Raw genomic sequence first — 56,799 nt, 5'->3', positions numbered from 1 at the left:
GGGACATGACCGAGCAGCCGCTCGGTGTACTTCGCGAGCACGTCGACCTCCAGGTTGACCGGATCACCGGTCTTCTTGATGCCGAGGGTGGTCATCTCCAGCGTGGTGGGGATGAGGCTGACGGTGAACCAGTCGTCCCCGGCCTCGACGACGGTCAGGCTGACGCCGTCCACGGTGATCGACCCCTTGTCGACGACGTACCGGGCGAGCTGCGCGGGGAGCGAGACCCGTACGGTCTCCCAGTGCTCCCCGGGCGTCCGCTCGGTGATGGTCCCGGTGCCGTCCACATGCCCCTGGACCAGGTGGCCGCCGAGCCGTCCGCCCAGCTTCATCGGACGTTCCAGGTTGACGCGCGCGCCGGCGTCGAGGGCGCCCAGGCTGGAGCGGTCGAGGGTCTCGGCCATCACGTCGGCGGTGAACTCGCCGTCCGCGGTGGTGACGACCGTCAGGCAGACGCCGTTGACCGCGATCGAGTCGCCGTGCCCGGCGTCCTCCGTGACGAGCGGGCCGCGCAGCCGGAACCGGGCCGAGTCGCCCTGGCGTTCCACGGCGACGACCTCGCCCAGTTCTTCGACGATTCCGGTGAACACTTCTCAGTTCTCCTCTGGGGCGGTGGCGAGGGGTGCGGCGGTGACCCGCAGGTCGGGGCCGATGCGGGCGACGTCGGTCACGTCCAGGCGCAGGGCCCGGTCGATGGTGCCGATGCCGGCGTCCCCGAGGGCGGCGGGTCCGGCGCCGAGGAGGGCCGGGGCGAGGTAGGCGACGACGCGGTCCACGGCGCCGGCGGCCAGGAAGGCGCCGGCGAGCCGGGGGCCGCCCTCCAGCAGGACGGACCGCACGCCGCGGCCGTACAACTCGGCGAGCAGGGCGGGGATGTCGATCCCGGTGCCGTCGGCGGGCAGCCGGGCGACGTCCACCCCGGGCAGGTGCCCGGTGTCGGCGTCCTTGCCGACGGCGATCAGGGTGGGCGCCGCGTCGTCCAGCACCCGGGCGCCGGGGCGGATCGTGGCGTGGGTGTCGACGACGACGCGCAGCGGCTGGGTGACGGCGCGGTCGCCCGGGAGGCCGCGGACGGCGAGGTGCGGGTCGTCGGCGCGCAGGGTGCCGGAGCCGACGACGACGGCGTCGGCCTCGGCGCGCAGCCGGTGGACGTCGGCGCGGGAGCCGGCCGACGTGATCCAGCGGCTGGTGCCGTCGGCGGCGGCGCTGCGGCCGTCCAGGGTGGCGGCGTACTTCCAGAGCACGAAGGGCCGGCCGCGCAGCACGGCGGTGAGCCAGGCGGTGTTGCCGGCCGCGGCCTCGTCGGCGAGCAGGCCGCCCTCGGTGTCCACGCCGGCCGCCGCGAGGGTGGCCGCGCCGCCGGTGGCCGCCGGGGTGGGGTCGGCGACGGCGTAGACGACCCGGGCGACGCCGGCGGCGATCAGCGCCTGGGCGCAGGGGCCGGTGCGTCCGGTGTGGTTGCAGGGTTCGAGGGTGACGACGGCGGTGCCGCCCCGGACGTCGCGCCCGGCCGCGGCGGCGGCGCGCAGCGCCTCCACCTCGGCGTGCGCGGCTCCGGCGCGCCGGTGCCAGCCCTCGCCGGCGACCCGTCCGGCGGCGTCGAGGACGACGCAGCCGACGACGGGGTTGGGGCTCGTGGAACCGAGGGCGCGCGCGGCGAGCGCGATGGCGCGTCGCATCGCGTCTGCTTCGGTCGCGGTGGCCACCGGGGTCCTCCTGCCTCTTCGGGCATGGACTCCGGGGCTGTCGTGAGAAACGACGAAAAGCGGGGACGACGGCGCCGGGAACGCCGCGTGCCCCGTGCGGGACGTGCCTGGAGAGGACGGCCGCACGGCCACGGCTCTGCTGCCGGTGCCTGCCCGCCGCGCACTGCCTCCCATCCGGACTTTAACCGTCGGTCCAGGAATTTCACCTGGTCAACCGGCCGCTGGCTGCGGCCGGGTCGCGGACTGTAACCGCCGGTTCGGAATTTCACCGACCCCGGAGTGCGCTGCGTGAATGATCTGTTCTGGTACAGGGTGCCCGAGCCGTTGTCCAGGGGACTTCCGGCTCCGACGCTCCGAGCGTACGCCGAGCCGCCGCGCGGTGTCCACGGGACTTGACAGAGCGTGTGGCAGGTCACGCGCGGGCCCGCGTACCGTGCCCGAGGGGGCCGGTGGCGGCGACGGGACTGGGGGTCCGCGGCATGGAGGTCCGAGGCGGCGCAGAGGGTACCGACGACCGGAAAACCGGCCTCCGGAAGACGGCGGCGGAGCCGGGCCTGCGCCGCGCCCGGCTGGCCGTCGCCGCCGTGTTCGCCGTGCACGGCGCGGTCACCGGGAACTTCGCCACCCGCGTCCCCTGGATCAGGGACCACCTCCACCTGAGCGCGGGCGAGTTGGGCCTGGCGCTGGCCTTCCCGGCGATCGGGGCGGCGCTGGCGATGCCGCTCGCGGGCCGGGTCGCCCACCGCTTCGGGACCCGCGCCGCGCTGCGCGGACTGCTCGCCCTGTGGTGCGCGTCCCTCGCCCTGCCCGCCCTCTCCCCCGGCCTGCCGGTGCTCTGCGCGGCGCTCGCGGTGTACGGCGCGGCGTCGGGGACGGCGGACGTCGCCATGAACGCGCTGGGGGTGGAGACGGAGGAGCGGCTGGGCCGGTCGATCATGTCCGGGCTGCACGGGATGTGGAGCGCGGGGGCACTGGCCGGCTCGGCGGCGGGCACGGTGGCGGCGCACGCGGGCCCGGACGCGCGCTGGCACCTCGGTACGGCGGCCGTCGTCCTGACGCTGCTGGGCGCGGTGGTGTGCGGCCCGGTGCTGGACGTCCGGCCGCGGGCGGAGGAACACGCGCCGCCGCGGTTCGCGCTGCCGCCGAGGTCGGCGCTGGCCATCGGGGCGGTCGGGTTCTGCGCGGTGTTCGCCGAGGGGGCGAGCCTGGAATGGTCGGCGGTCTATCTGCGGGACGTCGTCGGCTCCGGGGCGGGGCTGGCGGCCGCCTGCACCACGGCCTTCTCCTGTGCGATGGCGGCGGCCCGGTTCGCCGGGGACGCGGCGGTCCGCCGGTTCGGGCCGGTACGCACGGTCCGCGCGGGCGGGGTGCTGGCGGGGTGCGGCGGGGTGCTGGTGGTCGCGGCGCCGGGGGCGACACCGGCGATCGCCGGGTTCGCGCTGGTGGGGCTGGGCATCGCGGTGGTCGTGCCGCTCGCCTTCGCGGCGGCGGCACGCAGCGGACCGGAGCCGAGCCAGGCCATCGCGGGGGTGGCGACGATCACGTACACGTCGAGCCTGGTCGCCCCGTCGGCCATCGGGCAGCTCGCGGACGCCACGTCGCTGACGGTCTCGTTCGGACTGGTGACGGTGCTGGCGGCGCTGCTGGCGGTGACGGCGGGGGCGCTGCGGCCGGGGGCCGGCGGCGCGGCGCGGGCCGCGGCGGCGGGGGGCGGCTGAGAGCGGCTGAGCGTCACCCCATCGAGGGACGCCACTCCTTCGAGGGACCTCGGCGAGGAGCATCACTCCTTCGAGGGATGGCTCTGGGGATGGTTCGAGGGAGGGAACGCCTCCGCGGGCCGCGCGGCCGGGGTTTCCGGTCGCACGGCCCGCGGTGGAAGGGGACCTCAGAGGGTGAACGTTGGCTCAGAGGCCTCAGAGGCTGATGCCCAGGATGTTGACGGTGTTGCGGACGTACTTGCCGCCGTGGCCGCCCTTGTGGCCCCAGCCGTCGTTCCAGTCGCAGTCACGGTCGCGACCGCGGTGCTTCCAGCCGCCGCCGTCGCAGTCGTCACCGCGGCCCCAGCCCTCGTGGCCCCAGCCACTGTGGTGACCCCAGCCACCCTCGTGGCCCCAGCCGCCACCGTGACCCCAGCCACCGTTGTGGCCCCAGCCACCGCGGTCGCAGTCACGGTCCCAGCCGCCCCAGCCCTTGTGGTGGCCGCCACCCCAGCTGCCCCAGCCACCCCAAATGTTGATGTTGCCCCAGCCGTTGCCCCAGCCGCCGTGGTGGCGGCCGCGGTCGCAGTCGTCGTCGTGGTGACGGCCCCAACGGCCACGGTCGCAGTCGCGGTCCCGGTCCCGGTCCCAGCGGCCGCGGTCGCAGTCACGGTCACGGTCGCGGTGGTGACGGCCCCGGTCGCAGTCACGGTCCCGGTCGCGGTCGCGGCGGTCGCGGTCGCGGTGCTTGTCGCGGCCCTTGTCGCGGTCGCGGTCGCGGTCCCGGTCCCGGCCGTGGTCCCGGCCGTGGTCGTCGTCCCAGCTCGCCACCTTGGGCGTGGACGGCGACTGCGGCGCGGCGACGGCCACCCCGGCGGCCGGAACGATGACGCCCGCGGCGAGGACCGCGGCGGCCGCTGAGCGGCCGACGAGCTTACGCATGTATGTCTCCTGGTTTGGCAGGAAATCGGACAACCCACGCATACCTCGCCCAGGGCGGGGACCTGCCGAGCGTCCCGGGCATACAGCCTTACGAGGTGTTAATTGCGCCGATCGCAGCAGCGCCCGGCCGCCCCACCGGCCACCTGACCGGGCCACCTCACCGAGCAGCCCCACCGGCCGTCAGCGACCGGCCCGGCACCCGCCGTTCTCCGCGCGGACCACTCCTGACCCGCGCTTAACATGGTGCGGATCACCTCGAACAACCACAGTGGGAGCATTCATGGGCCTCGGCGTGCGCTGGACCCTGCACGGTGACGGGCGCACCCCCGCCCCCGGGGCCGTCGTCGCGCCGGACGAACGGCTCTCCTGGCCGCGGACCGCGGGCCTCGGCGCCCAGCACGTGGTGGCAATGTTCGGCGCGTCGTTCGTCAGTCCGGTGCTCATGGGCCTGGACCCCAACCTGGCGATCATGATGTCGGGCGTCGCCACCATCCTCTTCCTGCTCGCGACGCGCGGCCGGATCCCCAGCTACCTGGGGTGCAGCCTCTCGTTCGTCGGCGTGGCGGCCGTCATCCGGGCCCAGGGCGGCGACAGCGCGGCCGTCACCGGCGCGATCTTCGTGGTCGGCGCGGCGCTGTTCCTCAGCGGCCTGGCGGTACGCCGGTTCGGCGCCCGGATCATCCACGCGGCGATGCCGCCGGTGGTGACGGGCGCGGTGGTGATGCTGATCGGCTTCAACCTGGCCCCGGTGACCGCGAGCACCTACTGGCCGCAGGACCAGTGGACGGCCCTGCTCACCATGCTCTTCACCGGGCTGGCCGTGGTCTGCCTGCGCGGCTTCTGGTCACGGGTGGCGATCTTCCTGGGCCTGCTCTTCGGCTACGCCCTCTCCTGGGCCCTCGACCGGATCTTCGGAAAGATCCATTCCGTCAACGGCGGCCCCCAGGCCGTCGACCACTGGCGGCTCGACCTGTCAGGCGTCGGCAAGGCGGACTGGATCGGCCTGCCCTCCCTGCACGGCCCGTCCTTCGGCTGGTCGGCGGCGTTGGTGGCGCTGCCGGTGGTCATCGCCCTCATCGCGGAGAACGCGGGGCACGTCAAGGCCGTGGGCGAGATGACCGGCGACCCGCTGGACGACCAGCTCGGCACCGCGATCTCGGCCGACGGCGCGGCGACGATGCTGTCCACGGCCGTCGGCGGGCCGGCGAACACCACCTACTCCGAGAACATCGGCGTCATGGCGGCCACCCGCGTCTACTCGACCGCCGCTTACTGGGCGGCGGCCTGCTTCGCACTCCTCTTCGGCATCTGCCCGAAGTTCGGCGCGGTCGTCGCGGCCGTCCCCGGGGGCGTGCTGGGCGGGATCACCGTCATCCTGTACGGCATGATCGGCCTGCTCGGCGCGCAGATCTGGGTGCACAACAAGGTGGACCTGCGCAATCCCCTGAACCTGGTGCCGATCGCGGCGGGCGTGATCATCGGCGTCGGCGGCGTCAGCCTCAAGATCAGCAAGAACTTCGAGCTCAACGGCATCGCCCTGGGCACGATCGTGGTCCTCACCGGCTACCACGCGCTGCGTTTCCTGGCGCCGCCGCACCTCAAGCGGCAGGAGCCGCTGCTGGACGAGGGGACGAGCGGGTACGACGGGCTGGCGACGGAGGGTGCGCGGAACGGCGGGGCGTCGGACGGCGGGGAGTCGGACGGCGGCGGGACCGCGTCCCGGCGGCCCGGGGCCTGACGGGCCGCCCGGACCTGCGGTTTCATTACGCAGCGTCACCCGTTCCGGTTAACTTGGAGACCAGAGCCCCTACTCTCCGTATTCGTCTGTCACTCTGTGTGCATGGAGATGACGCGCGCACGGACCACGACGCCCATGACCGGCATCGAGCGGGTCGTCGCCCGGATGCGGGCGCTGGCCGCCGAGTTGCCGCCGGAGGACGGGGTGGCGGTCTTCAACGGGGTGTATCTGGCGGTCACCGAGGAGGTGGCGCGGCGGGTGCCGGAGGGCGGTTTCCGGGACCGCCTGGCCACCACCACGCTGGACGTGCTGTTCGCGAGCCGCTATCTGGACGCGGTCGACGAGGCGGCGGCGGGGCGAAGACCGCCGGCCTGCTGGCGTCCGCTGTTCCAGCTCCGCGGCCATCCCGCCGTCCGGCCGGTGCAGTTCGCGCTGGCGGGCGTCAACGCCCACATCGGCCACGATCTGCCGCTCGCCCTCGCCGACACCTGCCGGGGTCTGGGCGCCGAACCACGGGATCTGGAGGGGGACTTCCACCGGGTCGGCGAGCTGCTGGTCTCCGTGGAGGAGCGGATCCGCGAGGCCCTGATGCCGGGCCCCGACCTGCTGGACGTGGCCGATCCGCTCACCCACCTGCTCGGGTCGTGGACCCTGGAGGCCGCGCGCGGGGCCGCGTGGGCGGCGTTCCGGGCGCTCTGGGCGCTGCGCGAACGGCCGGGTGTGGCGGCGGAGTTCGCGGAGCGCGTCGACGCGAGCGTGGGGCTGGTGGGGCGCTGCCTGCTGACGCCGCTGGGGTGCGGGGACGGCCGGGACGACAGGAAAGACGGGGACGACGCGAACTTCGGGTACGACGGGAAGCGCCCCGCGCGCCGGGCGGGCGGCGGCGGGGCGCTTCCTCGAAGACAGCCCTTGGGCCAGTCCTTGGGCCAGCCCTTGTCTCAGTCCTCGGGCAGCTCGACGGGCGCGATCTCGTCGTAGACGTCGCCGGGGCCGGGGTTGGTCGGGTCGGTGGCGCCGCCGAACTGGTGCATGACGCCCCAGACGGCGTTGAGGGCGGTCTGCACGGCGCCCTCGGCCCAGCCGGCCGTCCAGGAGATGTCGTCGCCCGCGAGGAAGATGCCGCGCTTGTCCTCGGGGAGGCGGTCCTGCATGAAGTGGGTGAACAGCCGGCGCTGGTAGCGGTAGTGGCCGGGGAGGTTGGCCTTGAACGCGCCCATGAAGTAGGGCTCGTTCTCCCAGGAGATCGTCACCGGGTTGCCGATGATGTGCTTGCGGATGTCGACACCGGGATAGATCTCGCCGAGCGACTTGAGCATGACCTCCAGGCGCTCGTTGGCGGAGAGCGGCAGCCACTTGAGGCTGTCGTCGCACCAGGTGTAGGAGAGGCAGATCACGGCGGGCTTGTCCGGCCCGTCGTCCAGGAGGTAGGTGCCACGCGTCATGCGGTCGGTGAGCGTCATCGACATGACGTCCCGGCCCGACGCGTCCTTGTCCAGCCAGAACGGCCGGTCCACCGGCACGAACAGCTTGGAGGACTCCATGTAGTGGGTACGTTCGACCGCCGTCCAGTGGTCGATCGGGAGGAGCGCGTCGTCGCACTCGATCTTCGACAGCAGCATCCAGGACTGGGCCGTGAAGATGGCCGCCCGGTAGGTGCGGATGTCGCCGGCGGCGTCGGTGACCGTGATCCGGTTGCCGGCCGTGCGGTGCAGCCGGGTCACGGCCGGGCGGGGCGCGCCGTCGTGCAGCGAGGAGAGCGAGGTGCCCTGCGGCCAGTGGATGATCTTCTCCGGCTCGCGCTCCCAGAGCCGGAGGGGCAGCTGCTGGCTGCCGCCGACGATGCCGCGGTGGTGGTCGTCCGCCTCGGTGTAGACGACGCGCAGGATCTCCAGGATGGAGTTGGGGAAGTCGGTGTCCCAGCCGCCGGTGCCGAAGCCGACCTGGCCGAAGATCTCCCGGTGGCGGAAGGACTTGAACGCCTCCGACTCACAGAGGAAGCCGTAGAAGGTCTGGTTGTCGAGCTTCTCCACGAGCTTGGCCCAGATCTCGCGGATGCGGGGCACGTCGCGCTCGCGCATGGCGCGGTTCATGTCGGAGAAGTCCGCGCCCTCCTCCAGGCAGGCGTTCCAGGCGGCGGCGACGTCGCGGTAGACCTGCGGCAGGTCGTCGACGGTCTCCGCGTAGTGGCTCTCGCCCTTGAGGTCGACGACGGTGGAGGGGGTGCAGGGGGCCAGCGGGTTGGGGAACGGCTTGGTCTCCAGGCCCACGAGGTCGATGTAGTGCTGGAAGGCGGTGGAGGACGGGGGGAAGCGCATGGCGCCCATCTCGGCGGTCAAGCCCGCGTCCTGGCCCTCGGTACAGCCGTCGAAGCCGACCGTGCGCAGCCGGCCGCCGATCTGGTCCGCCTCGTAGACGACGGGCTTGAGGCCCATCTTCATCAGCTCGTACGCGGCCACGATGCCGGAGAGCCCGCCGCCGATGACCGCGACCTCGGCGCCGTGCTCGGTGGCCGGTATCTGGCCCAGCCCGGCCGGGTGGGTCAGGTAGTCGTCGTAGGCGAAGGGAAAGTCCGGGCCGAACATGGTGATCGGCGGCTCGTTCTGCTGGACCTGCTCGTCGTGGACGGCGGTGGGCACCGTGGACGTCATCGGCTGAACTCTCCTGCGTGCAAGGGGGTGTGGGTGAAGCGAGGGAGTACGAGGTGAAACGAGGGGGGTGAAGCGAGGGGGGACTCAGACGAGCCGCGTGTAGAGCTCCGGCCGGCGGTCGGCCAGGTAGGTGTTCTCGGCGCGCGACCGGTGGAGCAGGGCGGGGTCGGCCTCGGCGACGAGCAGGTCCTCGTCGGCGCCGGCCCGGGCGCGTACGGTCCCGTCCGGGGCGGCGAGGCAGGACAGCCCGGCGAAGGCGAACTCGCCTTCCGTGCCGCACCGGTTGACGTAGGCGATGTAGAGCTGGCTCTCCCAGGCGCGGGCCGGGACGACCGTCTGCGGGACGATCTCGTAGGGCCGCATCAGCGCGGTCGGCGCGAGCAGCAGTTCCGTGCCGGCGAGGGCGTGCGCCCGCACGGGCTCCGGGAACTCGACGTCGTAGCAGATCAGCAGCCCCAGCCGGACGCCGTCGAGCTCGCCCTGCACCACCGCCTCGGCGCCGGGCGTGAAGTACGTGGTCTCGTACGCGCCGAAGAGGTGGGTCTTGCGGTAGTGGGCGAGCGGGGTGCCCTGCGGGCCCATGAGCTGGAGCGCGTTGTACACGGCCGCGCCGTCCCGCTCCGGGTAGCCGTACCCGATGGCGAGCCCGTGCCGGGCGGCGATCGCGGCCACGGCCTCGGCGCCGGGGCCGTCGGCGGGTTCGGCGCGGTCGGGGACCAGGTCGCCGAGCGCGTAGCCGGTCAGGTAGAGCTCGTTGGTGAGCAGCAGCCGGGCACCGGACTCCGCCGCGCGGCGGGCCGCGTCGTCCAGCGCGCCGAGGGCGGCGGCCGTCGAGGACGGAACGCCGCAGGGCCCTTGGAACAGCGCGATACGCAGCGGCTTCATACGTCCTCTTCGGGTGGGCGGCGTGCGGGCGTTTCGATGAACTTTCGACGGGATTCCGGTCAGGATTCCGTTAAACGCCTTGACGGTACGGCCCGGCCTCTTGAGGCGACAAGCTATGGATGTTGCGTGCTGCCGAGCGATTCGTTGCGCCTTTTCCGGCGTTGGCGGCGATTCATTGCGCGCCCGTCGGTGTCCAGGGGCAGACGACCCCTCGTGGCCCTCGGTCGCACCGCCGGAGCGGCCGGGACCGACCGCCGTCGGCCGCGCGGCACACACCGCTCCCTGCGGCACCCTTCGGCCGGCCGCCGGTGATCGTCAGCGGCCCGACGCCGCCGCGGCGTTGCCCATCATCCGCCCCAGCACCCGCGCCAGCACGGACCGCTCCTCGGCGGACAGGCCCGCCGTCAGCGGGTCCTCCAGCCCGGCGAGGACCCGCCGCATGTCGTCGAGCATCCGCCGGCCCCGCTCGGTGACCTGGAGCTCCGCCTTCCGCCCCCGCCCGGCGGGCGTCGTGCGCGCTACGGCACCGGCCTCCTCGAGCCGGAGGACCGTGGCCTGCATGCTCTGCGCCGTCACCCCGGCACGGCGCCCCAGTTCGCTGTAGGAGAGGCCGGGCTCGCGGGCGAGGTGGCCGAGGGCGCCCATCATCCGCAGCGAGTACCCGTCGTGGGCGGACAGCACATGGTGGGCCGCGTCCTGGACGAACCGGCCGAGCCCGATCAGCATCAACGGCAACGGCATGCCGGGCGGCCCTCCGGCGGGCGGTCCTCCGGCAGGCGGCCCTCCGGAGGACGGGCCCCCGTCGGACGGACCTCCGCCGGGCGCTGCTTCGTGAGACGCATCTCCGGCAGGCGAGCCACCACCAGACGCGCGCCCAGCAGGCGCTCCCCCGCCAAGCGCACCTCGGATAGGCGCTCCCCCGCCAGGCGCACCTCCGACAGACGCATCTCCGGCAGGCAGGCCCCCGCCAGGCACACTTTCGCCGGGCGCACTTCCGCCGGGCCGGCGCCCCTCACCAGCGGACGGTACGTCCGCTGCGGCTCCGGGTTCCGCGCGGACCGCTTCCGTCCGCTCGTCCCCGGCCATCGCCATCACCCCTCGCCCGCGTCCTCGCCCGCATCCTCGCCGGCATTCCGGCCGCATGGCCCCCGGCCATCACACCCGGGGCCACTTCCGGCCACGCCGCCCAGGGATGCTAGCGTCTCACGATGTTTAAGCCAGACTGAAACCCTCGGCCGGCCCGGTTCTGCCCGCCCGACCGCGATGGGAGCGGAAAGCCATGACGAAACTCCTGCTCAGCCTGCATGTGCTGGCAGCGATCCTGCTCATAGGACCGGCGACCGTGGCCGCCAGCCTCTTCCCCCGCTTCGCGCGGCAGGCCCTGGCCCCCGACGGCGACCGCACCAAGAAGGGCACCGCGGCCCTGCGCATCCTCCACCGCATCACCCGGGTCTACTCGGCGATCTCGGTGACCGTTCCCGCCTTCGGCATGGCGACGGCGCAGCGGATGGGCGTCCTGGGCGACACCTGGCTGGTCGTCTCGATGGCGCTGACCGCGGTGGCGGCGGTGCTGCTGGCGATCGCGGTGTTCAGCCAGGACGCGATCATCGACGCGCTCGACCTCCAGGACACCGAGCCGGAGGCGGCCCCCAAGCTCGCCGCGGGCCTGCCCCGACTGTCGATGATCACCGGACTCTTCGCTCTGACCTGGGCGATCGTCACCGTTCTGATGATCGTCCGCCCCGGTTCGACGACCGGAGCCTGAACCCGGCAAGATCGATTCCTCGCGTTCGCACACCCGACCGAGAGGAATCCTCATGCGGGACACGACGGCATGGCAGTTGACGCGGACCTTCGCCGGGCCCACCGGCGAGGTCCGCTGGGACCGTCTCGGCGAGCGGGGCCGGCCGCCGGTCGTCCTGCTGCACGGCACCCCGTTCTCGTCCTTCGTCTGGCGCGCGGTGGCCCGGTCGCTCGCCCGCGACCACCAGGTGTACGTCTGGGACATGCCCGGCTACGGGCAGTCGGAGAAAACCGAGGGACAGGACGTCTCCCTGGCCGCCCAGGGCCGTGTCTTCGGCGAGCTCCTGGCCCACTGGGAACTGGCCGAACCCCTGGTCGTGGCCCACGACTTCGGCGGCGCCGTCGCCCTGCGCGCCCACCTGCTGCACGGCGCCCGCTACCGCGCGCTCGCCCTCGTCGACCCGGTGGCACTGGCCCCATGGGGCTCGCCGTTCTTCCGCCTCGTCGGTGAACACTCCCCCGTCTTCGAGCAGTTGCCGCCCGCGCTGCACGCCGCGCTCGTCCGCGAGTACATCGGCACGACCGGCGGGCCCGGCCTGCACCCCGCCGCCCTGGAGCGGCTCGTCGAGCCCTGGCTCGGCGCGGCGGGCCAGCCGGCGTTCTACCGGCAGATCGCCCAGGCCGACCAGCGTCACACCGACGAGATCCAGGGCCGCTACGGCGAGATCGGCCTCCCGGTCACGGTGTGCTGGGGCACGGACGACGCGTGGATCCCGGTGGAGAAGGGCCGTGAGCTGGCCGCCGCGATACCCGGCGCCTCCTTCGAGCCGATCCCCGGCGCGGGCCACCTGGTCCAGGAGGACGCCCCCGCCCAACTCACCACCGTTCTGCATGAGTTCCTCCGCTCGACGACGGTTTCCTGACCCCTGACGCAGCGGCGCCCAATGGCCGAAAAGCGCCCATGCGCTCGCAACGCGTGGTGCTAGCGTTCCGAACGAGCACCACTGGGACGACGCTTCGGCCGTGATGTCCCTCACACGGGGGAATACACGGGGGACAAGGGAGGACCACATTCACCTGCGACAAGGGCTTCCGGACGCACGGCCGGCCATCGTGAGCGCACCGGATTCCGTCGTGAGCCCGGTGGCCTGATCTCAAGTACCGGGCGGCACGGCCGAGTTCCGCGCGGCACATCCGTTCCGCGTCGCGTCGGGTCGCGAGCCCTGTCCCGACCGACGCGCCACCGCCTCGGGGACCACCGCCGTCCGCACTTCCACGGCGCACCCGGACCGCCGTCCCCTCCCGCACGGCGCCGCCGACCGTCCGCCGACGAGCGCCCCGAGCCACCCCCGCGCTCCCCACCGTTTTCCTCCGCCCGCCGGGCGGAGGGCGCACCGGCAAGGGAGCCCACCCGGGCTCCGTCCACGACGAGGAGGATTCCCATGAACACCGTGCAGGCGTGGAAGGACTGTGCCTACCGCGAGACCCTGGCCGCGGCTCCCGCGCACCCCGCGGGCTCCATCGACCTGACCGAGGAACTGCCGGGCGAGCGCGGCGGGGTCCAGGCCATGTCGGGCACCATCGCCATCAAGACCATGTCCGCGCCGTTCTGGACCTGTTGCAAGTGACCGCTTGCCTGTCGCGAGTGACCGTTCCGTCCGGCTGCCACGAGCAGCCGTTCCGGGCCCCCTGACGCGGCCGGCTCCGGACCCGCCTCGGGCAGCCGTCTCCCGGCGTCCCGCACGCCACCGTCCGGACCACCGCGACACGTCGCCCGCCCGCCCCGGCGGGTGACGGCCGTACGACGGGCCGCCGCAGCACGACGGCGGCCCGTCCGCGCGCCGAGCGAAGAGCCGACGCCAACGCCGAAGCCGACGTAGGACCGAAGCCGACAGAGGGCCGACACCGGCGTACGGCCGACACCACCCGCCGCACCGGAAGGAAAGCCATGCCCCAGAGCACCCATGCGCCCCACAGCGCCGGGCCCGGCCGCCCCTCCCCCGACGACGAACCCCCGGCCTGGGTCCGGGCGCTGCGCCTCCGCGAGCGGCTGACGGGTGACGGCCCGCCGCCCGGGGAGCCGTCGGGGCGCGGCCGCGAACGCCTCGCCGCCTGGCGCCGGCTCGCCGCCTTCCGGGACGACGACCGCTTCGCGGAGAACGTCCGCACACTGGGGACGGACCCCGGCACACTGCTCCGCCTGCTGGACGAGTCCCCGGAGTCGCTGGCGGCCCGCGTCCCCCGGCCCTCCTGGACCACCGACGCCACCCATGCCACCGGCGCCACCGACACTGCTGACACCACCGATGCCGCCGACGTCCCTGACGCCCCCACACCACCCCCGTCCGGACCCGTCTTCCTCCCCTTGATCGCCCCCGCGATCCGGCGCGCCGAGGCCGCGCTCGTCCGGCGCCTGGGCGACGACGCCCCGCCGGGCCTGGCCGGCGCGCTCCTCGACACGCTGCCCCTCGACCGGCTCGACATGGTGCTGGGGCCGACCCTGGTCCTGGAGGTGAACGTCGCCCGGGTCGAGGGCCGGCTGCGCGGCGGTACCCCGGAGGAGCGGTTCGCCTCCTTCGCCGGTCTGCTGGCCGACCCGGACCACCAGGCCCGGTTCCGGGCCGAGTACCCGGTTCTCGTCCGGCAGGCGGCGGAGGTCCTGGACCGCTGGTCCGCCGCCTGCGCGCGGCTGGCCCGCCACCTCCGGGACGACCTGCCCGACCTCCGCCGAGACCTGCTGGCCGGCCGGCCCGCCGACACCGTCCGGTCCGTCGCGCTGGGCGAGGGCGACCTGCACCACGGCGGGCAGAGCGTGGCCCGCGTCGAGTTCGCCTGCGGTGGCGTCGTCATGTACAAACCGCGCTCCCTCGCGGTGGACGCCGCCTTCGGCGCCCTCGCCGGACGCTTCTCCCGGGACACGGGCCTCCTCCTGCGCACCGCCCGCGTCCTGGACCGCGACGACCACGGCTGGGCCGAGTACATCCGCCCCGCGCCGTGCTCCTCCGCCGACGGCCCGGCCCTCTTCTACCGGCGGACGGGCGCGCTGCTCGCCCTGGCGCACGCGCTGCGCGGCAGCGACCTGTACTACGAGAACGTCATCGCCGCGGGCGACCACCCGGTGCTGATCGATCTGGAGGCCCTGTTCCACCCGGGCGACGGCAGCGCCCCCGTCTGGTCCGCGTCCGCTCCGCCGGGCGCCGACCCGGCCGGCGAAATGCTGCACCGGTCCGTGCTGGCCACCGGCCTGCTGCCGGGCAGGCGGCTGGTCGGCCCGGCGAACGGCCGGGCCCCGGCGCACCACGCCCCGGCTCAGCGCTCCCAGGCGCACCGCCCCCGGACGAACGACCCGCGGACCACGACCGGCCCCCGAGGCGTCCGCCCAACCCACCCCCACGGGCAGCCCCCAAGCCGCGGGCCACCCCCGCACCACCGACCTCAGCGGCATCGGCGGCTCCGCCGGCCAGCCCTGGCTGACGCCCGTACCCGTCCCGGTGGGCGCGGGCACCGACGAGGTGCGCCTGCTCCCCCGCGAGGTGGAGGTGCCCGGCGCGGACAACCGCCCGGCCCTGCCCGACGGTTCGCCCGTCGACCCGGGCCGTCACCTTCCCGACCTGCTGGCCGGCTTCCGGACCGGCTACGACTGGCTGTACGAGCACCGCGCCGCCCTCCTCGCCCCCGGCGGCCCCGTCGACGCGTTCGCCGACGCGCCCGTCCGCTACCTGCACCGCGACACCTACGTCTACGACAAGCTGCTGCGCGAGAGCTTCCACCCCGACTTCGCGCGGGACGCGCTGGACCGGGAGCGCAGCCTGGCGCGGCTCTGCTCCGGCTGGGCGGGCGCCCCTTCCCGGGAACGGATCGTCCGCGACGAGCTGGACGCGCTGCTCACCGGCGACATCCCGCTGTTCCGTATCGTCCCCGGCCGCCGCGACCTCCTCCTCTCCACCGGCGGGACCGTCCCCGGCTTCCTCGCGCGCGACGGGCTCTCGGCCGTCCGCGAGGGGCTGGCCGCCCTCGGCCCGGCGGACCGGGACCGCCAGGAGTGGATCATCACCACGTCGTTCGCGGGAACGGCGGGCCCGGCAGAGACGACGGGCACGGCGGACACTGCGGACACGACGGGTACGGCGGATACGGCGGATACGACGCCCCCACCCTCCCCCCACCGCCCGCCCGCCGCCCGCCCGGTGAACACCCGGGCCCTGATCGGCGCGGCGGAGGAGATCGGCGACCGGCTGCTCCGGCTCGCTGTCATCGAAGGGGACGCGGTGGGCTGGCTCGGCACCCGCTCCCCCGGCCCCGGCGTCACCGAGATCGTCCCGGTGGGCACGGACCTGTACGGAGGGCTGTCCGGGATCGGCCTCTTCCTGCTCCGGCTCGCCCGGATCACCGGCGCCCGCCGCTTCCGCGACCGGGCGGACCGGGTCGCGGACGAGGTCGCCCGTCGCGTCACCGGAGGCGAGACCCCCGACGCCGGGGCCCTCTACCTGATGAGCCACGACCTCCGGGCGGGCGGCCCCGCCGACCGCTTCCGGGCGGTCCGCGACGCGGTCCTCCCCGCGCTGCGGACGGCCGTCGCCGGGGACACGGCGTACGACGTGATCGATGGCGCCGCGGGGTACGTCCTGGTGTGCCTGGCGGCGTACGCGGCGGCCGGCGGCCCGGAGTCCCTGGAGGTGGCCCGGCTCGCGGGGGACCATCTCGCCGCCCACGCCGAACCGGCGGGCGCCGGGCTCGGCTGGCGGCACGCGGGCATCCCCGCCTCAGGACCGCTCACCGGCCTGGCCCACGGCACGTCGGGCGCCGTCGTCGCCCTGTCCCGGCTCACCGCGCTGTGCCCCGACGAGCGGTACGGCGCGGTGATCGACGGGGCGCTGGCCTACGAGGCCGGCGTGTTCGAGCCCGACCCGGGCAACTGGCCCGACCTGCGGGAGAACGCGCCCGTACGGCACTGGTCCGCCTGGTGCCACGGCGCGGCGGGGGTCGGCCTGGCCCGCGCGGAGCTGCTGACGTCGGCATCCCGGCCGACGGCCGACGAGGCTCGGGCCGCGGAACTGCGCGCCGCGCTCGGCCCCACCCTCGCCGACCGGGACAACCACAGCCTGTGCCACGGCAGCCTCGGCAACCTCGAACTGCTCCTCTACGCCGAGCGGCTGGGCCTCGCCCGCCCGGGCGGTCTGGAAAAACGCCTCTCCGCCGCCCTCGAACGAGGACGGCGGAGAGGCTGGCGTTCGGGTGCCCCCGCGGGCGAGGAGGTGCCCGGGCTGTTCACGGGCCTGGCCGGGATCGGCCACAATCTGCTGCGGTTCGCGGCACCGGAGGAGGTGCCGTCGGTCCTGCTGCTCGCGCCGCCCGCCTGAGCGGCGAACGGCGGGCCGGGCCTCGTCAGGACGGCGCCCCCGAGCTGAACCGCCGCAGCAGCGGCGACAGCACCAGCACCGACTTGGTCCGCTCGACGAACGGCTCGCCGGCGATCCGCTCCAGGACCCGCTCGAAGTGCCGCATGTCGGAGGCGAAGATCTGGACGATGGCGTCGGCCTCACCGGTGACGGTGGAGGCGGACGCCACCTCCGGGTAGCGGGAGAGGCCGCGGTGGATCGCCTCGGGCGAGGTGTTGCGGCGGCAGTAGAGCTCGATGAAGCCCTCGGTCTCCCAGCCGAGGGCCCCCGGGTCCACCCGGACGGTGAACCCGGTGATGGCCCCTTCGGCACGCAGCCTGTCCACGCGCCGCTTCACCGCGGGCGCGGACAGGCCGACCTCGGCACCGATGTCGGCGTAGGAGCGCCGGGCGTCCTCGGCCAGGGCGTGCACGATACGTTCGTCGAGCTCGTTGAGTCGCACTGCGGGTGAATCACTTTTCTACGGGATCCTGCTCTTCCTCCAGCAGTAGATCACGTATCCAGTGTCCGTCCCGACTCGCGACGGCCGGGCTAGCCCTTCGCGGGGGCCTCGACGGCGTCGGGACCGGCCGAGTCGTCGTCCGCCCCGCCGTTCAGCCGCGAGTTGCGCATGCCGTAGGCGAAGTAGATGACGAGGCCGACGACCAGCCAGGCCCCGAAGACCTCCCAGGTGACCGTGGAGAGCCGGTACATCATGAAGAGGCAGAGCCCGAAGCCGATCACCGGGAAGATCATGCCGAGCCGCAGCCGCACGCCGCCGCCGAGCGGGACGCTGACCCCGGACAGCGGGACGGTGAAGGAGCGCTTCATGTCCGGCCGCTTCACGGCGAGGACGATGACGGCCACGTTGACCAGGGCGAACGCGAACAGGGTGCCAATGCTGGTGGCGTCGGCGAGCTCGGCCAGCGGGACGGCGGCGGCGAGGATGCCGCAGAAGGCGCAGGTGATGACCGTGTTGGCCACCGGGACGCCCTTGCGCGGGCTGACCTTGGCGAAGGTCTTGGGGATCAGGCCGTCGCGGGCCATGGCGAAGAGGATGCGGGTCTGGCCGTAGAGGACGGTCAGCACCACGCTGGCGATGGCGATGACGGCACCGGCCGCCAGCAGCACGGCCCAGAAGCTCTGGCCGGTGACGTCCTTCATGATCCCGGCGAGCGCGGCCTCGGAGCCCTCGAACTGCTTCCACGGCAGGGCGCCGACGGCGATCGCGGCGACCAGGACGTACAGCGCGGTGACGATCAGCAGCGACAGCATGATCGCCTTGGGCAGGTCCTTCTTCGGGTTCTTGGCCTCCTCACCGGCGGTGGAGGCGGCGTCGAAACCGATGTACGAGAAGAACAGGCTGGCGCCGGCGTTGCTGACGCCGGCCAGGCCCAGCGGCATGAACGGCGAGTAGTTGCCGGCCTTGATGCCGGTGAAGGCCACGGCGCAGAAGAGCAGCAGGGCGGCGATCTTCACCCCGACCATGATGGCGTTGGCCCGGGCGCTCTCCTTGGCGCCGCCGAGCAGGAACGCCATGCAGAGGAGCACGACGAGCAGGGCGGGCACGTTGAAGATGCCGCCGTCACCGGGCGGGTTGGCCAGCGACGCCGGGATGGTCACGCCGATCGTGCCGTCCAGCAGCTCGTTGAGGTACTGGCCCCAGCCGACGGCCACGGCCGCGACGGAGACGCCGTACTCCAGGATCAGGCACCAGCCGCAGATCCAGGCGACGATCTCGCCGAGCGTGGCGTAGGAGTACGAGTACGAGGAGCCGGAGACCGGGATGGTGCCGGCCAGCTCCGCGTAGGAGAGCGCGGAGAAGAGCGCGGTGAGGCCCGCGAGGACGAACGAGATCACGACGGCGGGGCCGGCGTCCGGCACGGCGGTGCCGAGCACCACGAAGATGCCGGTGCCGAGGGTGGCACCGATGCTGATCATGGTCAGCTGCCACATGCCGAGCGAGCGGCGCAGCGTGCCGCCCTCGCCCTGGCCGCCCTCGGCGACCAGGCGCTCGACCGGCTTGCGCCGCATCAGACGGGAACCGGTCCCGGCGGGCGGCTGCGGGGGGCGCTTGCCGTTGCCGGCGGCGGGGGGGCGCTGTGTCTTGGTCCAGCACGGGGGTCGCTCCGTTCATCGCGGCCAGTGGAGCCACCGGTACCGCAAGCGGCCACCCGTCGGTTGCGTCGGCAGGGGGACGACCGAGAAAGGAGGGGGACCGCGAGCCAGCGGTACCCGCCACTCCACGTACTGCGCGGAACCCTACGAGGTAGGGGCCCGCGCTCGTAATGCACCATTCTTGCGCATGCCCGTACGATCGTTGCGTCTGCGTGCCAAGAATGGGCGTTCGTTGCATGTCACCTTACGAATCGGTACATGTAGGCGTCAACCACAGCAGGCGGCGGGCGGGCGGAAAACGACGAAAAGGGGCGCGGCCGGATCGGCCGCGCCCCTTTTCGGGCTGGTGTCGGAACTACTGCCAGCTGGCGTGCAGCGGCTTGCCCTCCGCGTAACCGGCGGCGCTCTGGACGCCGACGACGGCCCGCTCGTGGAACTCCGCGAGGTTGCTCGCGCCCGCGTAGGTGCAGGACGAGCGGACGCCCGCGATGATCGAGTCGATCAGGTCCTCGACGCCCGGGCGGGTCGGGTCGAGGAACATCCGCGAGGTGGAGATGCCCTCCTCGAACAGGCCCTTGCGGGCGCGGTCGTAGGCGGACTCCTCGGAGGTCCGGTTGCGCACGGCACGGGCCGACGCCATGCCGAAGCTCTCCTTGTACAGCCGGCCGTCGGCGGACTGCTGGAGGTCGCCCGGGGACTCGTACGTCCCGGCGAACCAGGAGCCGATCATGACGTTGGAGGCACCGGCGGCGAGCGCCATGGCGACGTCGCGCGGGTGGCGGACGCCACCGTCGGCCCAGACGTGCTTCCCGTACTTCTTCGCCTCGGCGGCGCACTCCAGCACCGCGGAGAACTGCGGCCGGCCCACGCCGGTCATCATGCGGGTGGTGCACATGGCGCCGGGGCCCACACCGACCTTGATGATGTCCGCGCCGGCCTCGATCAGGTCGCGCACGCCCTCGGCGGCGACGATGTTGCCCGCGACGATCGGGACCCGCGGGTCCAGCGCCCGGACGGCCTTGATCGCGGCGATCATCGACTCCTGGTGGCCGTGCGCGGTGTCCACCACGATGGTGTCCGCGCCGGCGTCCAGCAGCGCCTTGGCCTTGCCGGCCACGTCGCCGTTGATGCCCACGGCGGCGGCGATGCGCAGCTTGCCCTCGGCGTCGGTGGCCGGGGTGTACAGGGTGGCGCGCAGGGCGCCCTTGCGGGTGAGGATGCCCGCCAGCTTCCCGTCCTTGCCGACGGCGGGCGCCAGCTTGCGGTGGGCCGCGTCCAGCTGGTTGAACGCCTCGCGGGGGTCGATGTCGGCGTCGAGGAGCAGCAGCTCCTTGGACATGACCTCGGACAGCTGGGTGAAGCGGTCCACGCCGGTCAGGTCGTGCTCGGTGACGACGCCGACGGGCCGGTGGTCGCCGTCCACGACGACACCGGCGCCGTGCGCCCGCTTGGGCAGCAGGGACAGCGCGTCGGCGACGGTCTGGGTGGGGGCGAGGACGATGGGGGTGTCCAGCACGTGGTGCCGGCTCTTGACCCAGGTGATGACGTCGGTGACGACCTCGATCGGGATGTCCTGGGGGATGACCACGAGGCCACCGCGGCGGGCGACGGTCTCCGCCATGCGGCGGCCCGCGATGGCGGTCATGTTGGCGACCACGAGCGGGATGGTGGTGCCGGTGCCGTCCGGGGCGGACAGGTCCACGCCCTGGCGGGAGCCGACCGCGGAGCGGCTCGGCACCATGAAGACGTCGTCGTACGTCAGGTCGTACGGCGGCTTCTGATCGTTGAGGAAACGCATACTGGCTCTCTCACCTGCAGGAATAGAACTACGAAGCGGGTGGGGAGTCAGCTCGAACCAGCGCCGGATCGGGCTGAGGTTCCTGGACCCATCATCCACGATGTCGTGGGCTGTTGGCCAATGAGTGTGAGATTTCGCGGCATTCCTGTGGATTCGGCCAGCCGGCCGCGACGGGCCCTGTGGCATCGGCCAAGCGCCGGCCGGGCCCGGCCGGAGGGGCCGCCGGCCGGGCTCCGTACGGTGGCGCCATGACGCACCAGGAGATCATCTGCCGCCCGTCGGGACCGGAGGACGACGCGGCCGTGGCCGCCCTCGACAGCTCGTTCACCACCGACACCGTCTACGAGGTGACCCCCTCCCTCAGTGGTTCCCCTGACGGCTTCGCCCTCCGGCCGGTGCCGGTCGATCCGCCCGTGCGCAAGGTGTTCCCCGACGACGAGCCGGACGGCGACGGGGACGGCGGCGACGACGGGGACGGCGGCACCGGCCGCCGGTACGCGGCGTTCGAGGGCGACGTGCTCTGCGGCTTCGTCGCCACCTCCTACGAGCCGTGGAACCGCCGGCTGACCGTCGAGGACATCGGGGTGGCCCCGGCATACCGCGGGCGGGGCGTCGGCCGGGCCCTTATGGAACGCGTCCACGAGCGGGCCCGGGAATGCGGCGCGGGGCATGTGTGGCTGGAAGTCACCAACATCAATGCCCCTGCCATCCGTTCCTATCTCCGCATGGGTTTCTCGTTCTGCGGAATGGACACCACGCTTTATTCCGGTACGGAATCCGCAGGGGAAATCGCGCTGTTCATGAGTCGCCCCTGCCCCTGAGCTGGCCCGCACTCCGGCGGCTGCGCCCGCCCCTGCGCCGACCCGCTGGACACGCTCCCCGAGCCGCCATCCGTACCGGCCGCCTCCCCACCCTCCGTACCGGCCGCCTCCCCACCCTCCGTACCGGCGGCCGGACCGGCCCCGGCCCGCTCCGGCACGGGCTCCCCGGCGAGGGCGACGGCCGCGGCCGCCGCCGTGCGCCGCGCCCGCGGCCCGGTGGTCACGGCCCCCAGCACGGCGACGACGACGCCGCACGCCGTGACGATCCACCACCCGCCGTGGCTGGCCGCGGCGAAGTGGGTGCGCACGGGCCCGTCGAGCTGCGCGGAGACCACCGTGCCGATGACCGCCACCCCGGACGCCTGTCCCACCTGCCGGGCGGTGGACATCATCCCGGCCGCCATGCCCGCCCGTTCGGCGGGCATCCCGGTGACGGCGGTCGTGGTGATCGGCGGGTTCATCAGCCCGAACCCGAGGCCGAACAGCGCGTGGTCGACGAGCAGCCACAGCGTGGGCGTGTCCGGGCCCACCCGGGTCAGGCCCAGGGCGGCCAGTGTGATCGCCGTACCCGCGACCACCAGCGGCAGCCGGGGCCCGCGGGCCGCCACCAGCCGTCCGGACACCGGCCCGGCCACCAGCATCATCGCGGCGAGGGGCAGGGTGTACAGCCCCGCGTCCACCGCCGACAGGCCGCGGACGCCCTGCAGGTAGAGCGGTTCGACGAAGAGGAACCCGCCCAGCGCCCCCACCCCGCAGAACCCGATGACGCTCGCCCCGCTGAAGGGGACGCTGCGGAAGTAGCGCGGTTCGATCAGCGGCTCCGCGTGCCGCCGCTCGTACCCGATCAGGGCCACCAGGGCGACGGCGGCCAGCGCGAACAGCGCGACGATCGGCGCCGACGCCCAGCCGTGCTCCCGGCCGGTGATCACCGCGTACACCAGGGAGGCCAGCAGCACCACGACGAGGACCTGCCCCACCGGGTCGAACCGGCGCACCCGGGACGCCTTGGACTCGGGGACGAAGCGGCGGCACAGCACCACCGCCGTGATGCCGATCGGCACGTTGATCCAGAAGATCGCCCGCCAGCCCACCGAGTCCACCAGCGCCCCGCCGACCACCGGCCCGAGCGCCATGCTGATGCCGAGCACCCCGCCCCACACCCCGATCGCCCGGGCCCGCTCGGCGCGGTCGGTGAAGGTGTTGGTGATGATGGCCATGGCCACCGGGTTGAGCATGGACCCGCCCACCGCCTGCATCACCCGGAAGGCGACCAGCCAGCCGAGCCCCGGCGCGAAGCCGCACAGCAGCGACCCGGCGGTGAAGACCACGAGACCGGCCGTGAACGTGCGCCGCCGCCCGATGCGGTCCGCCGTCGAGCCCGCGAGCATCAGCAGACTCGCCAGCACCAGGAGGTACGAGTCGACGATCCACTGCAACCCCGCCATGGAAGCGTGCAGTTCGGCCGACAGCGCCGGCAGGGCGATATTGACGGCCGAGCCGTCCAGGCTCACCAGCAGCAGACTCGTACAGCAGATCAGCAGCACCAGGACGCGCCGTCGGCGTCCTATGTCGTCCGGCATGTGTTCCCCTCCCGTTCCCGGGACCGGCCCGGTGGTCGTCCGGCCCCTTCCCGGGCGGTTCGGGGCCAGTTTTCCGGAATTCCCGAAATTCTCGGAATTCCGCCGCTCGCCCCCGCGCGTTCCGGGCCGCATTCAGAATCCGGCATTCCTCCCATGACTTCAAATGCAATTCCGGCACTCATAAGATGCACCGCGTGCATACACGCCTGGATCTGAACCTGCTCGTGGCCCTGGACGCGCTGCTGGAGGAGTGCTCGGTCACCAGGGCCGCCGAGCGGCTGGGAATCACCGAGCCCGCCATGAGCCGCGCGCTCGGCCGCATCCGGCGGGCCGTCGGCGACCCGGTGCTGGTCCGCGCGGGGCACGCCATGCAGCCGACGCCGCACGCGGTGGCCGTCCGGGCGGAGGTGCACGCGCTGGTGCAGCGGGCCCGCGCGGTGCTGGCCCCGGCCGCGGGGCCCGCCCTGGAGACGCTGGAACGGACCTTCACGGTGGTCGCGAACGACGCGGTCGTCACCTCCGTCGGTGACCACCTGGTGTCCCGGCTGGAGGCCCGCGCGCCCGGCGTCACCGTCCGCTTCCTCGCCCAACTCGCGGGCGAGGGCTCACGGTTGCGCGAGGGCGTCACCGACCTGGAGATAGGGGTGCTCCGGTCCACCGCCCCGGAGATACGCACCGAGCACCTGGGCCGCGACCGCCACGTGCTCGCCATGCGGGCCGACAACCCGCTCGCGGAGGGCGAGCTCACGGTCGAACGGATCGCCGCCGCGCGGCACCTCCAGACGTCCCGGCACGGCCGGACCGGCCATCCGCTCGACGACGCGCTGGCGGAGACCGGCCACCGGCGGAGGGTCTCCGCGACCGCGCCGACCTACGCGGCGACACTGCTGCTCCTGATGGGCTCGCGGAGCTTCGTCTCCGTCATCCCCTGGCTGCACCACCGGCACACCGTCGAGACGCTCGGCCTGACCGTCCGCGAGCTGCCGTTCGCCCTGCCGCCGGTCAACCTCTCCCAGGCGTGGCACCCGCGCGACGACGCGGACCCGGCGCACCGCTGGCTGCGCGCCCAGGTCCGCGAGGCGGTCGGGACGGTCCTCGGCCCGCGGGACGCTCAGACGTCCGGGTCGGCGCGCTCCAGCGCCGGGCGGGGGCCCGGGGCGGACTCGGTCAGCAGATAGTCCGCCGCGGCCGTGTCCGTCACCAGGCTGGTGACCAGGCCCGACCGCAGCACCGCGCCGATCGCGGCCGCCTTGCGCGCGCCGCCGGCGATGGCCACGACCTCGGGGATGCGGCGGAGCCGGTCCGCCTCCACGGTGATGCAGCGCTCGCCCAGGTCCCGCCCGATCCGGCGGCCCTCGGCGTCGAAGAGGTGCGCCGACATCTCGGCGGCGGCGCCCAGCGACGCGTAGTGGGTGCGCTCCTCGTCCGACAGCATGTCGTAGACCGTGGAGATGCCCGGCTCCCAGGAGCCGATGGAGACGGCGGCGACGGTCACCTTGTCGAAGTACTCGAAGGCCCGCGCGATGCCCGTCTGGCCGCGCAGCGCGGCGGCGGTGGCCGGGTCCGGGAGCAGCATCGGGGCGTAGATCGGGTGCGCCTCGCCGCCGGAGACCTGGGCCGCCCGGCGGACGGCCTCGACGGAGCCGCGCTCGGCGGTGCCCGCGTCGTAGACGCCGGTGAGCTGGACGACGGTGCAGGGCGGCAGCCGGTGCAGGGCCGCCGCCATGTGGATGGTGGAGCGGCCCCAGGCCAGGCCGAGGACGTCGCCCTCGTTGACCAGCTCGCCGAGCAGTCCGGCGGCCACCTCGCCCAGGTTCTCCGGGTCGGGGGCGTCCTCGGCCGCGTCGGCCGGGGACTCGACGACGACGGCGTGCCGCAGGCCGTAGCGGGCGCGCAGCGCGTCGGAGCGCTCCGCGTCCAGCTCGGCGGGCACCCGGATCTCGATGCGCACCAGATCGCGTTCGAGCGCCGTCTCCAGCACCCGGGCCACCTTGAAGCGGCTCACGCCGAACTCCTCGGCGATCTGGATCTTGGACTTGCCCTCCAGATAGAAGCGGCGGGCCATGGCCGCCGCCTGCACGAGTTCGGCGGGCCCCATCGGCGTCACTGAACGGCCCGTCGACACCGCGTTCTCCTCACTGCTGCGTTCACCTTGTGGACTCGACCGTCACATCCTGTCAGAAAACGGCGGTCCCGATCTTCGTCCGGTCCCGGCCGCGGTCCCCGGAGACCTCCGGACCCGGTGGTTCAGTGCCCGCAGGCCCAGGGCGCGGCCGAAGTGGCGGTCTCCGCGAGCTCACGCAGTGAGCGTACGGCGGCCGCCGGGTCATCGGTACCGTAAACGGCCGAACCCGCGACGAACACGTCGGCGCCCGCCTCGGCGCACCGCTCGATGGTCTCCGCCGAGACCCCGCCGTCCACCTGGAGCCAGAGCTCCAGACCGTGCCGGGAGATCAGCTCCCGGGTGCGGCGGATCTTCGGCAGCATGATGTCCAGGAACTTCTGCCCGCCGAAGCCCGGCTCCACGGTCATGATCAGGAGCATGTCGAGCTCGGGGAGCAGGTCCTCGTACGGCTCGATCGGCGTCGCGGGCTTGAGCGCCATCGACGCCCGCGCCCCCTTGGCCCGGATCTCCCGCGCCAGCCGGACGGGGGCGGCGGCGGCCTCCACGTGGAAGGTGACCGACCCGGCGCCCGCCTCCACGTACCGCGGGGCCCAGCGGTCCGGGTCCTCGATCATCAGGTGGCAGTCCAGCGGCGTGGACGTGGCCCTGCTCAGCGACTCGACGACCGGCACCCCGAGCGTGAGGTTGGGGACGAAATGGTTGTCCATCACGTCGACGTGGAGCCAGTCGGCGCCCTTCACGGCCTGCGCCTCGTCGGCCAGGCGGGCGAAGTCCGCGCTGAGGATGCTGGGGTTGATCTGGACGGTCATGCCCCAAGCCTGCCATGCCACGGCGCCGGCCAGGACAGCGAGGGTCGCGCTCCGACCCGCGCCCGACCGGCCGCCCGGGGCCGGCCCCTCAGCCCGTGCGCCGCAGCAGCGCCAGGTACATCGCGTCCGTGCCGTGCAGGTGCGGCCAGAGCTGGACGTCCGGGCCGTCGCCGAGCGCGGGGACGCCGCCGAGCAGTGGGCGGGCGTCGATCCACTCGGCCTCGACGCCGTCGCGCTTGAGGACGTCCTGGACGACGGCCCGGGTCTCCGCCGGGTGCGGGGAGCAGGTCGCGTAACCGACGACGCCGCCGGTCCGCACGGACCGCAGGGCCTCGTGCAGCAGGTCGCGCTGGAGCGGCCCGAAGCCGGCCACGTCCTCCGGGCGCCGGCGCCAGCGGGCCTCGGGCCGGCGGCGCAGGGCACCCAGGCCGGTGCAGGGGACGTCGACGAGGACGCGGTCGAAGGTGCCCTCGCGCCACGGCGGGCGGGTGCCGTCGGCAGTGACGACCTGGTACGGGCCGGGGTTGCCGGCCAGGGCGCGGCCGACCAGCCGGGCGCGGTGCGGCTGGCGCTCGGCGGCCAGCAGGGCGGCGCCGCGCTCCGCCGCCAGGGCGGCGAGCAGCGCGGCCTTGCCGCCGGGTCCCGCGCAGCCGTCGAGCCAACGGCGGTCGGGCCCGTCGATCGGCGCGGCGGCGAGGGCGAGGGCGACGAGCTGGCTGCCCTCGTCCTGGACGCCGGCCCGGCCCTCGCGCACGGCGTCGATCGCGCCGGGCTCGCCGCCCTCGACCAGCCGGACGGCGTGCGGCGACCAGCGGCCGGGCAGGGCGCGGTCCTCGCCGAGCGCCGTCAGCAGCTCGGCGGCGGAGGCCCGGCCGGGCCGGGCGACGAGGGTGACGTCGGGCCGCTCGTTGTCGGCGTCGAGCAGGTCCTCGATGCCGGCGCGACTGCCGCCGAGGGCGTCCCACAGCGCGGAGACGATCCAGCGCGGGTGCGCGTGGACGACGGCGAGGTGCTCCTCGGGGTCGTCCTCGTAGGGCGGGGCGACCCGCTCCAGCCAGCCGTCCAGGTCGTGCGCGGTGACCTTGCGCAGCACGGCGTTGACGAACTTGGCGCGGCCGTCGCCGCAGACCACGCGGGCCAGTTCGACGGTGGCCGACACGGCCGCGTGCGGCGGGATGCGGGTGCCGAGCAGCTGGTGGACGCCGAGGCTGAGCACGTCCAGCACCGGCGGGTCCACCTCGCGCAGCGGCCGGTCGACGCAGGCGGCGATGACCGCGTCGTACGTCCCCTGCCGGCGCAGCGTGCCGTAGACCAGCTCGGTGGCGAGGGCGGCGTCGCGGGCGTCGAAGTCCTCGTGCTTCTCCCGCGCCTTGCGCAGCAGCGGGGGGAGCACCAGGTTCGCGTACGCGTCGCGCTCGTCGACGGCCCGCAGCGCCTCGAAGGCGAGGATCCGGACCGGGTCCTTCTTGGGCCGGCGGTGCGGCTTCGCGGGGCGGCCGTTCTTCCGGCGAGGCGGCTGCTGATCGTTCACGAAAGGTGCTCCGGAGCTGGGACGACGAAGGGCTCCAGCCTACGCCGCCGGGCCGTCCCCGAGCTTCTCGCCTGCGGTGATGCGGACGCCGCGGGCCCAGTCGGCGGCCTGCATGGGCTTCTTGCCCTGCGGCCGCACCCACTGGAGCTCGACGGCGTGCGAGCCGGTGCCGACGTGGACACTCTTCTTCCCGGCGGCGATCTCCCCGGGCGCGAGGTCCGTGCGCTCCGGCGCGAGCGCCAGCGACATGACCTTCAGCCGCTCGCCGCGGAACACCGTCCACGCGCCGGGGGCGGGGGCGCAGCCGCGGACGACGCGGTCGCAGCGCAGGGCGGGGGCGGTCCAGTCGATCCGGGCGTCGTCGACGCTGATCTTGGGGGCCAGGGAGATGCCCTCGGCGGGCTGCGGGACGGCCTCCAGGGTGCCGTCCTCGATCCCGTCCATCGTCGCGGCGAGCAGCCCGCCGCCGGCGAGCGCGAGCCGGGTCAGCAGGTCACCGCTGGTGTCGGTGGGACGGACCTGCTCGGTGAGGACGCCGTAGACGGGTCCCGAGTCGAGGCCCTCCTCGATGAGGAAGGTGGAGGCGCCGGTGACCTCGTCGCCGGCCATGACCGCGTGCTGCACGGGGGCGGCGCCGCGCCAGGCGGGGAGCAGCGAGAAGTGCAAATTCACCCAGCCGTGCCGGGGGATCTCCAGGGCGGCCTTGGGCAGCAGCGCGCCGTAGGCGACGACCGGGCAGCAGTCGGGAGCGATCTCGCGGAGCCGGGCGAGGAAGTCCTCGTCGCGCGGCCGGTTCGGCTTGAGGACCTCGATGCCGGCCTCCTCGGCGCGCTCGGCGACCGGGCTGGCGACCATCCGCCGGCCGCGCCCGGCCGGGGCGTCCGGGCGGGTGACCACGGCGACGACCTCGTGGCGGTCCGAGGCGAGCAGGGCGTCGAGGGCGGGAACCGCGACCTCGGGAGTACCGGCGAAGACGAGCCTCATGGGTGGCGAACTACCTCTCACGCGCCGAGCGGAACGGCGCACAGTCTAGGCCGTGCGCGGCCCGGCCGCCCCGTCGGCCTCACAGCTCGGGCAAGGGGCGTGCGACCGGCCGCACGCCCCATTCCGGCGGATGTGCGCCCCCATAGCGTGACCCGTCCGGCCTTGGCGCGTTGGGTCAAGAGAGATTGACCGACCCACCGGGCCGCCATGGCGGCCCGCTCCGACTGTCCGTCAACTCTCGTCCGTAAGCACCCCGTTCACCGCCGGTCCGAGAGGCTTGTTGATGCCCGACCACGCAACTCATGACGCCCAGGCACGAGCCAGCCTGCATCTCCTGGTCCGGGACATCGAGCGGGTCCGCCGACAGGTGGATGCGCTGCGTACCCTGACCGCTCAGCTGGGCAATGTCTACCGTCCACGCCGCACGGGCCCCTCGGCGGGCTTCGTCGTCTACGGCCGGGCCCCCGCCCCGACCGTCCGGCTGGCGCAGGAGCTGCGCGACAGCGTCGAGACGCTGGTGACGGCGGCGGTGGACTTCGACCGCTCGCTCGGCTTCTCCTGGGACGCGGTGGGCTCGGCGCTGGGCGTCACCAAGCAGGCGGTCCACCGCCGCTACGGCGCCCGCCGCGCCAACGGCCAGACCGCCACGGAGCCGGCCCCGGCCCCCGAGCAGGCCGCGACGGTCGGCGCCCCCCCGGTCGTCCCCGTCGTCCCGGCGGCCCGCTCGGTCCCGGGCCAGCCCGCGAGCTCCCACCGCGAGGAACCGCGCCCGCCGGCGTTCCCGGGGCCGCGGAACGGGTGAGGGCCCGCTGCCGCGCCGGACGGAGCGGGCCGGTCGGCCTGCGGCGGACGGTGCCGGAGGAGCCCCTCCCGGGCCCCGGCCCACTCGGGTGGCTCGGTGCGACCGACGGCGAACGGCCCGGTCCCGGCCCGTGGACCGGCGGCCGGGCGCCCGGCACCGGCGCCCGACTCGCTTCCGGTCCCGCCTTCCACCGCCCGCCGTCTCAGCCGATGTCCGGCGGGTCCATCCGCAGCCGCACCGGCTCGCCGTCCCTGCGGGCGAGGCGGACCGCCTGGGCGGTCCTCAGAGCGGCGGCCAGGGCGGCGCCCCGGCCGGGGCGGACGCGGACCAGGGCGCGCTCCCAGTGCTCCCCCGGCGGCGGGTCGCCGGGGCGACGGGGGCGGCCGGCGGCCGGCAGCGGCACCGGGACGGGTCCGAGGACGTCGGCCCCCTCCGGCAGCTCCGCCGCCGCCAGGAACTCCGCGACGGCCTCCGGCGGCCCGCTGACCGCGGCCATCCGGGAGACCGGCGGGAAGCCCAGCTCCGCCCGTTCGGCGAGCTCCCGCACCGCGTGGCCCGCCGGGTCCCAGCGGACCAGCGCCTGCACCGGCCGCAGCGTCGGCTCGGCCACGACGACGACCGTGCCGCCCGCCTCCTGCCCCCGCACCAGCGCGGACGCCGCCAGCCAGCGGCGCAGGGCCTCCTCCCCCGCCCGCAGGTCGGGCAGGCCGAGCAGCGCCCAGCCGTCGAGCAGCAGCGCCGCGGCGTAACCGCCCTCGGCGACCGGCTCGGCGCCCGGTGTGGCGACGACCAGGGCGGGGGCGCCGGGGACGGTGTCCAGCACGTGGTCGCGGCCCGAGGTACGGACCGGGACGGCGGGGAACGCCCGGCCGAGCTCCTCGGCGGTCCGCCGCGCCCCCACCACCTGGGCGCGCAGCCGGGATCCGGCGCACTCGGGGCAGTGCCAGTTCACCGCCTCCACACCGCACCAGCCGCAGTGCAGCGCGCCGTCCGCGCCCCGCGCCTCCAGCGGGCCGGCGCACCGGCCGCACCGCGCGGGCTCGCGGCAGCGCTCACAGGCGAGCCGGGGGACGTAGCCCCGCCGGGGCACCTGGACCAGCACCGGGCCGTGCCGCAGCCCCTCCCGGGCCACCTGCCAGGCCAGCGAGGGCAGCCGGGCGGCACGGGCCGCCTCGTCCCGGGCGAGATCGCCGTCGCCGACCGTGCGGACCAGCGGCGCGGCGGCCCGGACGCGGGCCCGGTCGGCGGCCAGCGGCAGCGCCCACCCGGTACGGACGAGCTGCGCCGCCTCGACACTGCACCCGAAGGCGCCGAGCAGGAACGCGGCCTTCTCCTGGGCCGCGCGCAGCAGCAGCACCTCGCGGGCGTGCGGCTGCGGCGCGTGCTGCTCGGCATGGCTGGAGTCGGCGTCGTCCCAGATCGCGACGAAGCCGAGATCCTGGACGGGCGCGAACATGGCGGCACGGGTGCCGACAACGGCCCGTATCGCGCCGCGGTTGACCGCGAGCCAGCGCCGGTAACGCTCCTCGGGACCGGTGTCGGCGGTCAGCAGGACGTGCCGGCCGGGCCCGAGCAGCGCGGTGAGCGCGGCGTCGACCCGGGCCGCGGCCCGCCCGTCGGGGACGACGACCAGCGCGCCGCGCCGCGAGGCGAGCGCCGCAGCGGCGGCCCGGGCCAGCTCGTCGGCCCAGTGCGGCCCGGGCAGGGCCGTCCACACCGCGCGCGGGCTCTCGCCCCGGGCGACGGCCTCCAGATAGCCGGGGCCGGTCGGGTAACGGGCCCAACTGCCGAGGTCCGGCGCGGCGGGCGGGGGCAGCAGCGGGCCGGACGGCTCCCCTTCGATCCGGGCGTGCCGGGGCGGCACGGCCAGCTGGAGCACGTCGGCGAGCGAGCCCGCGTAGCGGTCGGCGACGGCCCGGCAGAGCGCGAAGAGCCGCGGGCCGAGGACGGGTTCGGGCGAGAGCACCTGGGCGATGGCGGCGAGCGGCCCCCGGTAGTCGGACTCCGGCACCCGCTCCACGATGAACCCGTCCAGCAGACCGCCGCCCTCGCGGCGCCCGTCCCGCACGTTGCGCGTGCCCGCGCCGAAGCGGACCCGCACCCGGGCGCCCGGGCGGGCGTCCGCGTCCAGCTCGGCGGGCACGGCGTAGTCCCACAACTTGTCCAGGTGCACCGGCCCCTTGTCGACCAGCACCTTCGCGACCGGCAGCTCCTTCGCCAGCGCGGCACCCCGCCAGGTGCGGGGCTTGGCCCGCGGCTTCTTCGCCTTGCGCACGGTTTCGCGGATCAGCGCGAGCTGCTCCCCCTGCGGGGGTGCTGGTTCGGGGTGCCCGTTCTCGCTGCTCACAGCTTCAGTCTTAGCAGAGGGGTCGGACAGCGGGGGTGGTGTGCCCCGGTCCCGCCCCTTCGCCGATTCCTGGGGCTGCGCCCCAGACCCCGCATGTCGCGGCTGCGCCGCTCGTCCTCAAACGCCGGACGGGCTGATTTCAGCCCGTTGGGGGTCCCCCCTCTGGGGGAGTTTGAGGACAACCGCGCGGAGCGCGGTTTCGGGGGTGCGGGGGCTCGCCCCCGCAAGAAACGGTGAATGGGGGTGCCCCCTCTGGGGGAGGGACCGGGGCACACCCCCCAAAGGGGACGGCCCCAGAGCGAGTTTCCGCTCCGGGGCCGTCCCGATGACCGCAAAGACCTACAGACCCGCGGCCTTGCGCAGCGCGTCAACGCGGTCCGTCCGCTCCCACGTGAAGTCCTCGTGCTCACGACCGAAGTGACCGTACGCGGCCGTCTGCGCGTAGATCGGCCGCAGCAGGTCCAGGTCGCGGATGATCGCGGCCGGACGCAGGTCGAAGACCTCGGAGATGGCGTGCTCGATCTTCTCGGTGTCGACCGTGGCCGTCCCGAAGGTCTCGACGAACAGACCGACCGGCTCCGCCTTGCCGATCGCGTAGGCGACCTGCACCTCGCAGCGGGCGGCCAGCCCGGCGGCGACCACGTTCTTCGCGACCCAGCGCATCGCGTACGCGGCCGAGCGGTCGACCTTGGACGGGTCCTTGCCCGAGAAGGCGCCGCCACCGTGGCGGGCCATGCCGCCGTAGGTGTCGATGATGATCTTGCGGCCGGTGAGGCCGGCGTCGCCCATCGGGCCGCCGATCTCGAAGCGGCCGGTGGGGTTCACCAGCAGGCGGTATCCCTCGGTCTCCAGCTTGATGCCGTCCTCGACCAGCTCCTTGAGGACGTGCTCCACGACGTACTCGCGGATGTCGGGGGCGAGCAGCGAGTCCAGGTCGATGTCGGACGCGTGCTGCGAGGAGACGACGACGGTGTCCAGGCGGACCGCCTTGTTGCCGTCGTACTCGATGGTGACCTGGGTCTTGCCGTCGGGGCGCAGGTACGGGATGGTCCCGTTCTTGCGGACCTCCGTCAGGCGGCGCGACAGGCGGTGCGCCAGGTTGATCGGGAGGGGCATGAGCTCGGGCGTCTCGTCGCAGGCGTACCCGAACATCAGGCCCTGGTCGCCCGCGCCCTGCTTGTCGAGCTCGTCCTCATCGCCCTCGACCCGCGCCTCGTACGCGGCGTCGACACCCTGCGCGATGTCCGGGGACTGCGATCCGATCGAGACCGAGACACCGCAGGAAGCGCCGTCGAAGCCCTTCTTGGACGAGTCGTAGCCGATCTCAAGGATCTTGTTGCGGACCAGCGTGGCGATCGGCGCGTACGCCTTCGTGGTCACCTCGCCGGCGACGTGCACCAGGCCGGTGGTGATCAGGGTCTCGACGGCGACCCGGGAGGTCGGGTCCTCCTTCAGGAGGGCGTCGAGAATGGTGTCGCTGATCTGGTCAGCGATCTTGTCGGGGTGACCCTCGGTCACGGATTCCGAGGTGAACAGGCGGCGGGACACATCGCTCCCTGGGGTTGCAGCGGCTGCTGGCTGATCATTGGCGGCTCCGGACGAGAGCTGCGCTCGTGCACGGACCGGTGTCAGTTTATCCGGCCTTTGCTCCCTGCGGACCTCCTGTCCAGCATCACTAAGGACCCGACTAGTGACACTCGTCACCCTGTTCGCCGCTGGCGCATGCGCACGGGTTATGCCAGGCGACCGGCGACGAGGTCCCAGACGACGTCCGCCAGATCCTCCTTCGGGCCGTGCGGGACGGGGGTCTCGCCGCCGTCGGCGGCCAGGACGACGGCCTCGTTCTCCGCCGAGCCGAAGGTCCGGCTCTCCCCCACCTCGTTGACCACGAGAAGGTCGCACCCCTTGCGGGCGAGCTTGGCGCGGCCGTTGACCAGGACGTCGTCCGTCTCGGCCGCGAAGCCCACGACGACCTGCCCGGGCCGGGCCCGGTCCGCCGACAGCTCGGCGAGGACGTCCGGATTGCGGACGAGCTCGACGGGTGCCGGCTCCTCGCCGTCCCGCTTCTTGATCTTGCCGGGCGCGTACTGGGCGGGCCGGAAGTCGGCGACCGCGGCGGCCATCACCACGGCGTCAGCGTCGGCCGCGGCCTTGAGCACCGCCTCCCGCAGCTGCACCGCCGTCCCCACCCGCACCACGTCCGCGCCGGCCGGGTCGGGCAGCTCGCTGTTGGCCGCCACCAGCGTGACCCGGGCGCCGCGCGCCACGGCGGTACGGGCCAGGGCGTAGCCCTGCCGGCCGGAGGAGCGGTTGCCGAGGTAGCGGACCGGGTCCAGGGGCTCGCGGGTGCCGCCGGCGCTGATCACCACGTGCCGGCCGGCCAGGTCCCGTCCGCCGGTGCCGCGGGCGAGCACGCGCCGGCAGATCTCGAAGATCTCGGCGGGCTCGGGGAAGCGGCCCTTGCCGGTGTCCACGCCGGTCAGCCGGCCGACGGCGGGCTCGACGACGACGGCACCCCGGCGGCGGAGGGTGGCCACGTTCTCCTGGGTGGCCTGGTTCTCCCACATCTCGGTGTGCATGGCGGGCACGAAGACCACCGGACAGCGGGCGGTGAGGAGGGTGTTGGTCAGCAGGTCGTCGGCGAGGCCGTGGGCGGCCTTGGCCAGCATGTCGGCGGTGCAGGGGGCGACCACGACGAGGTCGGCCTGCTGGCCGATCCGCACGTGCGGCACCTCGTGGACGCTCTCCCACACCTCGGTGCCGGCCGGGTGCCCGGACAGCGCGGACCAGGTGGCCTCGCCGACGAAGTGCAGCGCCGAGGCCGTCGGGACGACGCGTACGTCGTGGCCCGACTCGGTGAGCCGGCGCAGCAGCTCACACGCCTTGTAGGCGGCGATCCCGCCGCTGACCCCCAGCACGACCTTGGGCTTGTCCATCGCTCGCCTCTCCCCGGCTCTCGTTGTGCAGGCTTCCATGACACACCAAGGGCCCGGCAGTGGTGCTGCCGGGCCCTCGGTGAACGTATCCCGTCGCTTGTCGCGCGGAGTCGCTTACTGCGCGGAGTCGCTTACTGCGCCGGGGCCTCGATGGCCTCGGAGGTGAGCAGACCCGCGTTGATCTCGCGGAGCGCGATGGAGAGCGGCTTCTCGTGGACGTGGGTGTCCACCAGCGGACCGACGTACTCCAGCAGGCCCTCGCCGAGCTGCGAGTAGTACGCGTTGATCTGGCGCGCGCGCTTGGCGGCGTAGATCACGAGGCTGTACTTCGAGTCGGTCGCTTCGAGCAGCTCATCAATCGGCGGGTTGATGATGCCCTCGGGCGCGGTGATGGAAGAGGACACTCTCTGCCTTCCGAAGGGGGGTGAAGAAAGTCGTGATGCGCGAATGGGGCGGACCGGGTGTACGGGACGTACGGGGTGTACCCCTGCTCATCGGAGCAAGGCTAGCAGCTCCCGCGCGACGTCCTCGACGGAGGTGTTGACCAGGGTGGTGTCGAACTCCGACTCCGCCGCCAGCTCGGTACGGGCCGCGGCCAGCCGCCGCTCGATGACCTCGGGCGACTCGGTCCCCCGGCCGGTGAGCCGGCGGACCAGCTCGTCCCAGCTCGGCGGCGCGAGGAAGACCAGCTGGGCGTCCTCCATGGACGCGCGGACCTGCCGGGCGCCCTGCAGGTCGATCTCCAGCAGCACCGGCTCGCCGGCCTCCAGGCGGTCCAGGACCGCCTGGCGCGGCGTGCCGTACCGGTTGCCGGCGAACTCGGCCCACTCCAGCAGCTCTCCGTTGGCGACGAGCTTGTCGAACTCCGTGTCGTCGACGAAGAAGTACTGGACACCCTCCCGCTCGCCGGGGCGCGGCTTGCGGGTGGTGCAGGACACCGAGAGCCACACCTCGGGGTGGGCCTTGCGCATGTGGGCGACGACCGTGCTCTTGCCGACCCCGGAGGGGCCGGAGAGCACGGTCAGCCGCGGACGTCTGGCCGGGGGGACGGGGGTCGTCCCCCGGGAGACTGCAGTACTCATGCAGCGATTATCCCGGTTCCCGGGAGTGCCCGGTAACGTCAGGCCGCGGTGCTGCCGAACTCCCGCTCAAGAGCCGCGATCTGGTTCGTACCGAGCCCGCGGACACGGCGGCTCTCGGAGATCCCGAGCCGCTCCATGATCTGCTTGGCGCGGACCTTGCCCACGCCGGGCAGGCTCTCCAGGAGGGCGCTGACCTTCATCTTGCCGATGACGTCGTCCTCCTGGCCCTGCTTGATCACGTCGTGCAGCGAGGCGCCGGAGTGCTTGAGCCGATTCTTGACCTCGGCGCGGGCCCGGCGAGCCGCGGCGGCCTTTTCGAGCGCGGCTGCGCGCTGTTCAGGGGTAAGGGGCGGAAGAGCCACGCCTACGTCACCTCGGATGTCGAACTGTCGGATAAGGACCGGTGAGAACCTAGTCGGCCCACACCTGGGGAGCAACGAGCAACGCGCTTGCACGTTCGCTCTTGTCGGAGACTAGCGGCCGATCCCGCTCCAGTCAGCGAGAACAGCGGAAAAGTCCTGGTCAGCCTTGCTCGACCAGGACTTTTTCGGACATAGCGGCCGGGGAAATCGCGACAGGACGCCGAGATCAGCCCGCGCCGACCGCCTCCCGCACCTCGTCCGCGAACCGCTCCGCGCTCTCCCGCAGGGCCGCGACGTCGGGTCCGTGCCGGAGCACGCCCCGGCTCACGTTGGGGACGACGTCCCGGACCGCCGCGCCGAAGACCTTCGGCAGGTCCGCCGCGGTGGCGCCCTGGGCGCCGATGCCGGGGGCGAGCAGCGGGCCGCCGATGGCCGGATCGACGCCGGCCGCGGCGAGCCCGCCGGCGAGCGTGGCCCCGACGACCGCGCCGAAGGAGCCCATCGGGGCGGCGTCGGCGTTCTCGGCGCGGAGGTGGTCCAGCATCGTCGCGGCGACGCTCCGCCCGTCCGCGCGGAGCGCGTGCTGCACCTCGGCGCCCTCCGGGTTGGAGGTGAGGGCGAGCACGAAGACGCCGGTGCCGGTCGAGCGGGCCAGGTCCAGCGCGGGACGCAGGGCGCCGTAGCCGAGGTACGGGCTGACGGTGACCGCGTCGGAGAAGAGCGGCGCGGCGGGGTCGAGGTAGGTCTCGGCGTAGGCGGCCATGGTGGAGCCGATGTCGCCGCGCTTCGCGTCCATCAGCACCAGGGCGCCGGCGGCGCGGGCGTCGGCGACGGCCCGCTCCAGGACGGCGATGCCGCGCGAGCCGAAGCGCTCGAAGAAGGCGGACTGGGGCTTGAGGACGGCCACTCGGTCGGCCAGCGCCTCCACGGTGGTGCGCGCGAACCGCTCCAGGCCCGCGATGTCGTCGCCGAGGCCCCAGGCGGAGAGCAGGGCGGCGTGCGGGTCGATGCCGACGCAGAGCGGGCCGCGTTCGTCCATGGCGCGGCGCAGGCGGGCGCCGAAGGGCTCCAGGGGGGGCACGGGAGTCACGCGGACACCTTCCGGTGCTCGGCGCCGACCGCGTCGGCGAGGGTGGCGTAGGGGCTGGCGGCCAGCTTCTCGGCGAGGCCGCGGTGGAGGGCGCGGCACCAGAAGGGGCCCTCGTAGATGAAGGCGCTGTAGCCCTGGACCAGGGTGGCGCCGGCCAGGATGCGCTCCCAGACGTCGTCGGCGGTCTCGACGCCGCCCACGCCGACGAGGGTGATGCGGTCGCCGACGCGGGCGTACAGCCGGCGCAGGACCTCCAGCGAGCGCTCCTTGAGGGGGGCGCCCGAGAGGCCGCCCGCGCCGATGGCCTCGACCGTGCGCTGCGGGGTGCGCAGTCCGAGGCCGTCGCGGGCGATGGTGGTGTTGGTGGCGATGATGCCGTCGAGGCCGAGTTCGACGGCGAGGTCGGCGACGGCGTCGACGTCCTCGTCGGCGAGGTCGGGGGCGATCTTCACCAGCAGCGGGACACGCCGGTCGGTGACGGTACGGTCGGCGGCCTCGCGGACGGCCGTGAGGAGCGGGCGGAGCGCCTCGGTGGCCTGGAGGTCGCGCAGCCCGGGGGTGTTGGGCGAGGAGACGTTGACGACCAGGTAGTCGGCGTGGGCGGCCAGCCGCTCGGTGGAGGTGACGTAGTCGGCGACGGCCTCCGCCTCGGGGACGATCTTCGTCTTGCCGATGTTGACGCCGACGGTCGTCCGAAACACCGGATTCCGCTCGGCCAGGCGACGGGCGACGGCTGCGGAGCCGTCGTTGTTGAAGCCCATGCGGTTGATCAGCGCGCGGTCGGCGACCAGGCGGAACAGCCGCTTCTTGGGGTTGCCGGGCTGCGGCTGGGCGGTGACGGTGCCGATCTCGACGTGGTCGAAGCCGAGCATGGCCATGCCGTCGATGGCGGCGGCGTTCTTGTCGAAGCCGGCGGCGAGGCCGAAGGGGCCGTGCATCCGCAGGCCCAGGGCCTCGGTGCGCAGTTCCTTGTGGCGGGGGGCGAGGACGGCGGCGACGAGGGTGCGCAGGACGGGGATCCGGGCGGCCAGGCGGATCCAGCCGAAGGCCAGGTGATGGGCCTGCTCGGGGTCCATGCGGCGGAAGACCAGCCGGAAGAGGATTCGGTACATTTCGGGCCTTCTGGGCAGCAGAGAAGGGGACGGAGGGCTTACGGAGAGGGGGACACCTCCCGGTGTCCCCCTCCGCGTCCTACGCCTCGCGGGCGGCGGTCAGCCGGCGCGCGTGCTCCTGGAGCGAGCGCACGCCCACCTCACCGCGGGACAGCGCCTCGATGCCCTGGACGGCGGCGGCCAGCGCCTGGACCGTGGTCAGGCAGGGCACCCCGCGGGAGACGGCGGCGGTACGGATCTCGTAGCCGTCGAGCCGCCCGCCGGTGCCGTACGGGGTGTTGACGATCAGGTCGACCTTGCCGTCGTGGATCAGCTGGACGATCGTCTTCTCGCCGTTCGGGCCCTCGCCCTCGCTCAGCTTGCGGACGACGGTCGCCTTGATGCCGTTGCGCCGCAGCACCTCGGCGGTGCCGGAGGTGGCCAGCAGCTCGAAGCCGTGGGCGACCAGCTCCCGGGCCGGGAAGATCATCGAGCGCTTGTCCCGGTTGGCGACCGACACGAACGCCCGGCCCCCGGTGGGCAGCGCGCCGTAGGCCCCCGCCTGCGACTTGGCGTACGCCGTGCCGAAGACGTCGTCGATGCCCATGACCTCGCCCGTGGACCGCATCTCCGGGCCCAGGACGGTGTCCACACCGCGGCCGGAGGTGTCGCGGAACCGCGTCCACGGCATCACGGCCTCCTTGACCGAGATCGGCGCGTCCAGCGGCAGCGTGCCGCCGTCACCCTGCGCCGGGAGCATCCCCTCGGCGCGCAGCTCGGCGACGGTGGCGCCCAGCGAGATCCGCGCGGCGGCCTTGGCCAGCGGCACCGCGGTCGCCTTCGAGGTGAAGGGGACGGTGCGCGAGGCGCGCGGGTTGGCCTCCAGGACGTAGAGGATGTCCCCGGCCATCGCGAACTGGATGTTGATCAGACCGCGGACGCCCACGCCCTTGGCGATCGCCTCCGTGGAGGTGCGCAGCCGCTTGATGTCGTGGCCGCCCAGGGTGATCGGGGGCAGCGCGCAGGCCGAGTCGCCGGAGTGGATGCCGGCCTCCTCGATGTGCTCCATGACGCCGCCGAGGTAGAGCTCGTGGCCGTCGTAGAGCGCGTCCACGTCGATCTCTATGGCGTCGTCCAGGAAGCGGTCGATCAGCACCGGGTGCTCGGAGATCAGGCCCGCGTGCCGCTCCAGGTAGCCGGCCAGCGAGGGCTCGTCGTAGACGATCTCCATGCCGCGCCCGCCGAGCACGTAGGACGGCCGGACCATGACCGGGTAGCCGATCTCGGCGGCGATGGACTTCGCCTCGTCGAAGGAGAAGGCCGTGCCGTACTTGGGCGCCGGCAGCCCGGCCTCGGTGAGGACGCGGCCGAAGGCGCCGCGCTCCTCGGCCAGGTCGATGGCCTCGGGCGAGGTGCCGACGATCGGCACGCCGTTGTCCTTGAGCGCCTGCGCCAGGCCCAGCGGCGTCTGCCCGCCGAGCTGCACGATCACACCGGCGACCGGGCCCGCCTGCTGCTCGGCGTGCACGATCTCCAGCACGTCCTCCAGGGTGAGCGGCTCGAAGTAGAGCCGGTCGGAGGTGTCGTAGTCGGTGGAGACGGTCTCCGGGTTGCAGTTGACCATCACGGTCTCGTAGCCGGCGTCGCTGAGCGCGAAGGAGGCGTGGACGCAGGAGTAGTCGAACTCGATGCCCTGGCCGATGCGGTTCGGGCCGGAGCCCAGGATGATCACCGCGGGCTTCTCGCGCGGCGCGACCTCGCTCTCCTCGTCGTACGAGGAGTAGAAATACGGGGTCCGGGCCGCGAACTCGGCGGCACAGGTGTCCACCGTCTTGTACACCGGGCGGACGCCCAGCGCGTGCCGCACCTCGCGGACGACCTTCTCGCCGACCCCGCGGATCGCGGCGATCTGGACGTCGGAGAAGCCGTGCCGCTTGGCCTCGGCCAGCAGCTCCGGCTCCAGGGTGTCGGCCTCGGCGAGCTCCTGGGCGACCTCGTGGAGCAGGAACAGCTGGTCCACGAACCAGGGGTCGATCCGGGTGGACTCGAAGACCTCGGCCTGGGTGGCGCCGGCCCGGATGGCGGCCATGACGGTGTTGATCCGCCCGTCCGTCGGGACGGCCGCCTTGGCCAGCAGCTCGGTCTTGTCGCCGGGCTCCGAGACGAAGTCGAACTGCGAGCCCTTCTTCTCCAGCGAGCGCAGCGCCTTCTGCAGCGCCTCGGTGAAGTTCCGGCCGATGGCCATGGCCTCGCCCACCGACTTCATGGTGGTGGTGAGGGTGGCGTCGGCGGCCGGGAACTTCTCGAAGGCGAAGCGCGGGGCCTTGACCACGACGTAGTCGAGCGTCGGCTCGAAGGAGGCCGGGGTCTGCTCGGTGATGTCGTTGGGGATCTCGTCCAGCGTGTAGCCGACGGCGAGCCGGGCCGCGATCTTCGCGATCGGGAAGCCGGTGGCCTTGGAGGCCAGCGCGGAGGAGCGGGAGACGCGCGGGTTCATCTCGATGACGATGACCCGGCCGTCCTCGGGGTTGACCGCGAACTGGATGTTGCAGCCGCCGGTGTCCACGCCGACCTCGCGGATGACCTCGATGCCGATGTCGCGCAGCACCTGGTACTCGCGGTCGGTGAGGGTCATCGCCGGGGCGACGGTGATCGAGTCACCGGTGTGCACGCCCATCGGGTCGAAGTTCTCGATGGAGCAGACGACCACGACGTTGTCGTTGCGGTCGCGCATCAGCTCCAGCTCGTACTCCTTCCAGCCGAGGATGGACTCCTCCAGGAGCACCTCGGTGGTCGGGGAGAGCGTGAGGCCCTGGCCGGCGATGCGGCGCAGCTCCTCCTCGTCGTGGGCGAAGCCGGAGCCGGCGCCGCCCATGGTGAAGGAGGGGCGGACGACGACCGGGTAGCCGCCGAGCGTCTCGACGCCGGCGAGCACCTCGTCCATCGTGTGGCAGATGACCGAGCGGGCGGACTCGCCGTGCCCGATCCGGGCGTGCACGGCCTCGACGACGGCCTTGAACTGCTCGCGGTCCTCGCCCTTGTGGATCGCCTCCACATTGGCGCCGATCAGCTCGACGTCGTACTTCTCCAGCGTGCCCGCCTCGTGCAGCGAGATCGCGGTGTTGAGCGCGGTCTGGCCGCCCAGGGTGGGCAGCAGGGCGTCGGGGCGCTCCTTGGCGATGATCCGCTCGACGAACTCGGGGGTGATCGGCTCGACGTATGTGGCGTCGGCGATCTCCGGGTCGGTCATGATCGTGGCCGGGTTGGAGTTGACCAGGATGACCCGCAGGCCCTCGGCCTTGAGGACCCGGCACGCCTGGGTGCCGGAGTAGTCGAACTCGGCCGCCTGACCGATGACGATCGGGCCGGAGCCGATGACCAGAACGGACTGGATGTCGGTGCGCTTAGGCACGCTGGCCCTCCATCAGGGAGACGAAGCGGTCGAACAGGTAGGCCGCGTCGTGCGGGCCCGCTGCGGCTTCGGGGTGGTACTGGACGCTGAAGGCCGGCCGGTCGAGCAGCCGGAGCCCCTCGACCACGTCGTCGTTGAGGCAGACGTGGGAGACCTCGACGCGGCCGTAGGGGGTGTCGGCCGGCCCGTCGAGCGGGGCGTCGACGGCGAAGCCGTGGTTGTGCGCGGTGACCTCGACCTTGCCGGTCGTCCGGTCCTGCACGGGCTGGTTGATGCCGCGGTGGCCGTACTTCAGCTTGTAGGTGCCGAAGCCCAGCGCGCGGCCGAGGATCTGGTTGCCGAAGCAGATGCCGAAGAGCGGGGTCTTCCGCTCCAGCACCGCCCGCATCACCGCGACCGGGTGGTCGGCGGTGGCCGGGTCGCCCGGGCCGTTGGAGAAGAACACGCCGTCCGGGTCGACCGCGTAGACGTCCTCGACGGTCGCGGTGGCGGGCAGCACGTGGACCTCTATGCCGCGCTCGGCCATCCGGTGCGGGGTCATGCCCTTGATGCCCAGGTCGATCGCGGCGACGGTGTACTTCCGCTCGCCGACGGCCGGGACGACGTAGGTCTCCTTGGTGGCGACCTCGGCGGAGAGGTCCGCGCCCGCCATCTCCGGGGCCTGCCGCACCCGCTCCAGCATGGCGTCCTCGCCCGGCAGGGTCGCGCCGGAGAAGATCCCGACCCGCATGGCGCCGCGCTCGCGCAGGTGGCGGGTGAGGGCGCGGGTGTCGATGCCGCTGATCCCGACGACGCCCTGGCGCTCCAGCTCCTCGTCGAGGGAGCGGCGCGAGCGCCAGTTCGACGGGGTGCGGGCGGGGTCGCGGACCACGTAGCCGGCCACCCAGATGCGGGACGACTCGGGGTCCTCGTCGTTGACGCCGGTGTTGCCGACGTGCGGGGCGGTCATCACGACCACCTGGCGGTGGTACGAGGGGTCGGTGAGGGTCTCCTGGTAGCCGGTCATGCCGGTGGAGAACACGGCCTCGCCGAAGGTGGTGCCCACGGCCCCGTAGGCCCGGCCGCGGAAGACGCGGCCGTCCTCCAGGACGAGTACGGCGGGAAGCGCCCCTTTCCTCTGCGAGGGGTTCCCCGGGTGCGAGGTCGTCATCGTGCGCCTTCCGTCGTGCTGTTCAGGTTCTGCGGGGTGGTGAGCTCCTCGACCCAGGCCGGGTGCTCCGCCACACGATCGGCCCGGAAGCCCGAGTCGATCAGCCGGTCGCCGTGCTGCCAGGTGATCACCAGCAGGCCGCCCTCGGTGAGGACCTTGCCGGCGATGCCCTTGTCGAGGCGGGCGCCGCGTACGGCGTCGGCGGGGATCAGGAAGTCCGTGGCGCCGGGGCGCAGCACGCTCACGCCCTCCTCGGTGAGGGTGAGCTCGGCGCGGCTGCGGGTGCCGAGGCCCCCGGCGACGATGCGGTCCAGCCACTGTCCGGCGGTGGTGGAGCCGTGGTAGCGGCCGCTGAGGGTGAGCCGGGCCGGGCCCGGCTCCTCCGGGACGGCGGGCAGCGGGGGCAGGTCGCCCTGGAGCGTGCCGCGCCACTTCCAGCCCTCGCGCATCAGCCAGTAGAGGAGCGCGATGAAGAGCAGCAGACCCACGACCCAGCCGGCGCGCGCCGCCCAGTCGGTGACGGCCTGCGACTTCTGCTCGTCCGCGAGGTTGGAGATCGCGAGGTTGGTGATCAAAGGTGTCACGTCAGATTCCCGTCAGCTTCCCGTCGGCGACCGTCGCCCGGCCCCGCAGGAAGGTGTGGGTGACGCGCCCCGGCAGCTCGCGGCCCTCGTAGGGGGTGTTGCGGCTGCGGGAGGCGAAGCCCGCGGGGTCCACGACACCACGGTAAGCGGAATCGACCAGGGTGAGGTTGGCGGGCTCACCGGCGGCCACGGGCCGGCCGTGTCCGGCGAGGCGGCCGATGCGGGCCGGGGTGAAGGACATCCGGTCGGCGACGCCCGCCCAGTCCAGCAGGCCGGTCTCGACCATGGTGTGCTGGACGACCGAGAGAGCGGTCTCCAGGCCCACCATGCCCATGGCCGCGGCGCCCCACTCGCAGTCCTTGTCCTCGTGCGGGTGCGGGGCGTGGTCGGTGGCCACGCAGTCGATCGTCCCATCGGCGAGCGCCTCGCGCAGGGCCATGACGTCGGCCTCGGTGCGCAGCGGCGGGTTCACCTTGTAGACGGGGTTGTACGAGCGGACGAGCTCGTCGGTGAGGAGCAGGTGGTGCGGGGTGACCTCGGCGGTGACGTTCCAGCCCTTGGACTTGGCCCAGCGGACGATCTCCACCGAGCCGGCCGTCGAGAGGTGGCAGACGTGCAGGCGGGAGCCGACGTGAGCGGCGAGCAGCACGTCGCGGGCGATGATCGACTCCTCGGCGACGGCCGGCCAGCCGCCCAGACCCAGCTCCGCGGAGACGACGCCCTCGTTCATCTGGGCGCCCTCGGTAAGCCGCGGCTCCTGGGCGTGCTGGGCGACGACGCCGTCGAACGCCTTCACGTACTCCAGGGCGCGCCGCATGATCACGGCGTCGTCCACGCACTTGCCGTCGTCGGAGAAGACCCGGACGCCGGCGGCGGAGTCGTGCATGGCGCCGAGCTCAGCGAGCTTCTTGCCCTCCAGGCCGACGGTGACGGCGCCGACGGGCTGCACGTCGCAGTAGCCGGACTCCTTGCCGAGCCGCCAGACCTGCTCGACGACGCCGGCGGTGTCGGCGACCGGGAAGGTGTTGGCCATGGCGTGCACGGCGGTGTAGCCGCCGACGGCGGCGGCGCGGGTGCCGGTGAGGACGGTCTCGGAGTCCTCGCGGCCGGGCTCGCGGAGGTGGGTGTGCAGGTCGACCAGGCCGGGCAGCAGGACCTTGCCGTCGGCCTCGATCACGGTCGCGCCGTCGGCCTCGATGCCGTTGCCGACGCGGGCGATGGTCTCGCCGTCGATCAGGACGTCCTGGGCGGGGCCGCCGAGCACCTTGGCACCGCGGATAAGGATCTGGGGCATTACTTGTTCTCCTCGGTGCGGGTGTTCGTGTTCGTGGCGGCGGACTCCGAGCCGACGGCGGACTCCGAGCCGCCGAGCAGCAGGTAGAGGACGGCCATCCGGATGGAGACGCCGTTGGTGACCTGCTCGACCGCCGTGCAGCGGCGGGAGTCGGCGACCTCGGCGGTGATCTCCATGCCGCGGTTCATCGGACCCGGGTGCATGACGATCGCGTCCTCGGGCATCCTCCCCATCCGCTGGCCGTCGAGGCCGTAGCGGCGCGCGTACTCGCGCTCGGTGGGGAAGAACGCGGCGTTCATCCGCTCGCGCTGGACGCGCAGCATCATCACGGCGTCGGACTTGGGGAGCACCGCGTCCAGGTCGTAGGAGACCTCGCAGGGCCAGTGCTCGACGCCGATGGGCACCAGGGTGGGCGGTGCGACGAGAGTGACCTCCGCGCCCAGCGTGGTGAGCAGGTGGACGTTGGACCGGGCGACGCGGCTGTGCAGGATGTCGCCGACGACCGTGATCCGGCGGCCGTCCAGGTCCTTGCCGATCCCGGCGTCAGGGCCGACCAGGCGGCGGCGCAGGGTGAAGGCGTCCAGCAGGGCCTGGGTGGGGTGCTCGTGGGTGCCGTCGCCGGCGTTCACCACCGAGCCGTTGATCCAGCCGGAGGTGGCCAGCCGGTGCGGGGCGCCGGAGTCGTGGTGGCGGATGACGACGGCGTCGGCGCCCATCGCCTCCAGGGTGAGCGCGGTGTCCTTCAGGGACTCGCCCTTGGAGACCGAGGAGCCCTTGGCGGAGAAGTTGATGACGTCGGCGGAGAGCCGCTTGGCGGCGGCCTCGAAGGAGATGCGGGTCCGCGTCGAGTCCTCGAAGAAGAGGTTGACGACGGTCCGGCCGCGCAGGGTCGGCAGCTTCTTGATCGGCCGGTCCGCGACGCGGGCCATCTCCTCGGCGGTGTCGAGGATGAGGACGGCGTCGTCGCGGCTGAGGTCGGCGGCCGAGACGAGGTGGCCGCGGGTACGGGGGCTCCCCCCGGAGAGGTGCAGCATCCGGATGCTCCGTGGTTGAGGGTGTGCGTGAGGACGGCCGGGCGTGCGGCGTCGCGGGTCCGGGGTAGGGACCCGTACGGGGAGGCTGCTAGCGGCCCTCGGCCGGAGCGGTGGCACCGACGCCGAGGAGCACGCTGTCGCGCCCGTCCTCCTCGGTGAGCTGGACCTTGACCGTCTCGCGCAGCGACGTGGGGAGGTTCTTGCCGACGTAGTCGGCGCGGATCGGCAGCTCGCGGTGGCCGCGGTCGACCAGGACGGCGAGCTGGACCGCGCGGGGGCGCCCGATGTCGTTCAGGGCGTCCAGCGCGGCGCGGATGGTGCGGCCGGAGAAGAGCACGTCGTCGACGAGGACCACGAGACGGCCGTCGATGCCGTCGCCGGGGATCTCCGTGCGGGCCAGCGCCCGGGCCGGGCGGAGCCGCAGGTCGTCGCGGTACATGGTGATGTCGAGGGAGCCCACGGGCATGGTGGCGCCGGTGATCTCGGCCAGCTTCGCGGCCAGACGGTGGGCGAGGTAGACCCCTCGTGTGGGGATGCCGAGCAGGACGACATCGTCGGCGCCCTTGGCGCGTTCGACGATCTCGTGGGCGATGCGCGTGAGGACCCGGGCGATGTCCGGTGCTTCGAGCACGGGACGCGCGGGACCGGCCGCGGACGCGGTGGTGTCCATGAGAAACGGACCTCCTTCTCCGCCTCACAGGACGGACGTTAAAGGACGTCGGAATTGCGTGTCCCACAGTATCAGCCGTCCGGGGGTGCTCCGGCCGCGGCCCCTGACGGCGGAAGCCGTGGACCATTCGGCTTGACGAAGCCAGATTACGCTGCGTAACCTCACAGTGAGTTACCAGCCACGCGGCAGAGCCGCACATTGATACCGCGTCCGGGGAGCTTTATGTCCAGCGAATACGCCAAACAGCTCGGGGCCAAGCTCCGCGCCATCCGCACCCAGCAGGGCCTCTCACTCCATGGTGTCGAGGAGAAGTCCCAGGGCCGCTGGAAGGCCGTGGTGGTGGGCTCGTACGAGCGCGGCGACCGTGCCGTGACCGTGCAGCGCCTTGCCGAGCTGGCCGACTTCTACGGGGTGCCCGTCCAGGAGCTGCTGCCCGGCACCACGCCCGGTGGCGCGGCCGAGCCCCCGCCGAAGCTGGTCCTGGACCTGGAGCGCCTCGCCCACGTCCCGGCCGAGAAGGCGGGCCCGCTCCAGCGTTACGCGGCGACCATCCAGAGCCAGCGCGGCGACTACAACGGCAAGGTGCTGTCGATCCGCCAGGACGACCTGCGCACCCTCGCCGTGATCTACGACCAGTCGCCCTCGGTGCTCACCGAGCAGCTGATCAGCTGGGGCGTGCTCGACGCGGATGCGCGCCGCGCCGTGCAGCACGAGGACGCGTAGCCCTTCGGCTTGAATGCAGGTCCGTACGCACCACCGCCAGGGGGCGGGGAACCTTCCGGTTCCCCGCCCCCTGGCGGTTTGTCGATGTGGCGGTCGTGGCGCGTCAGGCCCGGCGGATGCCCGGCTTGAGCTCCTTGAACCGGCCGAGCAGGCCGTTGATGAAGGCCGGCGACTCGTCGGTGGAGAACTCCTTGGCGAGCTGCACCGCCTCGTCGATCGCCACCGCGTCGGGGGTCCCGTCCTCCCAGATGAGCTCGTAGGCCCCGAGCCGGACGATGTTCCGGTCGGCGGCCGGCATCCGGTCCAGGTCCCAGTCGACCGCGTAGGTCTCGATCAGCTCGTCGATCCGGGCGACGTGCTCGGCGTAGCCCTCGACCAGCTGCATCGTGTACTCGTTGACCGGCGGCTGCCGGTCGTCCGAGCGCGAGTGCCGGATCCAGTCGGCGAGGACGTCCAGCACGGACGCCTCTCGCTGGTCGGCCTCGAAGAGGATCTGGAAGGCGCGCTTCCGGGAGTTGCTGCGGGCGGCCACGGTTAGCTGTTCACCCGGCCGAGGTAATCGCCGGTACGCGTGTCGACCTTGATCTTCTCGCCCGTGCTGATGAACAGCGGGACCTGGATCTCGTAGCCGGTCTCCAGCTTGGCGGGCTTGGTGCCACCGGTGGAGCGGTCGCCCTGGACGCCCGGGTCGGTGTGCTCGATGGTGAGCTCGACGGCGGCCGGCAGCTCGACGTAGAGGACCGAGCCCTCGTTCTGCGCGACGACGGCCTCGAAGCCCTCGATCAGGAAGTTGGCGGCGTCACCGACGGTCTTGCGGTCGATGTGCAGCTGGTCGTACGTGTCCATGTCCATGAAGACGAAGTACTCGCCGTCCATGTACGAGAACTGCATACCGCGCTTGTCGACGTTGGCCGTCTCGACCTTCACACCGGCGTTGAAGGTCTTGTCCACCACCTTGCCGGAGAGCACGTTCTTGAGCTTCGTGCGGACGAAGGCGGGGCCCTTGCCGGGCTTGACGTGCTGGAACTCGACGACGGACCAGAGCTGGCCGCCTTCGAGCTTGAGCACCATGCCGTTCTTGAGGTCGTTCGTGGAAGCCACGGTTGCGGAATCTCCTGGACTGAAGCTGCGACCCCGAAGAGGCACGCGCTACAGCGCGAGCAGCTCCTTGGTCGTGATGGTGAGTAGCTCGGGACCGCCGTCCGCCTCGGGGCGGACGACGAGCGTGTCATCGATCCGGACGCCGCCCCGCCCCGGGAGGTGAACCCCCGGATCTACGGTGACCGGCACGCAAGCGTCCAGTTTACCCATGGCCGCGGGCGCGAGCCGAGGGTCCTCGCCGTTTTCGAGTCCGACCCCGTGCCCGATGCGCGGACCGAGCCGGTCGCCGTGGCCCGCGGCCTCCAGGACGCGCCGTGCCGCGCGGTCCACGTCCCGGTACGGCGTCCCCGGCAACAGCGCCTCCCGGCCGGCCCGCTGGGCCGCGAAGACCTGCTCGTACAGCTCGATCTGCCAGTCCGCCGGAGAGGTGCCGATGACGAAGGTACGGGCGATCTCGCTGTGGTAGCCGCGGTAGTCGGCACCCAGGCAGACCGAGAGGAAGTCACCCTCCTCCACCCGCCGGTCCGAGGGTACGTGCCCGGCCAGCCCGGAGTCGGGCCCGGTCCCCACCGAGGTGGGGAACGCCGGCCCGGACGCGCCGTGGTCCACCAGGCGGCGCTCCAGCTCCAGGGCGAGGTGCCGCTCGGTGCGGCCGACGAGGATGGACTCCAGCAGCTCCCCCAGCGCCTGGTCGGCGATCTCGGCGGCGATCCGCAGACAGGAGATCTCCTCCTCGTCCTTCACCAGCCGCTGCTGCTCCACGGCCGGCCCCAGGTCGTCCAGCCGCAGCCCCGGCGCGACGGCCCCCAGGGCACGGTGGCGGCGTACGGTCAGGTGGTGCTCCTCCACCGCCAGCGAGCCGGCCCCGGCCGCGGCGGCCCGCTCCGCGCCCGCGACCGCCGGGTCGCCCTCCGTGCCGGGCAGGACGAAGACGCGCAGATCGCCGGCGGGCCGGGCGGCCGACGCGGCGTCGAACGGGTCGGAGGCGCAGAGCAGCACGTCGTGGACGGGCCCGACCAGCAGGGCGGCGTCGGCCGGGGCATGGCCGGCGAGGTAGCGGACGTTGGCCGCGCCGGTGACCAGCGCGGCCTCGCTCCCGCTCGCCAGGCACCGCTCCAGCAGCCGTGAACGGCGCGCCGCGTACACGTCGGACATGCCCCGAGCGTACGTTCGGCGGCCGGAACCGGCCGCTCCGGCGCGTCCGACCGGGGTGCGGCGCGCGGTGCGGCTACCAGGCCGGCGGAGTGGCGAAGGAGCGGGCCACGGCCTCGTCGATGAGCCGCGCCGTGGTGGCCACGTCCTGCTGCGAGTTGTCGATGATCGGCAGCCCGGAGCCGTACCAGCCGGCCATCCGCCCGTGGATGCGCGCCACCTCCTCGTCGCCCAGCCGCCGGTTGCCTCGCCGCTCGGCGTTGCGCTCCAGCACCACATCGAGCCCCGGCAGCAGGACGACGGGCAGCAGGCCCGGGCCGACGTGCCGCTTCCAGCCGCCCAGGCCGACGGCGGGCCGGTCCGGGAAGACCGCGTCGTCGAGGATGCAGGAGATGCCGTTGGCCAGGAAGTTCCGGGCGGCGAAGCCGCAGGTGCGGCGGGCCAGCCGGTACTGGGCCTCGGACCGCTCGTTCCACCCGGCCTGCGGGTCGGCGAAACCGGCCCGCACCCACTCCCGGACGTCGTCCAGGCTGATGTGCGCCGTGGGCGCCCGGCGGGTGTCGGCCCAGTGCCGCGCCGCCGTGGTCTTCCCCGCTCCGGCCGGACCGATCAGGAGCACCGCGACGGGTGCGGTGGCGGGGTCCAAGGGCATCGGAGGGTGGGTGGGCGGCAGCGGCTGTCCCACTGGGTACTGCATCCGGTGGCACTCCGTCTCGTGCGGTGGGTCGTGTGGCGGGGGGTGCCCCGGTCCCGCCCCTTCGCCGATTCCTGGGGCTGCGCCCCAGACCCCCTTTTCGCGGCTTCGCCGCTCGTCCTCAAACGCCGGACAGGCTGATTTCAGCCCGCCGGGGGTGCGGGGGCGGAGCCCCCGCAAGAAACGGTGAAAGGGCGGGACCGGGGCACCCTACCCCCTCAACCCAGACGCTCCACTCAGCCGCGGAGTTCCTCCGCGAGCGCCCGCAACGCGAGCCGGTACGACCCGACACCGAACCCGGCGATCGTCCCGGACGCGACAGCGGAGATCACGGAGGTGTGCCGGAACGCCTCCCGCGCATGCGGATTGGAGATGTGCACCTCGATCAGCGGCGCGGTCCGCTGAGAGGCGGCGTCCCGCATCGCATACGAGTAATGCGTGAAAGCACCGGGATTGATCACGACGGGCACCCGCCCGTCCGCCGCCTCGTGCAGCCAGCGGACCAGCTCCCCCTCGTCGTTGGTCTCCCGCACGTCGACGTCGAAGCCGAGCTCCGCACCGAGCCGGGCGCACTCCTCGACGAGCCCGGCGTACGAGGTGGACCCGTAGACGTCGGGCTCGCGGGAGCCGAGCCGCCCGAGGTTGGGCCCATTCAGCACCAGGACCCGCTGAACGCCGCTCACGCCGCGATCTCCGCATGCGCGGCCAGCAGCATCGCCGGATCCGGAGCCTCCAGCACCACCGGCTTCGCCAGCCCGTCGAGCACGATGAAGCGCAGCCGGTCGCCCCGCGTCTTCTTGTCGATCTTCATCGTCTCCAGCAGCTTGGGCCACTGGTCGCCCCGGTAGGTCACCGGCAGTCCGACGGACTCCAGCACCGCGCGGTGCCGGTCGGCCGTCGCGTCGTCCAGCCGGCCGGCGATCCGGCCGAGTTCGGCGGCGAAGACCATGCCGACGGCGACGGCCGCGCCGTGCCGCCAGTTGTACCGCTCGTTCTTCTCGATGGCGTGGGCGAGGGTGTGCCCGTAGTTGAGGATCTCGCGGAGGCCGGACTCCTTGAGGTCCTGGGAGACGACGTCGGCCTTGACCCGGATGGCGCGCTCGATGAGCTCGGCGGTGTGCGCGCCGGACGGGGTGCGGGCGGCCGCGGGGTCGCTCTCGATCAGGTCGAGGATCACCGGGTCGGCGATGAAGCCGGCCTTGATGACCTCGGCGAGCCCGCTGACGTAGTCGTGGACCGGCAGCGACTCCAGCGCGGACAGGTCGCAGAGCACCCCGGCCGGCGGGTGGAAGGCGCCGACGAGGTTCTTGCCCTCGGCGGTGTTGATGCCGGTCTTGCCGCCGACGGCGGCGTCGACCATCGCCAGCACGGTGGTGGGCACCGCGATCCAGCGCACGCCGCGCAGCCAGGTGGCGGCGACGAAGCCGGCCAGGTCGGTGGTGGCGCCGCCGCCGACGCCGACGACGACGTCGGTGCGGGTGAAGCCGGACTGCCCGAGCGCCTTCCAGCAGTAGGCGGCGACCTCGGCGGTCTTGGCCTCCTCCGCGTTCGGCACCTGGATGGCGATGGCCTCGTAGCCCTGGTCGGCCAGGTCGGCGCGGAGCACCTCGCCGGTCTCGGCCAGCGCCTCCGGGTGCAGGACGGCCACGCGCCGGGCGTCCGTCCCGATGAGCGCGGGCAGTTCGCCCAGCAGCCGGTGCCCGATCAGGACCTCATACGGCGCGGTGCCGGCGGTGCCGGCGACCTGGATACGGGTGGGTGCGTCGGTCATGCGTTCCTCACTGCGAGGTGTCGTGGGTACGGGCGCCGGGCTGCGGGCGCAGGCTGTCGAGCACCGCGTCGGCCACCTCGGCCGGGCCGCGGCCTCCGGTGGCGACGACGACCCGGGCGACCTCGGTGTAGAGCGGGCGGCGGGCCTCCATCAGCTCCCGCCACCGCTTGCGCGGGTTGACGGCCAGCAGCGGACGCGGGGCGTCCAGCCCCACCCGCCGTACCGCGTCGGCCAGGTCGACGTCGAGGAAGACGACGGGCAGCCCCTTGAGCAGCGCCCGGGTGTCCGGGTCCATGACGGCGCCGCCGCCGAGCGAGAGCACCCCGGGGTGCTCCGCCACGGCGGCGCGCACGGCCTGCCGCTCCAGCTCACGGAAGTGCGGCTCGCCCTCGTCCAGGAAGATCTCCGGGATGGGCTTGCCGGCGGTCCGCTCGATGTCGGCGTCGGTGTCCCGGTAGCCGGTGCCGAGCCGCTCGGCGAGCAGCGCTCCGACGGTCGACTTCCCGGCTCCGGGCGGGCCGACCAATACAGCGACCGGCCCGGTCACTTGATGGCCAGGTTGTCGAGGTAGCCGCGGACGTTGCGGCGGGTCTCGGTGACGCTGTCGCCGCCGAACTTCTCCACCACGGCGTCCGCCAGGACGAGCGCCACCATCGCCTCGGCGACGATGCCGGCCGCGGGGACGGCGCACACGTCGGAGCGCTGGTGGTGGGCCTTGGCGGCCTCGCCGGTGGTGACGTCGATGGTGGCGAGCGCCTTCGGCACGGTGGCGATGGGCTTCATCGCGGCGCGGACGCGCAGCAGTTCGCCGGTGGTCAGGCCGCCCTCGGTGCCGCCGGAGCGGCCGGACGTGCGGCGCACGCCCTCCTCGGTGGCGACGATCTCGTCGTGCGCCTTCGAGCCGGGCACCCGGGCCAGGTCGAAGCCGTCGCCGAGCTCGACGCCCTTGATCGCCTGGATGCCCATCAGGGCGGCGGCGAGCCGGGCGTCCAGCCGCCGGTCCCAGTGCACGTGCGAGCCGAGGCCGACGGGCACGCCGTAGGCGAGGACCTCGACGACGCCGCCGAGGGTGTCGCCGTCCTTGTGCGCCTGGTCGATCTCTGCGACCATCGCCTCGCTCGCGGCGGCGTCGAGGCAGCGCACCGGGTCGGCGTCCAGCCGCTCGACGTCCGAGGGCTTCGGGTACACGCCGTACGGCGCCTTGGCGGCGGCCAGCTCGACGACGTGGGAGACGATCTCGATGCCGGCCGCCTCCTTCAGGAAGGAGCGGGCGACGGCGCCGAGCGCGACGCGGGCCGCGGTCTCCCGCGCGGAGGCCCGCTCCAGGACCGGACGGGCCTCGTCGAAGCCGTACTTCTGCATGCCGGCGAGGTCCGCGTGGCCGGGGCGCGGCCGGGTCAGCGGGGCGTTGCGGGCGAGTTCGGCGAGCTCGGCCGGGTCCACCGGGTCGGCGGCCATGACCTTCTCCCACTTGGGCCACTCGGTGTTGCCCACCATGACCGCGACCGGGGAGCCCATGGACAGGCCGTGCCGCACCCCGCCGAGGAAGGTCACCTCGTCCCGCTCGAACTTCATCCGGGCGCCGCGCCCATAGCCGAGGCGCCGCCGGGCCAGGTGGTCCGCCACCATCTCCGTGGTGACCGGGACGCCCGCGGGCAGCCCCTCCAGCGTCGCCACCAGGGCCGGACCGTGCGACTCCCCGGCCGTCAGCCAGCGCAACCTGCTCAACGGAACTCCTCTTGCTCGCGCCTCGGATCGTGGGACGGCGCGACCGACCCGTGGTACGGTCCGCCGCCCCCGATCCTCCCATGTCCGGGGCGGTATCCCGGCGCCGGTCCGCGTTCCGGACGTTTTCCGCCCGTTCCGGGAGCGATCTCGGAATGTTTCCGGAAGGGTCCGGGAGCGACCTCGGAAGGTTCCCGGAGCGGTCGAGGAGCCCTCGGGAAGGGGTCAGCGGGCCGCGAGGGCCGCTTCCCCGGCGGCCCGCATGGCCGCGAGCGGTGCCGGCGAGACGCCCGTCATCCGCTCGACCTGGAGCACCGCCTGGTGGACGAGCAGGTCGAGGCCGCCCAGGACCGTGCCGCCGCGCGCGGCCCAGGCCGCCGCCAGCGGGGTCGGCCAGGGCTCGTAGAGGACGTCGAAGAGGGTGCCGGGCCGGTCGGGGACGGCGGCCGCGAGCGCGTCCGCGGCCCCGGCCGGGGTGGTCGCGACGACCAGCGGGGCCTCGAACGCCTCGGCGGCGCGGGACCAGTCGGCGGTGCGGACAGGCACCCCGAGCCGTTCACCCCACCGCCGCATCTCGGCGGCCCGCCCGGCGCTGCGGACGTAGGCGGTGACCTCGCCGGCGCAGATCCCGGCGAGCGCGGCGAGCGCCGAGGACGCGGTGGCCCCGGCGCCCAGCACGGCGGCCGAGGCGACCTTGTCGACGCCGCGCTCGCGCAGGGCGGCGACCAGGCCCGGGATGTCCGTGTTGTCGCCGGTGAGCCGGCCGTCCTCGCCGACGAGGACGGTGTTGACGGCCTCGACGGACCGCGCGGTGTCGCTGATCCCGTCCAGCAGCGGGATGACCGCCCGCTTGAGCGGCATGGTCAGCGAGAGGCCGGCCCAGCTGTCGTCCAGCCGCTCGACGAAGGCCGGCAGCGCGGCCTCGTCGACCTCGTACCGGTCGTACGTCCACTCCCCCAGGCCGAGCGCGGCGTAGGCGGCCCGGTGCAGGACCGGGGAGAGCGAGTGGGCGATGGGCGAGCCGAGGACGGCCGCGCGGTGGCGTGTGGTCATTGGCCGGTCTTTCCGTGCTCCTGCCGGTACCGCTCCCGGTTCCTGTTGTGCTCCGCGTTGGTCACCGCGAAAAGCGTCTCGTTCTCGTTGATCGAGACGAAGTAGTACCAGGGCCCGGAGGCGGGTTCGAGCGCCGACTTCAGGGCGTCCATGCCGGGGTTGCTGATCGGCCCGGGCGGCAGGCCCTTGATGCTGTAGGTGTTGTACGGGTCCTTGAACTTGCGCAGGTCGTTGACGGAGCCGGTGTCCAGGGTGGACTGGCTCTTGGCGTAGTTGACCGTGGAGTCGAAGTCCAGGAGGCCGTACGTCTCCTTGTTGTCCGGCTTGAGCCGGTTGTAGACGACCCGGGCGATCTTGTCGAAGTCGTGCTTGTACTTGCCCTCGACCTGGACCAGGCTGGCGACGGTGATCACCTGGAGCGGGGACTTGAGGCCCAGCTCCTTGGCCTTGCCCTCCAGGTCCTGCTGCTCGTAGTTGGCCTTCGCCCGCTTCACCATCTGCCGGAGGATCTCCTCCGGCTTGGTGCCCTTGCCCGCGTTGTACTGCGACGGGAAGAGGAAGCCCTCCAGCGGGTCCTTGACGTCCGGGTCGGCGGTCGCCCAGTCGGGCAGGCCCAGGTTCTTGGCCTGCGCCTTGGCGACGTCCTTGGTGGTGCCCGGCTTGAGCTCCAGCTTCTTGTCGATGGAGCTGTAGACCTCGGCGGCCCGGATGCCCTCGCGGAGGGTCAGCAGGTTCTTGGTGTCCGTCATCATCGTGACGGCGGACTCGGCCGACATCTCCTTGTGCAGGGTGTACGTACCGGGCTGGATGAGCTTGGTGCCCGCCGCCTCGGTGAACGCCCGGGCGCTCTTGACCACGCCGTTCTTCTGGAGAAGGTCACCCATCTGGGTGAGACCGGTGCCCTTGGGGATGTCCACCTGGACGGATCCGGTGCCCTCGCCCTCGTAGTCGGGCGCGGGGCCGTAGTTCGTCTCCCAGTAGTCGTAGCCCAGGTAGCCGAGGCCCCCGACGGCGCCGATCAGCACCACCGCGACGACCAGGCAGGCCGTACCGCTGCGGCGCTTGGGCTGCTTCTTGCCCTTGCCGCCGGACCCGCCGCCGCGTCGGCCGCGCCGCGGCTCGTCGTCCGCCCCGTCAGCGTCGTCTTCGTCGGCCTCGTCCGTGACGCCGCCCGGGAGGAGGTCTATGGCCGGGGACGACCGGGGGGCCGGGGCCGCGGCGGACTTGGAGAGCAGGGAGTGCTCGCCGGAGGACTCCTCCAGCCACTCCTCGTGCGGCTCCTTGGCGGGCGTCTGCCGCGGCACCCGCTGCTCGCCCGGGCGCGGGTGCTGACCCGTGTCGTAGGACTGCTGCGGATGCTGACCCGTGTCGTAGGACGGATGCGGGTGCTGCCCGGTGTCGTACGCCTGCTGGGGATGCTGCCCGGTGTCATACGCCGGATGCGGGTGCTGACCCGTGTCATAGGACGGCTGCGGATGCTGCCCCGTGTCGTACCCCTGCTGTCCGCCGGGCTGCGGGTGCTGCCCGGTGTCGTACGTCTGCTGCTGTACGTGCGGGTGCTGACCCGTGTCGTAGGACTGTCCGTCCTGCCCCGGGTATCCGCCGCCCTGCCCGTAGTAGCCCCCGCCCGGCTGGTCGGACTGGCCGTACTGCTGCCGGGACTGCGCGTGGGGGTCACCGTAGTGGCCCCCACCGCCCTGCGACGACTGCTCCCAGCCGTACTGCTGCTGTTCGGGAAACCCCTGGTCCGGATACTGCTGCTGACCGTAGTACGGCTGCTGCTGCGGAGGATGCCGCTGACCCTCGTACCCCGGGTCCCCGTGGTGGGGGTCGCCGGGATTCCACGGTTGGGAGCCGGAACCCCGGCCGTACTCAGTCATCTATCCCCTAGAGCCGCACAGCGGCAGCCAGGCGCCCCGGAGGGCGCGGGTCCGATCGTCTGGTCCTGTAGGGATGGCGTTCGAACGAGCTGCCATGTCGCGCGGAAGGTTACCGTATCGCGATCAGATGACCACTTCGACGGGTTCGCCCGGAGGGCGCCCCGACGTCCTCTCGGTCTCCAGGGCGTTCTGCAGGATGATCACGGCCGCCGCCTGGTCGACGACGGACCGGCCCTTCTTGGTGTTGACCCCGGACGCGCGCAGCCCCTGGGCCGCGGTGACCGTGGTCATCCGCTCGTCCACCAGCCGGACGGGCACCGGCGCGACGCGCCGGGCCATCTCC

General features: G+C 73.3%; 49 protein-coding genes, 2 pseudogenes and 1 riboswitch (2 of these 52 cut by a window edge). Of the genes and pseudogenes, 12 read left to right on the top strand and 39 right to left on the bottom strand.

Annotated features, from left to right (window positions below; translation table 11 throughout):
* Together K7I03_RS28065 and ribD are read right to left on the bottom strand one after the other, a co-directional pair.
* A protein-coding gene (locus K7I03_RS28065; protein ID WP_185944458.1) for a riboflavin synthase crosses the window boundary here: on the bottom strand, positions 1-590 show its 5' portion. It extends 52 nt beyond the left edge of the window; the window shows 590 of its 642 coding nt (coding positions 1-590); its start codon is at positions 588-590; its stop codon lies off the left edge, out of view.
* A 3-nt stretch (positions 591-593) separates the two neighbouring features.
* Positions 594-1,706: a bifunctional diaminohydroxyphosphoribosylaminopyrimidine deaminase/5-amino-6-(5-phosphoribosylamino)uracil reductase RibD gene (ribD, locus tag K7I03_RS28060; RefSeq protein WP_185944457.1), complete on the bottom strand. Its 1,113-nt coding sequence runs from the start codon at positions 1,704-1,706 to the stop codon at positions 594-596.
* Positions 1,707-1,862: 156 nt separating this feature from the next.
* Positions 1,863-1,993: riboswitch (FMN riboswitch) on the bottom strand.
* 192 nt (positions 1,994-2,185) lie between these two features.
* Between ribD and K7I03_RS28055 the strand changes: the two genes are divergently transcribed.
* A complete protein-coding gene (locus K7I03_RS28055) occupies positions 2,186-3,424 on the top strand; it encodes an MFS transporter (protein WP_224347247.1) in 1,239 nt (412 codons plus the stop codon).
* A gap of 195 nt (positions 3,425-3,619) precedes the next feature.
* On the opposite strand, the gene K7I03_RS28050 is transcribed toward K7I03_RS28055, so the two are convergent.
* Complete coding sequence (locus K7I03_RS28050) at positions 3,620-4,345, bottom strand: hypothetical protein (protein ID WP_185944456.1); 726 nt, start codon at positions 4,343-4,345, stop codon at positions 3,620-3,622.
* Positions 4,346-4,625: 280 nt separating this feature from the next.
* On the opposite strand from K7I03_RS28050, the gene K7I03_RS28045 reads away from it, so the two are divergent.
* Positions 4,626-6,083: a uracil-xanthine permease family protein gene (locus K7I03_RS28045; RefSeq protein ID WP_185944455.1), complete on the top strand. Its 1,458-nt coding sequence runs from the start codon at positions 4,626-4,628 to the stop codon at positions 6,081-6,083.
* 108 nt (positions 6,084-6,191) lie between these two features.
* Positions 6,192-6,875, top strand: a pseudogene (locus K7I03_RS28040) (DUF5995 family protein); the annotation flags it as partial.
* Between the two features lie 146 nt (positions 6,876-7,021).
* Here K7I03_RS28040 and K7I03_RS28035 read toward each other — a convergent pair.
* From K7I03_RS28035 to K7I03_RS28025, 3 genes are all read right to left on the bottom strand, one after another.
* Positions 7,022-8,731, bottom strand: a complete 1,710-nt coding sequence (locus K7I03_RS28035; RefSeq protein ID WP_185944454.1) for a flavin monoamine oxidase family protein — start codon at positions 8,729-8,731, stop codon at positions 7,022-7,024.
* 84 nt (positions 8,732-8,815) lie between these two features.
* Positions 8,816-9,616 carry a carbon-nitrogen hydrolase family protein gene (locus tag K7I03_RS28030; protein ID WP_185944453.1) on the bottom strand — a complete coding sequence of 267 codons (801 nt, stop codon included), beginning with the start codon at positions 9,614-9,616 and terminating at the stop codon, positions 8,816-8,818.
* A gap of 315 nt (positions 9,617-9,931) precedes the next feature.
* Positions 9,932-10,357, bottom strand: coding sequence for a MarR family winged helix-turn-helix transcriptional regulator (locus tag K7I03_RS28025; protein ID WP_185944452.1), 426 nt, complete (start codon positions 10,355-10,357; stop codon positions 9,932-9,934).
* Between the two features lie 538 nt (positions 10,358-10,895).
* Here K7I03_RS28025 and K7I03_RS28020 point away from each other — a divergent pair.
* The 5 genes and pseudogenes from K7I03_RS28020 to lanM all read left to right on the top strand — a co-directional run bounded on the left by K7I03_RS28020 (position 10,896) and on the right by lanM (position 16,719).
* The gene (locus tag K7I03_RS28020) at positions 10,896-11,381 is read left to right on the top strand and encodes a DUF2269 family protein (protein WP_185944451.1); all 486 of its coding nucleotides are present in this window, start codon (positions 10,896-10,898) and stop codon (positions 11,379-11,381) included.
* Between the two features lie 52 nt (positions 11,382-11,433).
* Positions 11,434-12,282 carry an alpha/beta fold hydrolase gene (locus K7I03_RS28015; protein WP_185944450.1) on the top strand — a complete coding sequence of 283 codons (849 nt, stop codon included), beginning with the start codon at positions 11,434-11,436 and terminating at the stop codon, positions 12,280-12,282.
* Positions 12,283-12,801: 519 nt separating this feature from the next.
* Positions 12,802-12,987, top strand: a complete 186-nt coding sequence (locus K7I03_RS28010; protein WP_004952279.1) for a mersacidin/lichenicidin family type 2 lantibiotic — start codon at positions 12,802-12,804, stop codon at positions 12,985-12,987.
* Positions 12,988-13,307: 320 nt separating this feature from the next.
* Positions 13,308-14,606: pseudogene (locus K7I03_RS34420) on the top strand (DUF4135 domain-containing protein); the annotation flags it as partial.
* Positions 14,488-16,719, top strand: a complete 2,232-nt coding sequence (gene lanM / locus K7I03_RS28000) for a type 2 lanthipeptide synthetase LanM family protein (RefSeq protein ID WP_224347652.1) — start codon at positions 14,488-14,490, stop codon at positions 16,717-16,719. The pseudogene K7I03_RS34420 and the gene lanM, both read left to right, overlap by 119 nt.
* Before the next feature lie 25 nt (positions 16,720-16,744).
* Here the strand turns inward: lanM and K7I03_RS27995 are convergent, their stop codons facing one another.
* The 3 genes from K7I03_RS27995 to K7I03_RS27985 form a co-directional block, all read right to left on the bottom strand.
* Positions 16,745-17,200: an Lrp/AsnC family transcriptional regulator gene (locus K7I03_RS27995; protein WP_004948618.1), complete on the bottom strand. Its 456-nt coding sequence runs from the start codon at positions 17,198-17,200 to the stop codon at positions 16,745-16,747.
* 89 nt (positions 17,201-17,289) lie between these two features.
* Positions 17,290-18,771, bottom strand: a complete 1,482-nt coding sequence (locus tag K7I03_RS27990; protein ID WP_224347246.1) for an amino acid permease — start codon at positions 18,769-18,771, stop codon at positions 17,290-17,292.
* Positions 18,772-19,210: 439 nt separating this feature from the next.
* On the bottom strand, positions 19,211-20,653 hold the full coding sequence (locus K7I03_RS27985; protein ID WP_185944448.1) for a GuaB1 family IMP dehydrogenase-related protein: 1,443 nt from the start codon (positions 20,651-20,653) through the stop codon (positions 19,211-19,213).
* A gap of 248 nt (positions 20,654-20,901) precedes the next feature.
* Between K7I03_RS27985 and K7I03_RS27980 the strand changes: the two genes are divergently transcribed.
* Complete coding sequence (locus K7I03_RS27980) at positions 20,902-21,474, top strand: GNAT family N-acetyltransferase (protein ID WP_185944447.1); 573 nt, start codon at positions 20,902-20,904, stop codon at positions 21,472-21,474.
* Here the strand turns inward: K7I03_RS27980 and K7I03_RS27975 are convergent.
* On the bottom strand, positions 21,414-23,054 hold the full coding sequence (locus tag K7I03_RS27975; protein ID WP_185944446.1) for an MFS transporter: 1,641 nt from the start codon (positions 23,052-23,054) through the stop codon (positions 21,414-21,416). The two genes, K7I03_RS27980 and K7I03_RS27975, sit on opposite strands and share 61 nt — an antisense overlap.
* Before the next feature lie 185 nt (positions 23,055-23,239).
* Here K7I03_RS27975 and K7I03_RS27970 point away from each other — a divergent pair, with 185 nt between their 5' ends.
* Complete coding sequence (locus K7I03_RS27970; RefSeq protein ID WP_185944445.1) at positions 23,240-24,232, top strand: LysR family transcriptional regulator; 993 nt, start codon at positions 23,240-23,242, stop codon at positions 24,230-24,232.
* Here the strand turns inward: K7I03_RS27970 and K7I03_RS27965 are convergent.
* From K7I03_RS27965 to fmt, 4 genes are all read right to left on the bottom strand, one after another.
* Positions 24,166-25,152 carry a sugar-binding transcriptional regulator gene (locus tag K7I03_RS27965; RefSeq protein WP_152265528.1) on the bottom strand — a complete coding sequence of 329 codons (987 nt, stop codon included), beginning with the start codon at positions 25,150-25,152 and terminating at the stop codon, positions 24,166-24,168. The two genes, K7I03_RS27970 and K7I03_RS27965, sit on opposite strands and share 67 nt — an antisense overlap.
* A 149-nt stretch (positions 25,153-25,301) precedes the next feature.
* Complete coding sequence (gene rpe, locus K7I03_RS27960) at positions 25,302-25,988, bottom strand: ribulose-phosphate 3-epimerase (protein WP_185944444.1); 687 nt, start codon at positions 25,986-25,988, stop codon at positions 25,302-25,304.
* 88 nt (positions 25,989-26,076) lie between these two features.
* A complete protein-coding gene (locus tag K7I03_RS27955) occupies positions 26,077-27,519 on the bottom strand; it encodes an RsmB/NOP family class I SAM-dependent RNA methyltransferase (RefSeq protein WP_185944443.1) in 1,443 nt (480 codons plus the stop codon).
* A gap of 39 nt (positions 27,520-27,558) precedes the next feature.
* Positions 27,559-28,503 (bottom strand): methionyl-tRNA formyltransferase, encoded by a 945-nt coding sequence (gene fmt / locus K7I03_RS27950; RefSeq protein WP_185944442.1) that lies wholly within the window; start codon positions 28,501-28,503, stop codon positions 27,559-27,561.
* Positions 28,504-28,786: 283 nt separating this feature from the next.
* Here fmt and K7I03_RS27945 point away from each other — a divergent pair, with 283 nt between their 5' ends.
* Positions 28,787-29,305, top strand: a complete 519-nt coding sequence (locus tag K7I03_RS27945) for a hypothetical protein (RefSeq protein ID WP_185944441.1) — start codon at positions 28,787-28,789, stop codon at positions 29,303-29,305.
* A 202-nt stretch (positions 29,306-29,507) separates the two neighbouring features.
* Here the strand turns inward: K7I03_RS27945 and K7I03_RS27940 are convergent, their stop codons facing one another.
* The 14 genes from K7I03_RS27940 to pyrR all read right to left on the bottom strand — a co-directional run bounded on the left by K7I03_RS27940 (position 29,508) and on the right by pyrR (position 46,357).
* A complete protein-coding gene (locus tag K7I03_RS27940; protein ID WP_185944440.1) occupies positions 29,508-31,652 on the bottom strand; it encodes a primosomal protein N' in 2,145 nt (714 codons plus the stop codon).
* A 339-nt stretch (positions 31,653-31,991) separates the two neighbouring features.
* Complete coding sequence (gene metK, locus K7I03_RS27935) at positions 31,992-33,200, bottom strand: methionine adenosyltransferase (RefSeq protein WP_185946194.1); 1,209 nt, start codon at positions 33,198-33,200, stop codon at positions 31,992-31,994.
* A 185-nt stretch (positions 33,201-33,385) separates the two neighbouring features.
* Positions 33,386-34,588 (bottom strand): bifunctional phosphopantothenoylcysteine decarboxylase/phosphopantothenate--cysteine ligase CoaBC, encoded by a 1,203-nt coding sequence (gene coaBC / locus K7I03_RS27930; protein ID WP_185946193.1) that lies wholly within the window; start codon positions 34,586-34,588, stop codon positions 33,386-33,388.
* A gap of 131 nt (positions 34,589-34,719) precedes the next feature.
* Complete coding sequence (gene rpoZ, locus K7I03_RS27925; protein ID WP_004948662.1) at positions 34,720-34,992, bottom strand: DNA-directed RNA polymerase subunit omega; 273 nt, start codon at positions 34,990-34,992, stop codon at positions 34,720-34,722.
* Positions 34,993-35,079: 87 nt separating this feature from the next.
* Complete coding sequence (gene gmk, locus K7I03_RS27920; RefSeq protein ID WP_051072658.1) at positions 35,080-35,670, bottom strand: guanylate kinase; 591 nt, start codon at positions 35,668-35,670, stop codon at positions 35,080-35,082.
* Positions 35,671-35,708: 38 nt separating this feature from the next.
* The gene (gene mihF, locus K7I03_RS27915; RefSeq protein WP_004948667.1) at positions 35,709-36,032 is read right to left on the bottom strand and encodes an integration host factor, actinobacterial type; all 324 of its coding nucleotides are present in this window, start codon (positions 36,030-36,032) and stop codon (positions 35,709-35,711) included.
* 226 nt (positions 36,033-36,258) lie between these two features.
* Positions 36,259-37,113 carry an orotidine-5'-phosphate decarboxylase gene (gene pyrF / locus K7I03_RS27910; RefSeq protein WP_185946198.1) on the bottom strand — a complete coding sequence of 285 codons (855 nt, stop codon included), beginning with the start codon at positions 37,111-37,113 and terminating at the stop codon, positions 36,259-36,261.
* A 5-nt stretch (positions 37,114-37,118) separates the two neighbouring features.
* Positions 37,119-38,234 (bottom strand): quinone-dependent dihydroorotate dehydrogenase, encoded by a 1,116-nt coding sequence (locus tag K7I03_RS27905; RefSeq protein WP_185946192.1) that lies wholly within the window; start codon positions 38,232-38,234, stop codon positions 37,119-37,121.
* Positions 38,235-38,313: 79 nt separating this feature from the next.
* On the bottom strand, positions 38,314-41,625 hold the full coding sequence (carB, locus tag K7I03_RS27900; RefSeq protein ID WP_185946191.1) for a carbamoyl-phosphate synthase large subunit: 3,312 nt from the start codon (positions 41,623-41,625) through the stop codon (positions 38,314-38,316).
* Positions 41,618-42,775, bottom strand: a complete 1,158-nt coding sequence (gene carA / locus K7I03_RS27895; RefSeq protein ID WP_185946190.1) for a glutamine-hydrolyzing carbamoyl-phosphate synthase small subunit — start codon at positions 42,773-42,775, stop codon at positions 41,618-41,620. The genes carB and carA overlap by 8 nt, the downstream gene beginning before the upstream one ends.
* On the bottom strand, positions 42,772-43,359 hold the full coding sequence (locus K7I03_RS27890) for a PH-like domain-containing protein (protein ID WP_398858082.1): 588 nt from the start codon (positions 43,357-43,359) through the stop codon (positions 42,772-42,774). The genes carA and K7I03_RS27890 overlap by 4 nt, the downstream gene beginning before the upstream one ends.
* A gap of 1 nt (position 43,360) precedes the next feature.
* Positions 43,361-44,653, bottom strand: coding sequence for a dihydroorotase (locus K7I03_RS27885; protein ID WP_004948682.1), 1,293 nt, complete (start codon positions 44,651-44,653; stop codon positions 43,361-43,363).
* Entirely contained in the window at positions 44,653-45,687 is a 1,035-nt protein-coding gene (locus tag K7I03_RS27880; protein WP_185946189.1) for an aspartate carbamoyltransferase catalytic subunit, read from the bottom strand. The genes K7I03_RS27885 and K7I03_RS27880 overlap by 1 nt, the downstream gene beginning before the upstream one ends.
* Before the next feature lie 88 nt (positions 45,688-45,775).
* Entirely contained in the window at positions 45,776-46,357 is a 582-nt protein-coding gene (pyrR, locus tag K7I03_RS27875) for a bifunctional pyr operon transcriptional regulator/uracil phosphoribosyltransferase PyrR (RefSeq protein WP_185946188.1), read from the bottom strand.
* A gap of 222 nt (positions 46,358-46,579) precedes the next feature.
* On the opposite strand from pyrR, the gene bldD reads away from it, so the two are divergent.
* On the top strand, positions 46,580-47,080 hold the full coding sequence (bldD, locus tag K7I03_RS27870) for a transcriptional regulator BldD (protein ID WP_004948690.1): 501 nt from the start codon (positions 46,580-46,582) through the stop codon (positions 47,078-47,080).
* A 103-nt stretch (positions 47,081-47,183) separates the two neighbouring features.
* On the opposite strand, the gene nusB is transcribed toward bldD, so the two are convergent.
* From nusB to ruvX, 11 genes are all read right to left on the bottom strand, one after another.
* On the bottom strand, positions 47,184-47,612 hold the full coding sequence (gene nusB / locus K7I03_RS27865) for a transcription antitermination factor NusB (protein WP_185946187.1): 429 nt from the start codon (positions 47,610-47,612) through the stop codon (positions 47,184-47,186).
* A 2-nt stretch (positions 47,613-47,614) separates the two neighbouring features.
* Entirely contained in the window at positions 47,615-48,181 is a 567-nt protein-coding gene (gene efp / locus K7I03_RS27860; RefSeq protein WP_185946186.1) for an elongation factor P, read from the bottom strand.
* Between the two features lie 48 nt (positions 48,182-48,229).
* On the bottom strand, positions 48,230-49,336 hold the full coding sequence (locus K7I03_RS27855; RefSeq protein WP_185946185.1) for a M24 family metallopeptidase: 1,107 nt from the start codon (positions 49,334-49,336) through the stop codon (positions 48,230-48,232).
* A gap of 73 nt (positions 49,337-49,409) precedes the next feature.
* A complete protein-coding gene (locus tag K7I03_RS27850) occupies positions 49,410-50,207 on the bottom strand; it encodes an AAA family ATPase (protein WP_398858077.1) in 798 nt (265 codons plus the stop codon).
* 56 nt (positions 50,208-50,263) lie between these two features.
* Positions 50,264-50,710 (bottom strand): type II 3-dehydroquinate dehydratase, encoded by a 447-nt coding sequence (aroQ, locus tag K7I03_RS27845; protein ID WP_185946184.1) that lies wholly within the window; start codon positions 50,708-50,710, stop codon positions 50,264-50,266.
* Positions 50,707-51,798 carry a 3-dehydroquinate synthase gene (gene aroB / locus K7I03_RS27840; RefSeq protein ID WP_185946183.1) on the bottom strand — a complete coding sequence of 364 codons (1,092 nt, stop codon included), beginning with the start codon at positions 51,796-51,798 and terminating at the stop codon, positions 50,707-50,709. The genes aroQ and aroB overlap by 4 nt, the downstream gene beginning before the upstream one ends.
* Positions 51,799-51,805: 7 nt before the next feature.
* Entirely contained in the window at positions 51,806-52,345 is a 540-nt protein-coding gene (locus K7I03_RS27835; protein WP_185946182.1) for a shikimate kinase, read from the bottom strand.
* Positions 52,342-53,526 carry a chorismate synthase gene (aroC, locus tag K7I03_RS27830; RefSeq protein ID WP_185946181.1) on the bottom strand — a complete coding sequence of 395 codons (1,185 nt, stop codon included), beginning with the start codon at positions 53,524-53,526 and terminating at the stop codon, positions 52,342-52,344. Before aroC ends, K7I03_RS27835 begins: the two co-directional genes overlap by 4 nt.
* Before the next feature lie 222 nt (positions 53,527-53,748).
* Positions 53,749-54,576 (bottom strand): shikimate dehydrogenase, encoded by an 828-nt coding sequence (locus K7I03_RS27825; RefSeq protein ID WP_185946180.1) that lies wholly within the window; start codon positions 54,574-54,576, stop codon positions 53,749-53,751.
* Positions 54,573-56,456 (bottom strand): endolytic transglycosylase MltG, encoded by a 1,884-nt coding sequence (gene mltG / locus K7I03_RS27820; RefSeq protein WP_185946179.1) that lies wholly within the window; start codon positions 56,454-56,456, stop codon positions 54,573-54,575. Before mltG ends, K7I03_RS27825 begins: the two co-directional genes overlap by 4 nt.
* Positions 56,457-56,579: 123 nt before the next feature.
* Positions 56,580-56,799 carry the 3' end of a Holliday junction resolvase RuvX gene (gene ruvX, locus K7I03_RS27815; RefSeq protein ID WP_185946195.1) on the bottom strand. 251 nt of this gene lie beyond the right edge of the window, so only the last 220 of its 471 coding nucleotides appear in the window; the start codon falls outside the window, past its right edge; its stop codon occupies positions 56,580-56,582.

The sequence above is a fragment of the Streptomyces mobaraensis genome (genome assembly GCF_020099395.1).
Lineage (GTDB): Bacteria > Actinomycetota > Actinomycetes > Streptomycetales > Streptomycetaceae > Streptomyces.
This window is presented reverse-complemented; position numbering and strand designations above follow the sequence as displayed.

Bases quoted from the DNA above. Each gene is read 5' to 3' on its own strand.
- fmt (WP_185944442.1), bottom strand. From the start codon at position 28,503: ATGAGGCTCGTCTTCGCCGGTACTCCCGAGGTCGCGGTTCCCGCCCTC.
- K7I03_RS28010 (WP_004952279.1), top strand. From the start codon at position 12,802: ATGAACACCGTGCAGGCGTGGAAGGACTGTGCCTACCGCGAGACCCTG.
- rpe (WP_185944444.1), bottom strand. From the start codon at position 25,988: ATGACCGTCCAGATCAACCCCAGCATCCTCAGCGCGGACTTCGCCCGC.
- K7I03_RS28050 (WP_185944456.1), bottom strand. From the start codon at position 4,345: ATGCGTAAGCTCGTCGGCCGCTCAGCGGCCGCCGCGGTCCTCGCCGCG.
- K7I03_RS28020 (WP_185944451.1), top strand. From the start codon at position 10,896: ATGACGAAACTCCTGCTCAGCCTGCATGTGCTGGCAGCGATCCTGCTC.
- K7I03_RS28055 (WP_224347247.1), top strand. From the start codon at position 2,186: ATGGAGGTCCGAGGCGGCGCAGAGGGTACCGACGACCGGAAAACCGGC.
- gmk (WP_051072658.1), bottom strand. From the start codon at position 35,670: ATGAGTACTGCAGTCTCCCGGGGGACGACCCCCGTCCCCCCGGCCAGA.
- K7I03_RS27855 (WP_185946185.1), bottom strand. From the start codon at position 49,336: ATGTCCGACGTGTACGCGGCGCGCCGTTCACGGCTGCTGGAGCGGTGC.
- K7I03_RS27885 (WP_004948682.1), bottom strand. From the start codon at position 44,653: ATGCCCCAGATCCTTATCCGCGGTGCCAAGGTGCTCGGCGGCCCCGCC.
- K7I03_RS28015 (WP_185944450.1), top strand. From the start codon at position 11,434: ATGCGGGACACGACGGCATGGCAGTTGACGCGGACCTTCGCCGGGCCC.
- K7I03_RS27905 (WP_185946192.1), bottom strand. From the start codon at position 38,234: ATGTACCGAATCCTCTTCCGGCTGGTCTTCCGCCGCATGGACCCCGAG.
- K7I03_RS27965 (WP_152265528.1), bottom strand. From the start codon at position 25,152: ATGGGGCCCGCCGAACTCGTGCAGGCGGCGGCCATGGCCCGCCGCTTC.
- mltG (WP_185946179.1), bottom strand. From the start codon at position 56,456: ATGACTGAGTACGGCCGGGGTTCCGGCTCCCAACCGTGGAATCCCGGC.
- K7I03_RS27980 (WP_185944447.1), top strand. From the start codon at position 20,902: ATGACGCACCAGGAGATCATCTGCCGCCCGTCGGGACCGGAGGACGAC.
- K7I03_RS27985 (WP_185944448.1), bottom strand. From the start codon at position 20,653: ATGCGTTTCCTCAACGATCAGAAGCCGCCGTACGACCTGACGTACGAC.
- carA (WP_185946190.1), bottom strand. From the start codon at position 42,775: ATGACGACCTCGCACCCGGGGAACCCCTCGCAGAGGAAAGGGGCGCTT.
- K7I03_RS27825 (WP_185946180.1), bottom strand. From the start codon at position 54,576: ATGACCACACGCCACCGCGCGGCCGTCCTCGGCTCGCCCATCGCCCAC.
- K7I03_RS27990 (WP_224347246.1), bottom strand. From the start codon at position 18,771: ATGCGGCGCAAGCCGGTCGAGCGCCTGGTCGCCGAGGGCGGCCAGGGC.
- K7I03_RS28035 (WP_185944454.1), bottom strand. From the start codon at position 8,731: ATGACGTCCACGGTGCCCACCGCCGTCCACGACGAGCAGGTCCAGCAG.
- K7I03_RS28045 (WP_185944455.1), top strand. From the start codon at position 4,626: ATGGGCCTCGGCGTGCGCTGGACCCTGCACGGTGACGGGCGCACCCCC.
- coaBC (WP_185946193.1), bottom strand. From the start codon at position 34,588: ATGGACAAGCCCAAGGTCGTGCTGGGGGTCAGCGGCGGGATCGCCGCC.
- K7I03_RS28025 (WP_185944452.1), bottom strand. From the start codon at position 10,357: ATGCCGTTGCCGTTGATGCTGATCGGGCTCGGCCGGTTCGTCCAGGAC.
- bldD (WP_004948690.1), top strand. From the start codon at position 46,580: ATGTCCAGCGAATACGCCAAACAGCTCGGGGCCAAGCTCCGCGCCATC.
- aroB (WP_185946183.1), bottom strand. From the start codon at position 51,798: ATGACCGACGCACCCACCCGTATCCAGGTCGCCGGCACCGCCGGCACC.
- K7I03_RS28030 (WP_185944453.1), bottom strand. From the start codon at position 9,616: ATGAAGCCGCTGCGTATCGCGCTGTTCCAAGGGCCCTGCGGCGTTCCG.
- K7I03_RS27945 (WP_185944441.1), top strand. From the start codon at position 28,787: ATGCCCGACCACGCAACTCATGACGCCCAGGCACGAGCCAGCCTGCAT.
- K7I03_RS27880 (WP_185946189.1), bottom strand. From the start codon at position 45,687: ATGCTGCACCTCTCCGGGGGGAGCCCCCGTACCCGCGGCCACCTCGTC.
- K7I03_RS27975 (WP_185944446.1), bottom strand. From the start codon at position 23,054: ATGCCGGACGACATAGGACGCCGACGGCGCGTCCTGGTGCTGCTGATC.
- pyrR (WP_185946188.1), bottom strand. From the start codon at position 46,357: ATGGACACCACCGCGTCCGCGGCCGGTCCCGCGCGTCCCGTGCTCGAA.
- K7I03_RS27970 (WP_185944445.1), top strand. From the start codon at position 23,240: ATGCACCGCGTGCATACACGCCTGGATCTGAACCTGCTCGTGGCCCTG.